This window comes from Pseudoalteromonas sp. SG45-5, assembly GCF_014164085.1.
GTDB classification, from domain to species: domain Bacteria; phylum Pseudomonadota; class Gammaproteobacteria; order Enterobacterales; family Alteromonadaceae; genus Pseudoalteromonas; species Pseudoalteromonas aliena.
In genome coordinates this window covers 1-57671 of record NZ_JACJEM010000024.1, presented here as the reverse complement: position 1 = coordinate 57671, position 57671 = coordinate 1, and the positions used below count along the sequence as shown (strand labels likewise).

Here is a 57671-nt window from a genome sequence, read left to right as displayed (position 1 = left end):
CCCATCATGCGCTTTTTATTAGCAGAAAGTGCAATGGGCGGTTCATCTCCCGTAATGAATATTGATCCAGATATCTCTCAAGAAATTAACGATGGCACCCATTTTAAATTTTGCACTTTACGCAGGGACAGTTTTTTTAATTAAATTAGCGTGGCTGTCTTGTGTAGCTTTCTATTAATCCTTTTTATAACAATAGCGTTAACGTTTATTTACAATAATATTGCGTAGATTCTTATAAAAAGAGAAAAGGTCATGTATGATCTCGCGCCCAAAATCTCGAATCGGTACGAGCATGTCCATTAAAATTAAGTTACTACTTTCATTTTTGCTTTTAGGTTTACTACCCGCAGGCATAATTTCCGTATTATCCTTATATATATCTGCTCAAGGATTAGAAAAACAAACCTATAATCAGCTTTCATCAATAAGCCATATAAAAAGCAAGCAACTTTACGATTATTTTAAAGGTACAAAAACAGATTTAAATTTATTAACAAAAAATTGGGAAAGCTTATCAAAGCATAACCCTGACCTCTCAATATCAGAGCTTACCACAGTAAATCATACATGGTTTGATGGGTTTATAACGGATAAAGGTTATTATGACTTATTTGTAATTAGCCCTGCGGGCTTTATAGATTACACCTTTGCAAAAGAAGCCGATTATTTAACTAGCCTTAAAACAGGGCCCTATCAAACGTCGGGCCTAGCCACTCTTTTTGAAAAAATAATGATAACTCGCTCGTTTGAAGTAGTTGATTTTTCGAAGTATGCACCGAGTAACGAGGAGCCTGCCGCATTTATTGGTCAACCGATTATTATTGATGATGAAGTTGTTGGGGTAATCGCATTACAATTATCAATTAATGCAATTAATAATATTATGCAAACACGTGAGGGCATGGGGCAAACAGGTGAATCATATCTGGTAGGTGATGATTTATTAATGCGCTCCGATTCTTACTTAGATCCAGAAGGTCATTCGGTTGTTGCAAGTTTTGCTGGTAACGTAAAAAATAATGGAGTGGATACTGCTGCAGTCCAAAAAGCACTTCAGGGTTATACTGATACCGAAATTATCATCGATTATAACGGCAACCCAGTGTTATCTGCGTATAAACCTTTTAAATTTGAACAATTAAATTGGGTTTTACTGGCAGAAATAGATGAGGTTGAAGCGTTCGCCCCTATTTATTCTTTATACTGGGTTATAAGCCTTATTGCATTGTTTTCATTTGTTGTTGTAATTATTGCAGCTCTAGGTATTACTCGTTCTATAATTAAACCTCTGGGCGGTGAGCCTGCGCAAATGCAGACTATTAGCAAACGTATCGCAAATGGTGATCTTAGTCAGGAGTTTGGTTCGGATACACCTAAGATTGGTGTATATGGAGCTATGGCAAAAATGAATACCTATTTGCACCAAACAATAAGCACAATATCTCAAGCAACTGACAGACTTGCATCTACAGCTGCACAAACGAGCGCGGCCAGTACGCAATCAAATGCCAGCTTACAAGAGCAACATGCGAGTATTGAACATGTTGCTAATGCCATAGCGCAAACAAATACTTCTATTGAAGAGGTCTCCGAAAGTGCTCGTGCAGTAGCCGATTTAAGTGTTAAAGCAAGGGAAACATCACATTCTGCGGATGTTAATTTACAGCAAACTATCGTAAAAATGCACTCACTTGACAATACCATCACTAATGCTGAATTAGTTATTAAGCGTGTAGAAGATAATGCACAAAATATTAATACAGTACTCGAGGTAATTCGTTCTGTTGCTGAGCAAACAAACCTTTTAGCACTCAATGCTGCAATTGAAGCTGCTAGAGCCGGAGAACATGGTCGAGGCTTTGCTGTTGTTGCGGATGAAGTTAGACAACTTGCTAAGAAAACACAAAACTCAACAGCCGATATAGAGCATATGATTGAGCTATTACAAGCTGGCACACAACAAGCTGTTACCGGAATGCATAAATCAATTGATGAGACAAAATCAACGATTACCACAGCAAATCAAAGCGCAAAATTATTAAAAAATAGCGTAGACCAAATAGATTATATAGCCCGTCGAGCTGAAATTATTGCAACAGCAGCGCATGAACAAAGTAGCATGTCTGAAGAAATTGCGCATAGTATTGATTCAATTAAACAAGCTGCTATTGATAATGCAGCAGGTGCTGATCAGGTATCCGCTGCGAGTATGGAGCTAGATCAACTTAGTAAACAGCTACAAAAAATAACTAATGGCTTCAGGTTACGGTAGTGGATAAATAAAAAATCGTTTGTTTAGGTTTTATTGTTGAATATGGCTTATACCAATTCGCAATAATGCTTAATTAATGTGATGGATAAACCAGTTGCTATCGGTGTTAAAAATTCCTGATATACAAGTAGCGGGCCGATAAATAAACTGTGGGGCATTAAGCCCCGCAGGAGAAAGTTGTACTGAGAGATGAGAGTAATAATGTAATTAACGGCATGCTTGTTTAATGTCTTATTTTCTTATAAAGCGTAGTCTCTGTTAAATTTTTATAAATAAAGCACTCAAAAATTTTGCCGTCAAAGCACTTCAAAAATAGCAGCAATACCTTGTCCGCCACCAATACACATGGTGACTAAACCGTATTTACCATTAATACGTTTAAGTTCGTAAAGGCACTTAGTAGATAAAATAGCACCTGTTGCGCCAACAGGGTGACCTAAAGCAATTGCGCCGCCATTTGGATTTACTTTGTGCTCAGGAAAATTTAGCTCGTGTGCTACGCACAACGCTTGTACGGCAAACGCTTCATTTGACTCAATCACATCCATATCGTCGATTGTTAATCCTGTTTTTTCCAATACCTGTTTTACAGCTGGAATAGGCCCTGTTCCCATTAATGCGGGGGCCACACCTGATCTTGCATAACCGACTAATCTTCCGAGAGGCTTTAAGCCTTGTTTTTGCGCTTTTTGTTCTGACATAAGTACCAACATTGCCGCTGCATCGTTAATACCGGATGATGTTGCTGCTGTCACTGTGCCATTTTGTTTAAAATAGGGTGGTAAGGTCGATAGTTTTTTTACCGTTGTATCAGCGCGAACATGCTCGTCAGTATCAAAAATGCGGGCGCTATTTCTTGATTTTATTTCTATAGCAATAATTTGTTCTTTAAAATGCCCTGCGATAATAGCTTTCGACGCTTTATGATGACTTTGGACTGCGTAGGTGTCTTGTTGTGCACGAGTAATATTATACTTTTCTGCAATGTTTTCAGCCGTTATTCCCATTGGGTTATTATCCCACGGATCTTGTAATGTGGTGGTTAATTCATCCACCATGATACTATTACCCATTTTTTGGCCCCACCGGTTACTTTCTAAGGTATAACCAGAGCTACTCATACTTTCTGTTCCGCCTGCTAAAGCTGCATCTACATCGCCTAATTGAATTTGTTGGGCTGCTTGTATAATGGCTTCTAAACCCGAGCCACATAATCGGTTGAGTGTCACTGCGTGACTGCTAATAGGTAATCCAGCGTCTAAGCCAATAAGTCTCGATAGATAAGCATCTTTAGGGCCATTATGTATTACTTTACCTACTACACATGAGCCGATCTGATCGGGTGACAGTTTGGCTCTGGAAATGGCTTCTTTTGCGCAAAGTGTGCCAAGTTCGGATGGGGTGAAATTTTTCAGGCTGCCACCAAAACTACCTATAGCGGTACGTACTGCGCTTAATATAACTACGCTATTGTTATTAAATTTTGCCATTATTTTCTCTTATTATATTTAACCTGAACTCTGAATAATAAATCTATCTCGAGCAGCTATTTTCAGCGCTAACTGCGATTAATTTACTCGTAATAGGCCCGCTATTGACACGTAAGTTCGCCTTGTTTTCACTGAAAATCTCAGGCTAAAGAAAATAAACTTAAATATCACCATTATTCAATACGTTAGTAAATCTCTTAACCAGAGTTCAGGTTATTTAAGCTTCTACGGGCTCTGTTATGAATGAAGTTGTTAAACAACCAAAGGTTTGCTATTCAGCTTCATTCATCAAAACATAATTTATCAATAAACGAAAGTGACAGGCGTAAAGTTGTTATCTGTTTATGAAAAGACTTAGTAGTGGATGAATGTATTTTAAGAAAGTCTTCAACTAAGTAAACCACATTTTAAACAATTGGTTACACTTAACTGTATATAAAAACGTTATGTGATAGACAATTAATTGGCTAACTACTAGGATAAACCAACTGAAATACTATATGTGTTAGGCACTGTATGAAAACAATTGGTCTTTTAGGTGGCATGAGTTGGGAAAGTTCTGCCGGATATTATAAAGTGATAAATGAAGGCGTTAAGGAGTCACTTGGCGGCTTACACTCAGCTAAAATTGTCATGTATAGCGTTGATTTTGATCAAATCGAAAAACTCCAGCACAAAGGTGATTGGAATGGAACTTCGGAAATACTTTGCGCAGCGGCAAAAAATATTGAACGTGCAGGTGCTGATTTTTTATTAATTTGCACAAATACGATGCATAAAGTTGCTCCCCAAATTGAGGAAAGTATAACTATCCCTTTGATCCATATCGCTGATGCAACAGCAGAAATACTTATTAAAATGGGAGTGAAAACCGTTGGTTTACTTGGTACTGCTTTTACTATGGAGCAAGATTTTTATAAAAGTCGGTTAAAAGAAAAACACGATTTGTCGGTCTTAATTCCAGAAAAATCAGATAGGGCTATTGTTCATAATGTCATTTATAAAGAGCTTTGTTTAGGGCGCGCTCTTACATCATCTAAAGCTGAATATTTAAGAATAATTGATGCCTTTGCTGAGCAAGGAGCGGAGGCCGTCATATTAGGGTGTACTGAAATCGGTATGCTAATTAAACAAGAAGATACGCATATTAGGCTTTTAGATACAACGTACGTACATGCGCGAAAAGCAGTTGATTTGGCAATTTAATACCAATTCATTAAAAGTATGATCATTTGAGTGTCTTAAATAACTCATTAATTATGTCATAACTTTCGTCGTGTTATTGCGCTATAATATTATCGCTATAATAGAGTATTAATTTAATTCAATTGGTCTCATTTAGTACAGTGATATTAATGTCGGTCTTATCAAAAACCTAAAAAATGCAAGCGGACATATGTTTATATCATTCATTTTATAAAAATCGATCGTTGGGATAAAATATATGCAGATCAAAAATATCACGCTTATTGCTTCACTATTTGTTGTAGCGATAACAGGCTGTAGCAATATTCCTCAAGCGGCAATTGATGTAAATAAACAAGTGTCTGTGGGTATAAACGCCTTAGGTGAAAACGGTGTTGAAATGGTTAAGGCTTGGGAGCTATCTGCGTACAGTATGCTTGATGAAAAATGGTCAAAAGTGTATGCAAAGGCGAATGAGAGCTACCGCTCTAAAAAAAGTATTGCACAAAACGCGGTATTAACAGCGCAACAGCAAGAGGGCGTAGCTGGTTTATCTGCTCTGATCAGGGATGAGGTAAGATCTAAAATTAATGCTAAAGCAAATAGTATGAAAAGTATAATTATGTCAAACACCAAAAATACTATTGCCGCAAATGAAAGTATTACTAATCTATTAATAAGTGCTAATGCGATTGTTAATTTTCAACAATCAGCCGTTAAAGAAGTTGGAAAGATAATTCCAATTCCCCCTGCTATAAGCACATTTATAAATGACTCATTAAACACTGCCGGACTTTAAATAAAGGGATATGAGCATGAGCTTAAATGATATAAAAAATGAATTTGATGCTGATATTTCCAGCATTGCAAATGAGCTCACGAACTCATTGCCGCTTTCAACGCCACAATTACGCAAAGCCTTTTCGGATGACGATCTTAAAGAGTTACATGTATTATTAATAGAAGTAAACGAAGCAACATCTGAAAACGAAAAAGTTATGAAAATAGCGAACAATGCAGAAATAGCATTTAAGCTGTTAAAAAGACTTGGAGTTGGACTGTAATATAGATTACAGCCTTGCTAAATTATTTTTCAATAAACTACGGATGTTTTATATTAATGCGAATTAAGGAAATAGTATGAGTGTATTTGTAGAGATTTTTACTTGGTTACTGGTTGATACCATTTTAGGCTTTTTATTTTATTCTACGGGCTGTGTGGTATTGAAAGTAGTTACTTTTGGGCAGTTTAAAAATGATATTAAAGATTTTGCCTCGTTTAAGGTGAGAAAAGCTAAAAAGGTTAACTTGATCTGTTTATTAGGTGTTTGTTTTTATGTTGCACTCATTACCTTAATGGCTTATTTAAGTCATTAGGTGATAACTTATTGTATTTGCGAAAGCTGTATTTCAGTATATTGCTTTCGCTCAAACTTTAACTTAAACATTGAAGAATAAGTCCATTTTAAAGTGTTTCTCTTAGAACGAAGTGCGTTGAATCTATTTGTAATAGACTTGCTTTATACGCTTGATTTACCTTGTTTTAACTGAAAATACCTAATGTTACTTATTCTGCAGGGCAATGGGGTGGGGTAAGAGCTGTGGTCACTATGCGAACTTTTTTATTTGAGCTCGGTGTTTACCGGTTTCTGCGATGATCCATGTAGCCAAAGCACAAGATTTGTTTAATGTGGATGGAAAGCCAATCGGAGGGCAAGATAGATCGCCTTGGTTTAATTATTTTTTACGAACATTTAGTCAATTAACGTAGTGGGCGCAAGCAGCTAAACAACATGCAGAGGTGGTAAATCCGCAAAGTACGTTAAAAAGCTTTAAAACAAACCCTTCTCAGCGTAATGCTCCTTAACTGATTGTAACTATTTGGTTCTCTTATAGAAACAATGATGCATACAGTGGTATTATTAATGCCATTACATTCTTATTAACACAAAAAAGAAGCAAGGAAATTGTATCTTGAAGTATATAACTCTTTTCAGCGTATTAGCGCTTAGCGCGTGTAGTGCTGTTCCTAATAAAAGTGAAGTAAGTCAGCGTACAACTACAAATATGGACCTTATAGCTTTAACCGAGCAAAGTGCACCAAAAGGAGTTGTTGGCACTTACCAGTTTCACATTAAAGCGGCAGGGGCTCAGGGTAATTGGTTGTATTTAAATACAGAAACAGATTACCGCGATAGACGTTCAATTACGATATCAATAAAGCCAAATGTAGCAGCAGAGCTTGAAAGTAAATACGGACAACCTGTAGAAACCTTTTTTATTGATAAAACAATAGAAGTAACAGGCGAAGCTAAACGAGTAACTATCGATTTTATGAGTCGCGGTAGAGCAACTAATAAATATTATTATCAAACGCACATAAATGTATCATCACTTAAGCATCTTCGTATTATTGAAAGTTAGTAAAATAACAATGAACTGTATTTATATACAGTTGATTGTAAAAGCTTACTTTTAGCTTACTTTTAGCTAAGTAAGCTTTAGCGTTAACGTTTACAATTAATTCTCTGCTGTAAATTTAACCGCGAAGGATAAACACGGCGCTACTTTATTCAACGATTTAAAAACTCCTATTCAAGCTATTGTAATCTCATTACATAAAACTAATAATTGGTTAGTCTTATAAATTTGAGTGCCCGCATTGAAAGCCAAAGAAATCCGCAATTTTTATATCAACGAAGAGCAATCTGTCTATTTGCTTTCACACCGCGATGCTAAAAAACATCGTCAATGGCTTAATATCTGTATTAAGCAGTTAACGCTGCTGGGCTATAAAAACGTTGAAATGATTGGGTCGGGTGCGTTTGGTTTTGTGTTTGCAGGGGATGACGGTAACAGCTTACCTTGGGTATTTAAGTTTTCGCGTATTACGCTTGCACAGAGTGTACGAGATCGGCTTGAAGATGAAGCGTATATGCTTTCGCAAATTAATAACCCGTTAGTGCCAACCTTTTATGCATTTGAGCGTATCAAAAAACAAGGGATTTTAATGATGGCAAGGGCCATTGGTGAAGATCTTGAAAAAGTATCGCTTAAAACTGGGCGCTTCAGCGCGGCGCAAATAATGGCATTAGCGGTTAGGTTACGTAATGTATTAATTGATTTGCGAAGTCATAAAAATGGAGTAAGTCCGCAGCCTATAGTCCATGGTGATGTAAAACCTTCAAACCTTGTATGGGATAAAAATACCAATGCGTTGTCGTTAGTTGATTGGGGCAGCTCTGTGTTTGCCCAGGTTGATAGTGATGGTAATCCAGTTGCTAGTAACTTTATGGATTTAATGTCGGGCGACTTAAGTACCACTAATGCGCGTATGGGCGATGTTTACTTTATTGGTGAAGCACAAATGTCGGGTGAGCAATCATCCCCTCGCTTTGATGAACAAGGTGTAGCCGCTACTTTGTATGCACTTGCATCAGCGCAGTCGTGCCGTTTTGGGGCTCAAGCAATACCTGCAAGCAGTTTAGGATTACCAAAAGAGCTAGCTAAAGTTATTGATGGCATGCTTTGTAAAAATAAAGCGATACGCGATAGCGCTGGCGATTACTTTATGCGCAATATTAACACTATGGCTAAAGTTTATTTACCTACCCTTGAAAAAAATCGAAAAAAAGCGGCCATACCATTTTGGTATGGGCGAGAAGAACAGCCTGACACGGTCGTATATAGTTCACGTAAACAGTTTTTACGCCAGGCCGATCATAATCAGCAGTTACTTGACGTAAACGATGCTCAACTCGATCGTTACTATAAAGAATTTCTATTTGATACTGGCGATACAGAAAAAGCATTTTTAGCTTCAATTAGCCGACTGGCTAAATACCCCGCTGTGGGTGGGCTTAGTTTTCATTGGAAAGATGATTCGCTGTTTGTTGAATCATCTTTAATTATACATGACCAGTCTTTAGGCGATGCCTTTAGCGATGCTATAAATAATACGGTGATGCTTGCCCAAGCAATTAATCAAAAAGGGTTATTTAAGTGCTGCTTATTTGATGCACGTAAAACGATTCAGTTAGAGCGCGATGGGACTGGTGCATTTAAATTTGATAGCCTACCTGAACTTGATTACGAAGTCGTTAGTATGAAAGCTAACGAAATAACACGGCCACACTCGTACTTTGAAGACGGTAAAGATCCTGACGAGCAATTACAATTACCCAAAAAAGTTATTAAATGTGTATTTGAGCTTAACCAGATCCACCACACAGGGTGTATTATTTTTGAAGCACTGCCCGACAGAATGAAGATTCACCACTACTACCGACTACTTGATGAAACAAAAGAAGTTGAGTTTAAGCGTTTGCTTAATAAGCTAATGCAATATGCCGTCAATATTACTGATGTTGGTGTCGCAGGATTTATGAAACTACCTTATAAAAATACCCGTGAATTTAGTTTATGTAAGCAACAAGAAGATCATTATTTTCCTAAAAACCCTAAACTTATATAAAAAGTACTTTAAAGTTCATCCACACGTTTTTTACGTTGTATAACCCACAAAGATTATCTCGGTACCTTGCGTTAATAAACTCACTGCAACAGTTGGTATGTTATATTGTTGCAATTAAGGTTTGTTATAGTATAACATACCGCATTCAAAAATGATCATAATAGAGTGTGAGTGTGACTGCAGTTAATAAAATAACATCAATTGAATTACAAACCGTTAAACCACAAGTTAGCACTACCCAAGTAGATAAAGCGCAATCTATCATTGAGGTAAGCTCGCTAAATTTTAGTATTAAAAACAAAGTTATTTTAAAGAACTTAAATTTTACTGTGAACAAAGGCGAAGTTTATGCACTACTTGGTGGCAACGGTGCGGGCAAATCAACCACTTTGAAAACGTTACTTGGTTTTAATAAACCAACTGAAGGCTCGGTAAAGGTTGCGGGTAAAGAGGTAACACAAGCACTTGACTTTGTGCGTGGTAAAACCGCATATTTGCCTGAATCGGCAACCTTATATCCGCATTTAACAGCGCGCGAAAACGTTGAATATTTTTTATCACTTGCTGACATAAAAAAAACAGACGAGCAAATCAATGCTGCCTTTATTCGTGTTGATTTGCAGCAAGATGCGTGGGATCGCCACATGCAAACTTACTCAAAAGGCATGAGGCAAAAAACGGCAATTGCACTTGCCATCCTGCGTGAAGCACCAATATTTTTACTTGATGAGCCTACTTCAGGCTTAGATCCAGTTGCCATTGATGAGTTTAATCAACTTGTGCGTGAGCTTGCATTAACGGGGGCGACTATTTTAATGGTTACGCACGATGTATACGGCGCATGTCAAGTGGCTAATCGTATTGGTTTATTAAGTGCCGGTGAGCTGGTGGGCGAATTTGACGCACCACAAAATGGCCGTATTGATACTGAGCAAGTTCATGCCGCATTTGCGCAAAGAGGCGCTTAATGAGTATAAATAACTTTTCAAAGGTGGTTATTGTTGCAAAGGATGAATGGCGCTATTGGCTTTGCTCAAAACTTGCAATGACCGTACTTGCCATTGGTTTAGTGCTTACGCTTGCGTCGGTAATTGTGACCGCAATTACTATGATGGAGCTAAGCCATACTCGGCACGAACTGCAAACAAGCGCTGAGCAAAGCTTTGTTGATCAGCCTGACCGCCACCCGCACAGAATGGTGCATTATGGGCATTATGCATTTAGAGCGCCTTCGCCACTGAGCACACTCGACCCAGGTATTGATGCCTACACGGGTAACTCAATATTTTTAGAAGGGCACAGACAAAATAGCGCGATGTTTGCAGATAGCCGCCAAGGTACTGCTCTTACTAAATTAGGCAGTTTAACGCCTGCGTTTATTGTACAAACACTCGCACCGTTATTATTAATATTAATTGGTTATAGCGCAATTAGCCGTGAACGTGAGTCGCAAACTTTATCTTACTTGTTATCGCAAGGTACATCGGGCGCAACACTTATTGCAGGTAAAGGGCTTGCGTTAATATCTGTTGTAGGATTAATTTTAATTCCGCTTACGGTATCGGCTTTATTTACACTTGACTCAGGTGAAGGCTTACTTGCTGTAGCAAGCTTTGTGTTTGGCTACGCTTTATATTTAACTGTGTGGGTGCTGCTTATTTTATTGGCATCAAGCCTATTTAGTAAAAACAGTAGCAGCTTTACAGCTCTCGCATTTGTATGGATTTTACTGTGTATTGTAATGCCACGTGTAGCTAGTACAACAGCTTCAACGGCTATACCATCAGCAGGTAAAATAGAAACCGACTTTGCCGTAAAAGCCGAACTTAGAAAACTAGGTGACGGGCACAACACAAACGACCCTGCATTTAAGCAATTTAAACAATCACTCCTTAATAAATACAACGTGAGCAGTATTGATGAGCTACCTGTTAATTTTAGAGGGCTAGTGGCAAGCGAATCTGAGGCTAAACTCACGAGCGTACTCAATAAGTTTGCTGAGCAGCGTATGCAAGCTGAGCTTAAACAAACGAAGATATCGCGTTATTTTGGCTGGGTATCACCTATGGTGGCAATTCGGTCATTATCGATGATTGTAGTGGGTACAAGTATTGAAACGCATCATCGTTTTTTACGTGAAACCGAGCAGCTGCGCTTTGGTTTTGTCCAAGGGCTTAATAAAGTTCATGTAGAAAAGCTTAGCTACCAAGATGACATGAACCGAAATGCCAATACTGCAGCAACCCAAAAAGCACGTGTGAGTGCTCAAAACTGGCAAGTACTGCAAGATTTTACCTTTAATGTAGACACCTCAGAAGTAAGAACGCAGCGAAGTATCCCTGCTTTTTTACAGCTACTACTTTGGATTGCAGTATTGTTAGGCAGTATTAAATTTGTAGGGAGGCGTTTGTTATGAGTTACCCATTAAAACAGCTAGCGCGTGAATGGCGTTTTTTACTTGGTCAAAAATACTTAGTGGTATTACTGGTGTGTACGTTTGTAATGTCGGGATTTGCAATTTATAGCGGGCTTAGTGAAGTAACACAGCAAAAGCAAACTATTGAGCGCTTAAAAGCCGCCGATTTAACAGACTTAACTAACGTACAGCATAAGTACGACGATGCAGGTTCGCTTGCTTATTACAGTTTTCATTTAACGTATTCATCCCCTTCAAATTTAGCATTTGCAGCTTTGGGCGAGCGCGATATTTACCCGTGGAAACATCGCTTAAACTTACTTGCGCTAGAGGGGCAAATATACGAAAGTGATGCACAAAACGCGGAGCTTGCTCAGGCAGGTAAAATTGATTTTGTATTTGTATTAAGCGCTTTAGCGCCATTGGTGATTATTTTATTATTTCATGATTTATTTGCTAGTGAGCGCACCAGCGGCAGGCACGATTTACTGGTAACTACCGCTAAATCTTATTTTTCGCTGTGGGGCGCACGTATAGCGGTAAGGTTTATAGCGGTAATAGTGTGTTTAATGCTGCCATTTTATATCGGTGCACTTCTTAGCAGCTCAGTACTGGGTGATGTTGGCTTTATTACTTTTATATGTGTTATTTACTTGGCTTTTTGGACGTTATTGAGTGTGTGGTGGGGCAAAAATGCCACTAGTGCGCCACGTGTTGCATCAACCTTAATAGGCTTTTGGGCATTAGTTGCTTTTATTATTCCTATTTTAGGTGATTTAGCGATAAACAAGGCGGTACATTCGCCTAAAGGTGGCGACATTGTGCTAACTCAGCGTGAAGCCGTTAACGGGGCATGGGACATACCAAAGCAAATTACGATGGATGCCTTTGTAGCAAACCACCCCCAGTGGACAAACTACACCGCCATGCAAAGTGAGTTTGAATGGAAATGGTACTACGCATTTCAGCAAGTGGGCGATGAAAAAGCGGCGAAGCTATCACACGCTTACCAAGGTACGGCACGTAAAAAGTATTCATTAGCAGGATTTGTATCGTGGCTATCACCGCCATTATTACTTCAACGTGGTTTAACACGCATGGCTAAAACAGATGCCGTAGCGGCATTTAGGTATGAATCGCAAATGCGTGGATTTCATAAAAGCTTACGAACGTTTTACTACCCTTGGTTATTTGTAAAAGGTAACCCAACTAAAGCCGCGCTTGAAAATATGCCAAGCTTTAGCAAAACCATACTTAATGAACAAAAAATGCTAAGCAATGTAGACGCTCAGCCAAAACAAAATTTATCAGCTAACTAATCAACAAGGTTTATCATGAATACCAATAAAAAAGGGCTTAAGCTCACTTATATTAGTGCCTGCTTAGCAAGTATGTTTGCAAGCCACGCTATTGCAGCTAATGAGAACAATAGTACTGAAAACAGTGCTGAAGAGTTTTTCGAGCGTTTAGCGGTTACTGGCTCTCGTCAAGCATACCAAGGTAATTTTAGACCTTTAGAAACCCCACAATCAGAACTGAAAATAGATTTAGAAGCACTCGAAAATGCAGGCGCAATAGATTTAAACCAAGCACTTGATTTATCGGCTTCGGTTGCGCGTCAAAATAACTTTGGTGGGCTTTGGAATAGCTTTGCACTACGTGGTTTTGTAGGCGATGAAAACTTACCAAGTAATTACCTTGTAAATGGGTTTAATGCCGGGCGTGGTTTTGGTGGCTCGCGTGACTTATCGGGTATTGAATCGGTCGAAGTGTTGAAAGGTCCACGAGCTGCGCTATTTGGTCGTGGAGAGCCTGCTGGTACAGTAAATCTTGTTACTAAACGCCCAACATTTGATACAAGTGGCGAGCTAAAGCTAAGCGTAGGCAGCTTTGATACCTACCGTGCTGATGTAGATTACACCACGCCCCTTAACGACGACGTAGCTATTAGACTGGTCGGTTTTTATGAAGACGCAAAAAGCTTTCGTGATACCATAGAAACAACTAAAAAGGGCTTTAGTCCTTCTATTACGTGGAACATTAATGACAACAGCCAACTAATTTATGAACTTGAATATAGCAATCAAGAGGTCCCGTTTGATAGAGGTGTATTAGCTATTGATGGTGAACTTGGTTTAATACCAGAAAGCCGCTTTTTAGGTGAGCCAGGCGATGGACCGATAGAAGCAAACGTACTTGGCCATCAATTAGAGTTTGTTCATGACTTTAATGATAATTGGAGTGTATTACTGGGCGCAAACTACCGTGATACATCGCTTGAAGGGTTTGCAACCGAAACCGGTTTTGCAGGTGTAGTAGAAAATGGCAAAGTAAATCGTTTTAGACGCTACCGTGATTACGACGCTACATACCAAGTATACCGCGCAGAAGTAACCGGTAATTTAGAGGTTGCTGGGTTAGAGCACCGCTTAATAATTGGTGTTGATTCTGATAAGTTCGAAAATAATCAATTTGTTCTGCGTGTACGTGGCGATCAGTATATAAATGTTTTTAACCCAGTGTATGGAGCGTATGAGTTACCTACACCAACAGCCAATACCGACAAGGTAGAAATACAAGAGTCGTTAGGTATATTCATACAAGACCAAATAAGCCTAACCGATAAGCTTGATATTCGCATTGGTGTACGTTTTGATGACTACGAACAAACACTTAATAACCGCTTAACTGATACTCAATCAAAGCAAAACGAATCGCGTGTTAGCCCGCAGTTTGGTGTTGTGTATCAGGCGAGTGAGTTTGTCTCTGTTTATGCGGCTTATGGTGAAAACTTTAGACCTTTATCGGGTACTGATTTAAATGGAGATGGGTTTGAGCCAAATCAATCTACGTCATCTGAGCTTGGTGTTAAGTTTACTTTAAACGATGGCGCGCTGTTTGGCACCATTGCTGTATTCAAAGTAGAGCAAGACAATATGCTGGTAGTTGACGATCCCACTGCATTTACTTTTGCTGCAATTGGCGAAGCGCAAAGTAAAGGCTTTGAAATTGATATAAACGGTGAACTGACCGATACTCTAGATATTTGGGCATCGTATGCGTATGTAGATGCAACCATTGAAAACTCATTTTTTGATGCTAACTTTGGTTATACAGTAGAGGCGGGAAGTTCTTTATTAAATATTCCTGAGCATCAACTTAGTTTACAGCTAGTTAAATCGTCTGAGTTATATGGTAAAGCCGTTAAATTTGGTGGAGGCTTGGTTTATGTAGGCTCACGAAACGGCTTTTTTGGTACCGATTTTGAGCTGCCAAGTTACACAACAGCACGTGCATTTATTAATTATGAGCTCACTAATAATATTGGTTTACGCGCTGAGGTTGATAACTTATTCGATGAGACGTATTACACAAACTCGTTTGCAGATGTATGGGTTCAACCCGGTACGCCAAGGAATGTACGTTTATCTGCTACGTACAACTTTTAACTAACAGGTAAGCATTAACAATAAAAAGGCTGCTTAATAAAAGCAGCCTTTAGTGTATTAAAATTTATAATCGGTTAGTGCGTAGCTCTGTCGCCCCAAATATCTTCTAAACGACTATCACGTCCACAACGCCAGCGATAGGTGTTGTATCGGATTGGGTTATTTTTGTAATAATCTTGATGAAAGCTTTCTTTTCCTTTAATAGGGTAAAAGGTACTTGCGTTTAGTATTGGTGTAACCACCGTTTGATTAGGAAACTCGGCAACTACTGCTGCTTTTGTTTTTTCAGCTAATTTACGTTGTTCGTCGTTTTCAACAAATATAGCACTTAAGTAGCTAGGGCCTTTATCGCAAAATTGCCCTTTAGCATCAAAGGGATCAATATTAACCCAGAAATGATCAAGTATACCTTGGTAACTGACTATTGCTGGATCGTAAGTGATTTCTACGGCCTCGTAATGGCCTTTATGGTTACCATTGTATGTCGGGTTTTTAAGTTTGCCGCCAGTAAAACCCGATATTACATCAGTAACCCCTGGCAGTTTTTCAAAGTCACTTTCCATACACCAAAAGCAACCTCCAGCTAAAACGGCTTTTTCTGTATTAGCTGCATGAGCAAGTGATGCATAAAACAGCACAGATGATGTTAAAACTAGGCCTAATATTTTTTTCATAAAATCTCGCATCGATATGATGAATGTTTAAAGCATAATAAATAGACCTGAAATAGTTTAAAGGTCTTTCATATTAAATTTATACGGGGCTTTAAACTGTAAAGGCCGCTTTATGATAAATAAAACAGCCTTTTACTTTTTATCATAAAACTAACTATTTTGCGTTTCACGAGCTAACTGGTTTGGCAAAAGTTGCTCTATTATTTCCCGTGCTGGGAGTGTATAGCGGGTGCCATTAAACATTACAGAGGTAAATTCATTAATATTAGTGATCCCAGTTAAGGTCCAACCTTCACCGCGCTCTGGACAAAAAACAGTGGTTGTTGGTTGTATTACTTTAAATTCGTCACTCATGGAAAAAGGCTCTCAATATAATGCTTGTTAATGGGATATGGTAAGTTAATAATGTACTTCCATAAAGCGCTATTTCAACTGACTAGTTAAAAATAAATGTTTAAAACTTTAAAATTACCACGCGTTACACTGCGTTTGATCACCCATAAACATGCTGGTGGGTTGTTTACTATTTTAAATAATCCGCTCGTTGCTCAATTTAACGATTATAAAACTCCGCTCAGTAAAGATAATATTAAACAGTTAATACAAGATGATATAAGCGCATACTACGAGGGTGAAGTTATCCGCCTTGCAATTGAACATAATATTGATACGTGTTTTATTGGTACTTGTGGTCTGTATAAAATAGGGGACAAAATCAATAGTGCGTTTATAGGGTTCGAACTTGCCCCAAATTATTGGCAACAAGGATTAATGAGCGAAGCGCTAGTCGGTTTTATAAATACCTTACCAAATACATTGCAAATTTATGAACTTTTTGCCGAGGTTAATATAAAAAATATACGTTCACATAAACTTTTGACTAAGCTAGGGTTTACACCTAACTTTAATGCCGATTTATTGCCAAGCAGAATAGAAGCAATAACTAGTAACAACGGTGAACTTTGGTATAAAAAAATAAATGTGCAAGGTAAGCAGTGATATCGATATTAAGGTGTTTTTTTATGCGTGTTGCGGGCTACTATTGAGCCTGTTTGTTGCTAGTGGCTTTATATAGAAACCTGTTTATTAGGGCTGAGCAAACACTTGTAAAATAACACTGATTAAGTTCAAGTAGGTTGAGATACGGTAACTTATAACGTGTAACCAGAAAACATATAAAGGAATGCCGTATGGCTATAAAAATAACAAAACACTACATTGTAAATTTAAGTTTAGCCGTGGTTATATTTGCTTTGGGCGTATTTGCTTTACGTTATTATAATCATTATGTGTCGGCTTATACGGATGTAACCATTAATTCTAAAGTGCTTAATGAGTCGCGTAAGGTATTTATTAGACTACCGACTAATTACGATGCAAATAAAGCGTATCCGTTAATAATTAAAACGGACGGTAATTTTAACTTAGAAACTTGGGATCAAGCACTTACCAAACAAGCTAAAAAAGAAAAAGGGGATAAAGCTATATTAGTGTCTATTCCAAATTTATTTTTTACCTTTACACGTAATCGTGATTTAGTGCCTCCTTATGCGCGACAAGATGTAAATACAGAGGCGCGTTTGGCACTAGAAGCAATTTCAGAGCCCAATGGTGAAGCCGATAAGTTTTTACAGTTTATTGAAACCGAGTTACTGCCATATTTATCTGCAAATTATAAGCTTACAAATAATCGTGTATTGAGTGGTTTTTCAGCAGGAGGGAGTTTTGTACTTTATACACTGCATACTAAACCTGAGCTGTTTAATGGTTACTTTGCATTTAGCCCCGCAGCTTGGTACGACGATATGACCGTGGTTAAAAAGCTAGATACATTTTTAGATACACAATCTGATAAAATTAATTCGCCAACCTATTTGTATTTATCTGTTGGCAGTGCAGAGCATCCACTAATGCTAAAGGCATTTAATAATCTGGAGCAAGCCTTAACGGCTAATCCTAATAGTACGCTCGTATGGGAAAGTGCCGTAAATCTTGGAGCTGAGCACTCAGACAACCCATCTCTTAGCGTTGCAAATGCGTTGAGAGGTTACAATCATTTTATAAAACATTAAAACTGTATATAAACTCAGTTTATTTCAGGTGATAAAAGGTCAGGTAAACATTGAGTTATAAAGACTAAAGCAGTGTATAAACACATAAAAAGAACACATCATACTGTAAATTTGTTAAATGTATTCTTAACAGCGAGGGAGATTTGGTCTTAAAAGCTAGCGTAGTATGAGTATCGTTTTCACTTTACTCGAATAGGGGCTAATTAGTATAGGATATGCTTAGCTAATTAAGCATATCCTATACGCTTAATTTTAAAGTGTATATCTAAAACCAATGGCAATACCATCGTCTTCAGATTGTTCCATCAAAGCTTGTTGCTCTTTGTTAGTGCTTTCAAAATCACCAAAATCTTTTCGAGCTTCTATATAAGCAATTGTGTCCGTGTCAATAAAGTAATGTAGGCCAATTACAGCAAATTGGCGTTTAAACACATCATTTGGATCGGCGTTAAAGTTTGGTTGAATTACATAGTCGTCGCCTGCATCAAACACGTTATACGCAATAAAAGAGCGTAGATCGTTGTTAAATCGATAAGATGCGAATGTCTCTACACCAATAGCGTCTTTAATCAAACGGCCTAAGTTGTCGGTATCGTGATTTTCGTTTTTATTAATATTAGCGGCAACGTATAAACCAAGTGCATCAATATCACCCCATGTAATACCTGCGCCATAAATTAAATCTTCAACAGAGCGGGTCGTGCCATCGCCAAAAGTAAGATCAAATTCACCACGGTTTACACCTGCACTAAGCGTTAACATGTTAGTTAGCTTATAAGTAATTGCACCGCCCAATGTCGAATTAAACTCGACTTTTTGCGCCGCGCTATCACCTGACTCCCATAAACTTTGGCAACCAGATTCAGAAATATTAGTCACGTCACACGTATAAAATTCGCTATTTTTTAACTGCGCTTGCAAGGTAAAATTAAAATTTTTGTAGCTGTTACGGTATTGGACTAACTTGTCACCACGACCCGTACCATTAACCGCACCGTCGTCTTTATTATAAGTGTAAACACCAGCCGCGTTGCCATCCCAAACAAAACTGTAATTGGTGTTATAAACAACGTTGTACCACGCACCCCATTGTTTACCTATGGTAATTTGGCCATATTTTTCATGTGATAGACCTGCGTAGCCCAAGCGATTGTATAAAAACTCATCTTGAATAGATTCAAAGCGATTATTGTAAACTATGTCACTACTGCCAACAGGGTTTATACCCCATTCTACAAGTGCCAGTGCCATCCAATCATTTTTAAGTTTACGCTCAAAGTTAAAGTTAATACGTGATGTACCATTAACAACTTCAGTTTGATCTTGGGTATGGATCACACGAACATCTATATAGCCACCTGCATTAACAGAGTTGGTTTCATCCTTGTATAACTCAACTGCTGACACAGCCGGAGCGACTACAATACTTGCACTAAGTAGTGATGCTAATCTTTTGTTCATTAGGTATTTCCTTGTGTGTGAACGACGCTTTTAACAAAGTTAAATTTAAGAAGTTGCAGACTAACAAAGCAATAAATACGTCAAAAGTGAAAAATACTCATTAACAAAATCATATAAAAGAATAAGTATTCACACACGGTTAACTTTGCACTTGAAGTGTGAGTTATTTTTGTTTATTTAGGATAAAAAGTAGTGAAATGGGGCTAGAAAAGTTTAAAAATGCTAAGGACTAATTTGAAATTTTTTCACGTTGTTAAAAAAACAACATGTAGAGCAAATACTTTAAAGTACTTAGCTTTCATGAATATAGCTTATAAACTAAATTAAGAATAACGAAATGCGTTAAATAAACCTAAAATTTGGTTAAGAGGTTTACTCACATTTTAGGGCGAGTTGTTCTTTACTGGTTAAAATTTCAGCAGTACGCTTTGTATTTAGGTAATGCAGAGCCTATGTAATGTAGTTATTCCCCATAAATAGGCGATAACGTAGTTAGCGTTAAAAATCACTGTCAATTTACATTTTTAAGAATAAAAACAAGCCACCAGCAAAGCAATGTTCTACGCATTTTAAAAAGGCTTTAACGCCTTGTATTGTCATAATCTTTGATAGAAAAAAAAGCCAATTTGGTATAAACTGCGCGCAATTTAAATACATCATTACTCCTTGGAGGGTAGCGCTATTATTAGTACAGCTAATGTCACCATGCAATTTGGTGCTAAACCATTATTTGAAAATATCTCAGCAAAATTTGGCGACGGAAACCGTTACGGTTTAATCGGTGCAAATGGTTGTGGTAAATCAACATTTATGAAGATTTTAAGTGGTGAGCTTGAAGCGTCTTCAGGTAATGTAAGTACTGATCCAAATGAACGCGTTGCTAAGCTAAACCAAGACCAGTTTGCCTACGAAGAATACTCTGTTATCGACACTGTGATTATGGGTCATAAAGAGTTATGGCAAATTAAACAAGAACGTGACCGTATTTATAGTTTGCCAGAAATGAGCGAAGAAGACGGCATGAAAGTGGCCGATCTTGAAACTGAGTTTGCTGAAATGGATGGTTATTCTGCAGAATCTAAAGCGGGGGAACTATTATTAGGCGTAGGCATTGGTACTGAACAGCATTATGGACCGATGTCAGAAATCGCACCAGGTTTCAAGCTTCGAGTGTTGCTTGCGCAAGTGTTGTTTTCAAATCCAGACATAATGCTTCTTGATGAACCAACTAATAACTTGGATATTTATACCATCAAGTGGCTAGAAGACGTGTTGAATCAACGCGACTGTACCATGATCATTATCTCGCATGACCGTCACTTTTTGAACTCTGTGTGCACCCACATGGCTGACATCGACTACGGCGAGCTACGTATTTACCCTGGCAACTACGACGAGTACATGTTTGCAGCAACACAAGCACGCGAGCAGCTACTGAGCGAAAATGCTAAAAAGAAAAACCAAATTGCTGAGCTCCAACAGTTTGTTTCTCGTTTCTCTGCTAACGCATCGAAAGCTAAGCAAGCAACATCACGTGCTAAACGTATCGACAAAATTCAGTTAGACGAAGTTAAAGCATCATCACGTCAAACACCGTTTATCCGTTTTGATCAAGAAAAACAGTTATTCCGTAACGCACTCGAAATGACAAACTTAACGCAAGGTTTTGACGACAATACATTGTTCTCTAATCTTGAAGGTTTAGTTGAAGTTGGCGAACGTATTGCTATTATTGGTGAAAATGGTGTGGGTAAAACAACATTGCTTAATACGTTAGCAGGGCGCTTAGCACCAAAAGCCGGTGAGTTTAAGTTTTCTGAAAATGCCAACATTGGTTACTACGCACAAGATCACGCTGACGAATTTGCAACTGACATGAACTTATTTCAGTGGATGGAACAATGGCAACAAGAAGGCGACGACGAGCAAGTGGTTCGTAGCTTCTTAGGTCGTATGTTGTTTTCGCAAAACGATATTAAAAAATCAGTAAAAGTAATCTCAGGTGGTGAACAAGGCCGCATGTTGTTTGGTAAAATTATGATGCATAAACCAAACATATTGCTAATGGATGAGCCAACCAACCACATGGATATGGAATCTATTGAAGCGCTTAACTTAGCCCTTGAAGCTTACGAAGGTACACTGATGTTTGTGTCGCACGACCGTCAATTTGTATCATCGGTAGCTACCCGTATTTGGGAAATTAAAGACGGTAAAGTTATCGACTTCAGAGGTAACTACGCAGAGTATCTAGCTAGTAAAGACGCTTAATTAGCTATTTAACCTGAACTCTGGATAATAAACCTATCTCGAGCCGCTATTTTCAGCGCTAACTGCGTTGAATTTACTTGCAATAGGCAAGCTATTGACGCGTAAATTCGTCTTGTTTTCACTGAAAATCTCTGGCTAGAGAAGATAAATTTAAATATCACGATGATTCAATACGTTAGTAAATCTCTTAACCAGAGTTCAGGTTATCTACCCGTTAATTCTAAAAAGCCATGTTTAAACATGGCTTTTTTGTTTTTGTAAGTCGCAATTAATATGGCTTTGGGTATAATACCCGCCTAAAACCGGACATAAGTCCGCTATTTTTTTAAAATACATTACTGAGGAGTATTTATGACTGTTGGCATTATTATGGGTTCTAAATCAGATTGGCCAACCATGGAACATGCAGCCCTTATGCTAGAACACTTTGGCATTAAGTACGAAACAAAAGTCGTGTCTGCACACCGCACTCCTCAACTTCTAGCCGACTACGCAAGCTCAGCCGCAGAACGTGGTATTAAAGTAATTATAGCGGGCGCTGGCGGCGCAGCGCATTTACCGGGTATGGCAGCAGCATTCACATCGCTTCCTGTACTTGGCGTGCCGGTAAAATCAAAAGCATTAAATGGTGTTGATTCACTTTTATCTATTTGCCAAATGCCTAAAGGCGTTGCTGTAGGCACACTTGCTATTGGCGAGCCTGGCGCTGCAAATGCAGGTTTATTAGCGGCACAAATTTTAGGATGTCAAAATCCAGAAATTTTTGCAAAAATTGAAGCGTTTCGTAAAGCTCAAACCGACACTATATTAGCTAATCCAAATCCTGCAGAGTAATAATGAATATTTTAATATTAGGTGCAGGGCAACTTGCGCGTATGATGAGCCTTGCCGGCGCACCGCTAAATTTAAACGTAGTGGCGTACGATGTAGCCAGCAAGCAAATTAAGCACCCGTTAACAGGCGAGGTTTATGCCACGTCGCTTGAGCAAGCAATATTAAACGCTGATGCAATAACGGCAGAGTTTGAGCATATTCCTGATGACGTACTCACACTTTGCTGTAACAGCAATAAGTTTTACCCAGGTAAAGCCGCGATTAAAACCGGTGGCGATCGCTCGCTTGAAAAAGCATTACTTGATAAAACAGGTGTTGCGTGTGCACCGTATCAATTAATTACCGAAAAAGCACATCTTGAACACGCTGCTAAAACTCTAGGTAAGCCACTGGTTATTAAAACATGCCAAGCAGGTTACGATGGTAAAGGGCAATGGCGTTTAAAATCGGATGATCAAATAGAGCAAATTTGGTCTGAAATGGCTGATTTTATAGCATCGGGTACTGAGCTTTCGCCGCACACTATTATTGCTGAAAAAATGATCCCATTTGATCGCGAAGTGTCGATTATTGGTGCGCGCGACAAACACGGTAATGTGGCTATTTATCCGCTAACCGAGAATGAGCACACTAATGGTGTGTTAACGCTCTCGATTGCCGGTAAAAATAACCAAAACCTTGAAACGCAGGCTAACGATGCATTTACAAAAATAGCAAACGAGCTTAACTACGTTGGTGTATTGGCTATAGAGTTTTTTGATGTACAAGGCACGTTACTTGTTAACGAAATTGCCCCACGTGTTCATAACTCCGGTCATTGGACACAACAAGGTTGCCATTGCTCGCAGTTTGAAAACCATATGCGCGCCGTTGCAGGTTTACCTCTAGGTAACACCGAGCTTAAACAAATCACCGCAATGATAAATGTTTTAGGCCAAGCAAGTATTCCATTTGATGTTCTAAAAGTCTCTGATGTTACAAGCCATTGGTACGGTAAAACTGCAAAGCAAGGACGTAAAATGGGTCACATAAATGTATCTGCTGCAAGTATGAATGATCTTGCAGATAAGTTGGGTGAGCTTAGCGATTATTTACCAGAGCAAGAGTATCCTGGCATTTTAAAAGCTGCCGCACAGTTAATCTTGAACTAAACGTTATACCAATTGCATGAAATTAGTATTATGCACAACTTAAAAATGCTGAGCTTGCTCGGCATTTTTAAAATTTAAAAAAGCACAAATTCCTTCGTTTATGAAATAATAGCTAAGACCATTATTTTATAAGTGAAATCACGACATGAAAATCAAAGCAATTTATAGCGCACTGCTTGTTGCAGCTACTTTTAATACACATTCTTTTGCTGCAGACACCTTACGCGTGGCGACTTTTAATGTGAGTATGGATGCCACTAATCACACCGCTAAAGATCAGCCAATTAAAAGTGATGCATTAGTCAATGCACTTAAATCAAATAACCAACAGATTAAAAACATCGCTGAAATTATTCAACGTGTTCGCCCTGATATTGTTTTGCTTAATGAATTTGATTATATCCCTAAAGAGCAAGGTGTTGAGTATTTCAATAAACATTACCTCAACGTTAGCCAGCAAAAACAAGAGGCAATCAACTATCCTTATTTTTATATAGCGCCAGTAAATACGGGATTAGCCACCGAATTTGATTTAGATAACGATGGCAAAAAAAATGCAGTGATGGGGGATGCACAAGGCTTTGGTTTTTTTGAAGGGCATTACGGTATGGCGCTTCTTTCAAAATACCCAATTGATTTTGAAAAAATAAGAACGCTGCAAACCTTTAAATATAAAGATATGCCAAACGCGCAAATGCCGGTTATGCCAAAAACAGCTGAAAATTGGTATAACAAACAAGAGTGGCAGGCGCTTAGGCTCAGCTCAAAATCGTTTTGGGATTTACCAATCAACGTTAACAATAAGACTGTGCATATATTAGCGTCCCACCCAACACCACCAGTATTTGACGGCGAAGAAGATCGTAATGGTAAACGTAACCATGATGAAATAAGGTTAATTGCCGATTACGTAACAAACGCAAATTACATTTATGACGATAACGGCCAAAAAGGTGGATTAAAAGCACAGTCTCGTTTTGTGATTTTAGGCGATTTAAATGCATCCCCTGAAGGCGATAAAGCACGTGTTATGACAACTGATTTACTTCTTAAAAATTCACTTATTAACGCCAGTTTTGTGCCAAAAAGTGAAGGCGCAAAGGAGCAGTATAAAGAGTCTTATGCACAAAATTACACCGCTAACTGGCAGGCCCGTGTCGATTACGTTCTACCATCAAACTATGGTTTAAGCGTTAAAAGCGGAGGCGTGTTTTGGCCTACTAAAACAAGCGAGCAGTATCGCTTAATTAAAGATAGAAACGCATCAAGTGATCACCGACTGGTGTGGCTCGACTTAATTGTTGAATAAGTTTGAGTAAACTGAGCTTTACCCTGTTTAATCGTTATTTATCTTAAAACATTGCAATAACTTGAGTGCTTCTGCTTAAATACGGCCTAATTATAATAACCGTATAGAAGCACTATGATTTTTAATTTTTCTTCATCTAAAACGTTAGTGGCCTTAGCTGTTGCTTCAAGTATTGTGCTTGCAGGTTGTAGCGCGACGGCTAACACCTCTTCATCACAGCAAAATGCGTTACCAGCAACCAAGGTTGCTGCGGTTGTAAACACACCAGCCGATACAGGATCGCAAAACATAACGCTAGTGCAAGCAATGGCTCACCCTGATTGGATGGGTAATCAGCCAGAAAACGCGTTTTGGTCAGCCGATTCAACAACCGTTATTTATGCTCAAAAAGAGCAAGGTAGCATACTTAGAGATTTTTATAGCCAAGCAATTACTAGCCAAACAGCACAGCAAGTGGCACTTAATAATCTGCACATGCTTGGCGCTAAAAATGCCGTTTACTCAAAAGATAAATCACTTCAAGCCTATACCTTTAAGGGCAATGTGTTTGTTAAAAACATTAAAACAAACACCATTAAGCAAATTACACAAACGTCAGCAACTGAATCTAAACCACAATTTTTGAATGATGGTGCATTGGCATATCGCCAAGGTAATGTATTTTTTAAAGCCGACTTAGTAACGGGCTTAACCTCTGAACTTGCTAACTTAAAGCTAGTAAACAAACCAGAGGGCGTAACAGAGCCCAGTACATATATTGCTAAAGAGCAGCATAAATTGATTAAATTTGTTGCACTTGAGCAAAAAAACAAAAAAGACAGGCAAGCTCGTAATGAATTGTTAAATGAGCAAAATACGTCAATTGCTAATACGGCTTATTATTTAGGTGATGGAAATACCATTGCTGAAGTGCAGCTTTCACCCAATGGTGATGCGTTATTAGTTGTTGTGCAAAAGCAAACAGGGTGGCGCAGTGATGGCGATATTATGCCAAACTACATCACTGATGATGCTACTATCGACCCTAAAAAAGCGCGCCGTCGTGTAGCTGATGCAAAAGAAGAAACGTCAGAGCTTGTATACATTAATTTAAAAGATAAAAGTCAAAAGTCGATTTCGTTTGATACATTGCCAGGCTTTGATGAAGACGTTTTAGCCTCAGTAAAAAAAGAAAATTATGCACGGGAAGGCAAAACATACACATCTAAAAAAGCCCCGCGTGGCATAAATCTTATTATGGATTGGGGATTTGAGCAAAGCCCAATCGTGTGGAATGACGACGGCTCACACGTCGCTATTATGCTTGAAGCGTGGGATAACAAAGACCGCTGGCTTGCAACTGTTGATTTTGAAAATAATACATTAGTTTCGCAGCATCGCTTGCATGATGATGCATGGATAGCTTACGCATTTAATGATTTTGGTTGGTTACATAATTCAAACACGCTTTACTACCTATCGGAAGAGTCGGGTTACAGCCAACTTTATAAAAAGCCACTAAATGGTAAAGCAACCGCGCTAACACAAGGCCAATTTGAGGTTTCGAACTTAACGCTTACACGCGACGACAGCGCAATCTATTATAAAGCAAATGTTGAGCATCCGGGCCTGTACGAAATTTATCGCGTTAACCCACAAACGGGTAACAGCGAGCAAATTACCGATTTAAACGGGATGACTGACTACACGTTAAGCCCAAATGAAAGCAAGCTACTACTTAAGCACTCTACTATTACCATGCCTAATGAGCTTTACGTTGCTGATGCTAAAGCAAATACACAAGCAACACGTTTAACGCATACTGTGTCGGATGAATTTTTAGCGAAAAAGCTAACTGCACCAAAAATTGTTGCTGTGCCTTCGAGTCATACTTCACAACCCATATACGCCAAAGTGTACTACCCAGCTGATTATGTAGAGGGCGAAGTCGGTAAAAACCGTAAAGCGGTTATTTTTAACCACGGCGCGGGTTATTTACAAAACTCACACATGGGATTTTCGGTTTATTTTCGTGAGTTTATGTTCCATTCATTACTAGCAGACGAAGGTTATATAGTAATGGATATGGATTACCGCGCATCTAAAGGTTACGGACGTGATTGGCGTACTGCAATTTATCGTCAAATGGGAACTCCCGAAACACAAGATTTGGCTGACGGCGTAAAATGGATGGCGAAAAATGCCAACGTTGATACTAAGGCTGTGGGAACTTATGGCGGCTCATACGGCGGCTTTATGACCTTTATGGCGCTATTTACAGCCCCTGAGTTGTTTCAATCAGGTGCAGCACTGCGACCAGTAACCGATTGGGCACATTACAATACGGGTTACACAGCTAACATTCTAAATCACCCAGATGTTGATCCTATTGCGTATGAGCGCAGCTCACCAATTTACTACGCTGAAGGTTTAAATAAACGCTTATTGATTAATGCGCCAATGGTTGACGATAACGTATTTTTTCAAGATTCAGTGCGTTTAGTACAGCGTTTAATTGAGCTTGAAAAAGAAAACTTTGAAACAGCAATATTCCCAGTTGAACCGCATGGTTTTGTACAGCCTTCAAGCTGGTTAGACGAATATCGCCGTATTCATAAGTTATTTAAAGAAACGCTTTAATCTTTAACCCTTAAAGTATAAAAACAAAAACGCCGCATTAGTTAACTAATGCGGCGTTTTTATTGGGTTGAACAAAATCTAACTTTATTTTTTCTTTTTAAAGTTCTTTTTAAATAGTTCTATAGCCAATGGGATGGCAAGCAGAGTCCCGCCAATAACACCAATTAAATGCGCGTCAACGGCCACCGTCGAGTCAATTAGTTTTTCTATATCGGTACTTGGGCCACTAAATTGCTCAAACGCTATTTTTATCCATACACCTATAAACAATAAATAACCCGATTTTAGTCCTACAGTTATATCTTTAACTGCCCCCCAAATAATTACACCATGCAGTAGAGCACTTAATCCGGTATAAATATGTATGCTAGGGCAAAACCAATACACGCCGAGTCCACACCACAGTGCTAGCGCACTTGTATTAAAAGCGTAGCGAGTAGGTGATGTGTATTCGCCATGCAGCAACCAAATTAATAAAATACCGCTGGCATTTAATCCCAAGTGTGCCCAGTTAGCATGAACAAACTGGCTGGTAAATATACGCCATAATTCACCTTGGTTGACAAGCTCACGGTTAAATTCTAGTAAATTATTTAAATCGAATGCAGCAAAAATAGCGCTAAAAAGCAGCAAAATTATAGGCGGTAATAAATAACGGGGCTGCAGTGGTAAATTAAGCATTTTATTGTCATTTTTTAGTATAAATTTTTGCATATTGTGCCCGTTTAACTTTAAGATGCCAATTATCTTATCGTCATTAAGTGTTTTTAGGCTTTTTATGCATTTTAAACTTAACTCATTATTAGCTATTACGCTGTGTGCAGTAACACAGCCTTCTTTTGCACAGCAAGTAATTGAAACTCGCGAGCCAGAAGCCGCAACAGGGCTTATTCACAAACAAGAGGTGACAGGTAACAAGTATATGCTTGCAGCTGCAAACCCATATGCTTCACGCGCAGGTCAGCAAATTTTAGCGCAAGGCGGCAGTGCCGTAGACGCCGCTATTGCCACGCAGCTTGTACTTACTTTGGTTGAGCCGCAATCATCAGGCATTGGTGGTGGTACATTTATGCTGTACTACAACAAAGCAAACAACAAGCTGACTAGTTTTGATGGCCGTGAAACTGCACCAGCAAACGCAGACGACACGCTGTTTTTAGATAAACATGGCAAAGCGGTAAAATGGATTGAAGCCGTTGTAGGCGGGCGCTCTGTGGGCGTTCCGGGTGTTTTACATGCCTTTGCAAACGCGCATAAGCAATACGGGACACTCCCATGGAGTGAGTTATTTAAACCAGCCATTGAACTAGCTGAGCAAGGCTTTGTTGTATCGCCGCGTTTACACGGCTTATTAGCACGTCAGTTAAACCCAGGCGTAATGAGTATGCCAGTAATAAATGAGTACTTTTACCCTAATGGTAAATTGATTGCAGCGGGTACGCTTAAACAAAACCAACCACTGGCTGATTTATACAAAGACATCGCAAAGCAGGGTATTGATGCATTTTATAAAGGCGATAATGCTAAAAAAATGGTTAAGGCGGTACAAAATTCTTCCATAGCGCCTGGCAAACTCAGTGTACAAGATTTAGCCGCTTACAAAAGCAAAGAGCGCGATGCCGTGTGTATTGAATACCGCGCGTACAATGTATGTTCAATGGCACCACCTAGCAGTGGCGGTGTAGCTGTATTACAAATGCTAGGCTTGCTTGAACATAAAAATATGAGTGCGCTTAAGCCAAATGATGAAAAAGCGATTCATTATTTTACTCAAGCTTCACGCATAGCATTTGCCGATCGCGATATGTATATGGGCGATCCAGATTTCACTCAAGTACCCACTAAAGAATTGCTAGATAAAGACTACATTGCTTCTCGTGCTAAATTAATTACTGATACTGATCAGCCAGCAGTGGCCGGTGATCCAGTCGATTATTTAAGCTATGCAGCGGATGATTCTTACGAGTTACCCTCTACTTCGCACGTATCGATTGTTGATAGTAAAGGCAATGCAGTGTCGATGACCAGCTCAATAGAAATGGCATTTGGCTCTACGGTGATGGTTAACGGATTTATTTTAAATAACCAACTCACTGACTTTTCACTTTCACCGCGTAAAAATGGCAAGCTTGTAGCAAACCGAGTAGAGGCAGGTAAACGTCCGCGCAGCTCTATGTCACCGGTAATGGTATTTAATAAAGATGGCAGTTTACGTTTAGTGGTAGGTTCACCTGGTGGCAGTCGTATTATAGATTACGTAGCACAAGTAGTTGTAGGTGTTATTGACTGGAATTTATCAGCCCAAGAGGCCATTAACTTACCGCGCACAACAAACCGTAACGATTACACCAGCCTTGAAAAAGGCACCGCCCTTGAAGCCATTGCACCTTTACTTACTAAGCGCGGTCATAATGTGCGTGTACTCGATCTAAACTCGGGTTTACATGCCGTTGAAGTTAAAAACAACAAATTATATGGCGGCGCAGATCCTCGCCGTGAAGGGGTCGCGTTATCTGATTTAACTGATAAAAACGCCACTATTAAATTTTAATTTATGTATAATACAAGCACGAGTAAAGCTCGTGTTTGTATATTCTCAATGGTCTGACAAGTTCCATACTCATTGCAATTTTACCTTTAACAATGATAATGGCAGATCATAACTTAAGACTTCGTTAAAGCCTGGAAATATGACAACAAATACTGATCCAAATTACCTTTATATTCATCATGCTGGCCCCGGCCTAATTGAAACACCGCTATTAAATAAAGGCAGTGCCTTTAGTAAAAAAGAACGCGAAAACTTCAACCTTGCTGGCTTGTTACCTCCTCGCTTTGAAACAATAGAAGAGCAAGTAGAGCGTTGTTATCAGCAGTACTCTAGCTTTACCGATAATCTCAATAAGCACATATACTTACGTGCGATTCAAGATAATAACGAAACACTTTACTACCGTTTAGTGCGCGATCATCTTGAAGAAATGATGCCTATTATTTACACCCCTACAGTGGGTGACGCCTGTGAAAAATTCTCAGATATATACCGCAGCGCACGTGGCTTATTTATTTCATATGAAGATCGCTTTCAAATTGATGACATTTTACGCAATGCAACAAAAGGCAAAGTAAAAGTCATTGTTGTTACCGATGGTGAGCGTATTTTAGGCCTTGGCGATCAAGGTATTGGCGGCATGGGTATCCCAATCGGTAAATTATCACTTTACACTGCGTGTGGTGGCATTAGTCCGGCGTACACATTACCTGTAATGCTTGATGTGGGTACTAATAACGAAAAATTGTTAAACGACCCAATGTACATGGGCGCACGTCACAAACGTATTGCTCAAGATGAGTACGATGAGTTTTTAGATTTATTTATTAAAGCCGTTAAGCGCCGCTGGCCAAATGTATTACTGCAGTTTGAAGATTTTGCACAGCCAAATGCAATGCCATTATTAAAACGTTACCGCGATGAAATTTGTAGCTTTAATGATGATATTCAAGGCACTGCGGCTGTAACAGTCGGGTCTTTACTTGCAGCATGTCGTGTTAAAAATTCAACGCTAAGCCAACAAAAAGTAGTGTTTGTTGGTGCGGGCTCTGCCGGCTGTGGTATTGCTGAGCAAATAATTAGCCAAATGGTGTTTGAAGGCATCACTGAAGCTCAAGCACGTAGCCAAGTATTTATGGTCGACCGCTTTGGTTTATTATCAGAGGGTATGCAAGGTTTACGTGATTTTCAACAAGCACTCGCGCAACCGCAAGGCTCGCTAAATGAGTGGACTTACAGTGGCGAATACGCATCACTACTTGATGTAATGCACTGTGCACAACCAGATATTTTAATTGGTGTTTCAGGCCAACCTGGTTTATTCACTGAACAAGTAATACGCGCAATGCACGCAAATTGTGAGCAGCCAATTATTTTTCCATTAAGTAACCCATCTAAACAGGTAGAAGCTCACCCAGAAGATGTTATTAAATGGACAGACGGTAAAGCACTTGTAGCAACAGGCAGCCCGTTTGCACCGGTTGAATACAACGGCGAAACGTTCCCAATCCCACAATGCAATAACAGTTATATTTTCCCTGGTATTGGTCTAGGCGTTATAGCGGCTAAAGCAACACGTATTACAGATGAAATGCTAAGTGTGTCTAGCGAAATGCTTGCTGAGTCGTCTCCTCGTGCTAATACGGGTGTTGGCAGTTTATTACCAGCGCTAACAGAAATAGAAACATTGAGTAAGCGAATTGCATTTGCCATAGCTAAAAAAGCAATTGAAGAGGGCGTCGCTCTTGAGATTTCCGATGATGCATTATGGGCAGCCATTGACAAAAACTACTGGTTACCTAAATACCGTAACTACAAGCGCAGCAGTATTTAATTGCACTTATACGTAATTTAACGTGCAACTTGTTGTAACGTTAGTTACAACACTTAACAAAAAACAGGCAATTGCCTGTTTTTTTGTGCTTGTTCATCGCTAATTAACCACGTAGGCTCTTTAATAGGATCAACTAAATTAAAGGATCGACTTATGAAAACTCTGACTCTCGTTTTAGGCACCGCGTTGACTTTAAGCGCACTGAGCTTTAACACACTCGCAGCGGCAACTCCCGACGCTCCTCATATTTATGTAAAAGGCGAAGCCACACTTACTACAATGCCAGACTATGTACAAATTAGTGTGGGTATTACCGAAATTGATAAAGACTTAATTGCGGCTAAAAACAAAACTGATTTAACTATGGCTAAGGCCATTAAACTTGTTAAAGAAATGGGTGTTTTACAGGGCGATATAAACGCGGGGCAAATTTCAATAAACCGCGATAATCAATACAACCGCACAACAGGTAATCAAGACTTTAAAGGGTTTAGAGTTGCCCGTACCTTAACCGTAAAACTTAGCGATATAAATAAATACCCTGAGTTACTACAAAATTTAGTTAATAATGGGATTAACGAAATTAATCAAACGCAGTTTTTAGCAAGTAATTACAGCGAGCTACATAAAAAAGCTCAAAAACTGGCAATAAAAGATGCGCGTGATGCTGCAAAAGAGTTTAGTGAAGATTACGGGGTTGACTTAAAAGGCTTATATTCTGCATCCCTTAGCCCATTGAATGTACCGTCGCAGCCATACATGCGCGCCGAGAAAGTAATGATGGCAGATAGCGCACCAAGTAACTACGTACCGGATGCCTACCATGCGGGAGAGATTAAAGTAACAGCTTCAAGCTACGCTGTGTACTACATAGATTAAATTTATTTTGGGTGGCGCTCAAAACGCGCCACCAATTCTTTACCTTGCTCTTCACTAATACGGGTAATTGCATTTAGCATATTAGTAATTTCACGTCTGTCGTACGCATTAGTAACATGCTCATTTATGTCATCCACAATCGCATTTAAGTAGTTAAATAGACTATTTCGTGCGTCCGTATATTGGTATGCTACAAACAAAATATTTTTAAACGCCTCAAGTACATTCGTCATTACGTACGCGTCGCCCTTTGCATAATTTCTAAGTGGCGTAAAGTTGTCGTGTAGCAGTTCATCAAAACTGGTTTCGTGTGAATACAGCAATGGGCCGCTCTCGCTGTGCTTAAATGAGTAATTAATATCGTTAATTGAAAGTCGTTGAATAAGTAAAATGCTGAGCATATCAATTGATTTAACCGCAGTACCCGGATCGTTTATACCTGGGCTCATTGCTTTAACTGCAATTTCTGATATTTGCGTTAAACCATAACGATAATGATCACTTATGTATTCTTCTATATAAAAAATAAAGCAGTCTAAAATTTTATTTATGAGTGCTTCGTTGCTTGATATATCTTTATTACACTTTAAAAATGGGTAGCCTTTAACGGTAAAATAGCCTTGGTTAACAGAAATATACACTTTTATATTTTCCTCTGCCAAAATGGCACACAGCTTGTCGGTATGCACGCCTTTATAATACCCCTCGGTTTTACTGCTTATAGATTGCCATTGCTCAAAGTCAGGAAAGTTTTCTACGGGGTTGTCTTGCTGCCTTTGTATAATTACTTTTATTTCGCCTTTAGTTTGGCTAAACAGCCCATTTAACACATTATCAACCTGAATGGCGCGAGAAATTGAATGGATAAAAAATACAAATAACCCTAACGAGATTAAACCAAACACAAGCGCAAATAATACGCCGATTGATGGGATCGCAGTATTGCCACCATCAAGCTTGTTAATATTAATGAGCATAATAATAGAATAAATTATACTGCCTAAATAAAACCCTAATACCATTTGATGTGATTTACGAGTAATAAGGCCAGGTACAACACGGGGCGATAAACTCGCACTGGCCGAGTTTAAAACAACCATAACCATCGAAAAACTAAACACCGTAAGTGAAATAATACTACCCGCTAACGTGCTTAAAATAGTACGCGCATTTTCGGCGCTATCAACAAGTACAACCGAGATAAACGACTTTAACTGCTCAACTGGGGCTAAATATTCAACCGACATGGTAATAATAGCAAATGCCAAAAAGCCAACTGAGAGTAGTGAAGGGTAAAAGCCAATACTGTTGATCATTTCACGATAACTATTAGCTACTTTGCGAGGTACAAACATAAAATCCTTGTGTATTTTTCTACTTACTTAATACCCTAAGCTTAGCATAGGCATTTAGTAAACTTCTGATAATGCTGCTCAAATTTATATGTTATTATCACGTCCACAATAATAGAGCGCATGCTTATGCGATAAAAATAACAGGAAAACGCCGTGATCATTTCAACTTATGCTGCATTACTTGCATTCTTTTACATTTATTTGAGCTTTAACGTAATAAAAGTGCGCCGCGCAGAACAAATATCGTTAGGTGATAACGGTAATACAACGCTGCAGCGTGCTGTGCGTGCCCATGCAAACTTTATGGAATATGTACCACTTGCTTTAATACTGCTTTTTTTAGCAGAGTACCAAGGGCTTGCAAGCCATTACTGCCACATATTAGGCGGTACTTTATTGATTGGACGTGTGTTTCAAAACTTAGGTATAGTAGAAAAAAGCCTGAAATATCGCCAAATTGGTACTATTGCAACATTCTTAGTCATAGTTGTTAGCGCCTTTGTATTACTAGTAACACGTGGCTAATTAAAGAAAAGTTAATGAGCAAAATATTTATAATAGGCTTACCGCGTACCGGCACAACCAGTGTGTGCCACGCATTTTTAGAACTCGGTATTACAACAGCGCATACTGCGTATACTAATGCTTGTTTTGAAAATGCCACCGCCATTGCCGACACTCCCATATTTAATGACTTTAAAACGCTTGATACTCATTTTCCCCATTCTAAATTTATCTATATAGAACGAGAGCTTACAGCTTGGCTTCCTTCAATAAAACAACTTTTAACGCGTATGCACACTAATTTAACCCGTACAGACGGGGGCTTTAATATCCATATAAAACGCTGTTATTTAAATACCTTTAGTGAATTATCACTGCATAACATTAACGACGATAACTATTTAACAAACTGTTACAACACGCACTTTAATAGTGCTCAAACGTATTTTAAAAATCGTCAGCAAGACTTTTTATCTATTGATATAGCAAAGCCACACAGTTACAAACAGCTGTGTAATTTTTTGGCACTTGAAAGTGATAAAACTGATTTTGAAAAAATGAATATGGGCGGTAAAGTCACCGCATGGAATGATATTAAACACCCGTTAAAAGTAGAATCTACGGCCAAAGGACGCATAGATAAATTACTGCCTTACAAGATTTTTTAAATCAAATACGGTAAAATCGCCGCATTGTTATTTAAGTTGTATAGAAGATGTTTGAATTAAAATACCACACACCATTTGCATGGACCGAGGTTGTCCTTGCTGACTTTAATACTTTTTTACAAGATCACGCCGCCGCTGAAAAAAAAGCATCTGGCATGGCCATGTCTATGTTGTCGCATTACCCAGATAAGCGAAAATTGGTAAAAGCCATGACAGATCTAGCACTTGAAGAAATGATTCATTTCAAAGAAGTGCTTAAAATTTTAATGGAGCGCGACGTAAACTTAGGTGACGACAAAAAAGATCCATACATTAAACAAATCCGCAGCTTATTTAGAAACGGTCGTGATGAATTTTTAATGGATAGATTACTCGTTGGTGGTGTAATTGAAGCACGCGGCCATGAACGCTTTTCTTTAGTTGCCCAAGCCTTGCCAGAAGGAAAAGAAAAAGAGTTTTATGCTGCGATTGCTGCCTCAGAAGAAAAGCATAAAAACTTATTTGTTGAACTGGCTTACGAATATTTCGACAAAGAAGACGTTGATATTCGCCTAGAAGAATTACTAGTAGCTGAAGCAAAAATTTGCCAAAGCATTCCATTTACGCCAGCTTTACATTAACTTACTTAACAAGTGCGCTTTTATTTGTGCAACCTAAAACTTGTAATAAGTGATACAAACGCCATATTATAGAGACAACTTATTTGCATATGGCGTTGCATTTTGCGAATTATATTTGTAATAGTGTAGATACTTTATTATCTTATTAATAAATATCAATATTTTAAGCAAAAACTTTGGCTTAAAAATTGCTGAAATACTCCTGAAGTTAAACGTTAGATGTTTTACCACTAAGTACTCCTAACTATGTTGGGGAGCTTATTAACTGTTCAGTCGAATATTGGGAGCAAATAGTATTTCAGCCATCAAACACTTGCATAAAAAAACCATCAATTCCACGGCTTTAGTGATCCCGCTGATTAGCCCCACTATAAATAATGTTTTTGAGCTTGTAACAACAACGCCTAAAACTAAAAAAACGCCAACTAACATGGTTGATATTGCAACAAAATTTAAACACTCTGTGCAAAAAAAAAACCACAATATACTTTTAGTTGATGACGACCCTTTAGTTGAAATTGTGATTAGAGCGATGCTTGCAGAGCATAATTTTAATATTGATTTTGCGCCAAGTGCTATTGAAGCCATGCTAATGGTATCCCAAGGCAATTACGATATTATTTTAATGGATATTGTTATGCCTGAGTTTACAGGCACTGATGCCATGCTAAAACTGAAAAAACACATCAACCCAGCTTCAACAAAAATTATTGCGCATACTGCAAATAAAAATGGAGCCAGTGATAGTGAATACCTCAACCTAGGTTTTGATAGCGTTTTATTAAAACCAGTGAAGCAAAGTGTATTAATCGAAATGGTTAAATCGCTGTTAACATAAAGAAAATATGGAAGTAGGGCAGTTACCTTTTTAATTAATTAAAAGTCAAATAATTACCTTTACCAGTAAGCTTGCATTAAAAAACAAGTAAAATCCATCGTTTATAAACACCTGTTTATATTTATAAAGTTAAGCTATATAATTTTTTCAAAGCCGCCATATTGTGGGATATTATGGAACCTAGTAATAAATTAAAAATAGAAAGCTTAAATGAAGAATGGCGCGATAAAGACACTGTAATGTTACATGCTTGTTTTCAGTTACTAAAAGACACAGTCGAAAAAGAGAGGCTATTTGAAGTCACTAATTGGGATGTTGATGAAATTACTCGATCTACAAAGCAAGAACTCGAAACTCTTTATCATTGGTGGCTGACATATGAAGAGCCTATAGTGCCAGAGCCTGAAGAGGGACGTTTTCACGTAAAAATAGGAAAGTGTCCTCTGATAAAACTGTTAAGCCACATATATAAGGATATTCACGTGAAACTATCTGCTTTACTTATTTCAAATTTTAAAGGTATCAACAATGAGATTAAAATACTCATCGACAATATTGTTGTATTAGTAGGCCCAAATAATAGTTGTAAATCTACAATACTTGATGCTTATGAAGCGTATGTTTCTATGGGGAGTTCGCTTAGTATTGACCATTTCCATGGGCGAAGTGATGAAAATCCTATCATAATCACTGGTGTATTTAATGACGTGACGCAAGACGATATTGATACATTAGGACAAGAATGGTATTTGCAAAACGATCCAGAGTTTGGTGATTGTGCAAAATTCCAAATCCGCTGGGAAGCTCCAGACGAAAGCGGCGTTAAATACAGTTTTAGCAATAAAACATATGAATGGAAGAAAGGTGGCGCAGGTGGCTGGAACACTCTATTACAAAGTCGATTGCCAACACCAATTCGGTTAAACCCTAATGATGGTTATGATGCGTTAGAAAAAGTGGTAAAAGACTTGGCATCAAAAAATGCAGCCAAAAAATTGAAAGACGATAAAAGCAAGGTTGCTGGAATTGTTGCAGAAATTGAAAAGCTCGCGAAGGAAGTAGATAAAGAGTTATCAGGAAGTATTGGGCAGCTGAGCAGTAAGATAGAGGTAGAATTAAATAAGCTATTTCAAGGTGCCACTGTAAGTTTTGAAACTGGAGTTGGTAAGTTTAAAGCAGAAGATGCCATTAAGGATGGGAGTAAATTCTTTATTAAGTCCAGTAATCATCAATCGTCGCTTGAGCATCAAGGTACGGGCATAAAAAGAGCATTTCTATGGTCAGCGATAAACGCTCTGTGTAGCGAGGGGATGTTTAAAAAAGGAGCAAAAGTAATTAAAAACGAAACGCCCAAGGTGCTATTGATTGATGAACCAGAAATAAATCTCCATCCATCCATTATTAGAGCTGCTAGAAAAGCAATTTATGCCTTAGCTGATATCGCTGGCTGGCAAGTTATTTGTACTACACACTCACCAGTATTTATTGATTTAACACAAGATCATACCACGCTTATCAAGGTGTCCAATTCCCAGAAAGGTGTTTATTACTTTCAGACAGATAAAGCACACTTCAGTCCAGATGAAAGGGATAATCTTAAAATGTTAAATCGCTGCTGCCCAACAGTGAATGAGTTCTTTTTCTATCCAAACTCAATTCTTGTTGAAGGAGACACTGAATATTTGGCATATCAGTACATTATTGAAAAAAGTGGATTAGAAGGCAGTTATTGTGTAATTAACTGCCGAGGAAAGGCTAATATTCCTACATTCATAAAGATATTCAATCAATTTAATGCGAACGCCATCGCGGTTCATGATTTAGATACCAAGCTTAGAAAAGATGGAGCCGCTAATGGCATGTGGACCATTAATTTAAATATTCGAACGCTTGCTGATACAACTGATGGTCGTGTTCAGACAGTAGTTCATAATCCTGATTTTGAAGGTTATTATTTGAATGAATCACCTGTAAAAGATAAACCCTATAATCTTTTTACTCACCTTACAGCACCAGACTTTGAAACAAATGCAAAGTATGAAAATCTACGCGAATCACTTACCGAAATGATAAATGGTGATCATAAAGGCTTGTATTTAACACATGCAGAACTAGATGCAATGGCTTAACAAGACGCTGCACTCGGATAAATTACTCGCTTCGCTCCCAATATTTCACATTTTAGTGAATAATCTTAAAAAGGAACTTGTTTTGACATTTATTGTTACAGAAAAGAAATATAATGAGATAAAAAATATAGAAAGGTTCACATCCATAGATGTAAATGATTATGTAACTTGCTCTAGTTCAGACTGTGAACAACCTAAAAAGAACCTTTTAATAAATTGTGACCTTAAAGATGGTTCTAGTTTCTTGTGTCATGGAAAAGAAAATAATGGAAATATTAGTGTTGAACAAAACCGATGCCTAAGACAGTTCATTATAACAAAAGAGTAAAGTTGGTTCACAAAGTCGGGGAGCCGGAGGTCTCTAACCTCCAGCCCCTGACAACCATCATGCGCTTATTATTAACAGGATATGCAATGGGCGGTTCGTCTCTCGTAATGAATATTAATTTCAGTAGTTATAGCAATTACCAATAGGGCATTTGCTATAACTTTTATGCTAGATTAATTACTTAAAAGCTTAAGCTCTTTTCTTATCGCCATACTTCAATACTATATCTTTGAGCGCAAACTCATCAGACATTTTAATTAAATCATTACCAATGGCTCTTAGGGTATCACTGGCCGCAACTAGCTCATGCAAATGATCTATTTTTTGTTGTAGCGTTTTAACATGGCTTTCATGATAGCGAACTGAGCTTTGCAAAAAATCTATTTTGTTTAAGTAGCTAGGTTCGTAGCGTTTACCGCGCGGTGTCCACAAATAGCCTTCACGGCAAATATAAAAACCATCCCAATCTTTATGTAAAGACATACCACCATTTATTCGTTGTTCAAGCATTCGCACAGCACGTGGGCAGGGTTTGTTTGTGCTTACCCAGCGCTCTAAAGTACGTTCTGAGTTTATAAGCAAAAATTCCATAGTTGCTTTACGATCTAATTTACCAAAATTCATGAAACCAGCACGAAATAATAAATTTTTAAATGTATCCATAATAAGTAGTCCAATAAATAAATACCTAAATCCGGCAAAAAATAATTAAATGAGATCATCGAGATAAATTATTTTGTGTTTTTCCATTCTTTTTTTAGATTGATAAATTATTTTCAATCCAAATAAACGAATAATCACCAAAAAGAGAAAACATATAAAAACAGGGCTTACGATGGGGGTTTTGCTTGAACTGGGAATACGCGCCAATATGGCGTAAAACACCTTATTTAACATAATATAAATTATAGGTAGTTGTTACATGTATAATAAGAGCGCTTAAATGCGCCCTCACTATGTCCAATACTAGACGGTATCGGACATTAAGTGGTTTTATTACAATAACAAGTATTACTAATACAGATGCTTTATTTTCAAATTGTTCAACCAATACTTAATAAGCGCTCAGCTGTATATTCGTTAGTAATTAATCCACTGATCATGTTTGACCTTACTGCGCCCAAAATGGCCAATACTTTTTCTTCGCCAGCAGCTATCGCATAGATCTGTTTGTTAGCATTTGTTTTTAATGGCGTACTTGCTACACGCTGATTAACTGTGCAATCTAAAAGCTTACCGTTTTTATCAAACACCCAACTAATCATTTCGCCAACAGCACCAAGATCTTGTAATTCTGTAAGTTCTTGTGCATCAATAAAACCATCTATATGTAACGGCGATTTTTCACCTAAGCTACCAATACCAACAAATGTTACATCGGCGTCTTTAGCGAGTTTTAAATTGCCAGTTATATTTTTCTGTGCGTGTAATTGCTCTTTTTCTTCAATGCTTCTTGGTAAAACTGGCAATGGCATTGGATAATGTTTTGCATTGGTATGTTCGGCCATTCTTACTACAACATCATAAGGTGAAGCCGAACCATCCAAAGCCATATTACCCAGCATTGCTACAATTTTATGCTGCGGACAATCAACGGTTCTTAGTTCATCTACACATGCACGTAAAACTCGGCCGGTTCCCATTGCAACGACTTTAGGTTGTTCTGATTTTAAATGACGTTCTATTTCTGCCGCGCCAGCTTGAGCTAAACCTAATGTAGATGAAGGTTCAGACGGATCGCTCGGTACAACTTCACACGAATTCACACGAATCTAACCCAAAACGGCTTTTTATTTTTTCGGCCAAATCCATACATTTTGCAATAGGATGATCGAGCCTAACTTTTATTAATCCTTGGCTAACTGATAATGCGACCATTCTTTGTGCCGATTGGCGAGATACATTTAGCTTTTTAGCTATTTCATCTTGTGTTTTACCGCCAACATAATACAGCCACCCTGCTCTGGCTGCATCATCGAGCTTTCTAATTTCTGTATTTGATAGCTTTACCACGTAAACCTCTTAGAATAGAAAGAAAACTAAGTCTTTATTTTCATTACATAATTTTAATTCTATTTGCTGCTATATAAATTTTTTAGTATCTAATTATCAATAACGTTTTTGTTATTTACAGTTATAAATATACCATTCCTTAATAAAAAACACCTAGGTTTCATATGATTATGTAATTAAAATAAGGTGCTATTTAAGGTAATTTAAAGTTCGTAGGAGATATAAAAGCAGGTAATCCTTTAAAAATAAGCTGTTGGTCAAACCTATGAACAGTTTATTTATTAGTGTTTTTTAAGCAACGTTCTTGAGCTTATGATGGGGTTAGCTTAGTATTAAAGCACTTAGATGTATTCAAAAATAGAAGTAACCTACATATGGAATTTGTTCGCCCGCTTGAGCCTATCCTCATCATTGACGATGTAAAAGAAATACGTGATTATCTAAACCAAATTCTAACCGAGTTAGGTTATGAAGATATTTTAGAAAGCGTAGATTTTAGCTCAGCAAAACCGGTTATTGATGAAAAGTCGCCTAATGTTATCTTTTTAGATGTTGATTTACCGGACTCTGATGGCACCGATATTTTAGAATTTATAAATATAACTTACCCACAGGCACACGTTGTAATGTGCTCTGGCCATAACAGTTTTGAAAACGTACAAAACACGTGGGAGCTAGGTGCAAAAGGATTTATTGCAAAACCATTTAACGCAAAAAAAGTAGACACCGTAATGAAGCGGCTCGAACTTATAGACTAGTTGGTATGAAAAAGGTTAGCATGCGCAGTATTGTAGCAACAATTATAGACGATTTATCGAGTGTTATATTTGGTAAACAACAACAGATTAAATTGGCACTTACTTGTTTACTTAGCGAAGGCCATTTACTAATAGAAGATTTACCCGGTATGGGTAAAACAACGCTCTCGCATGCTTTAGCGGCTGTGCTTGGTTTATCGTATCAGCGAATACAATTTACTAGCGACTTACTACCCGCAGATATCCTAGGTACTAATGTATTTAATGCACGCGAGCATAGCTTTACGTTTCATAAAGGACCTATTTTTAGCCAAGTTGTTTTAGCTGATGAAATAAATCGAGCAGGCCCTAAAACACAAAGCGCATTACTTGAGGCAATGGAAGAGCAACAAGTTACTGTTGATGGTAAAAAGTATACGCTGCCCAACCCATTTTTTGTTATTGCAACACAAAACCCTCTTTATCAATCAGGTACTTATCCCCTTCCTGAATCCCAATTAGATCGTTTTTTAATGCGTATTAGCTTGGGATTTCCGCCAAAAGAGGCGGAAAAACGTTTAATTTTAAATATGCAAAAGCGTGATTATACTCAATTACCACAACGTATTGATCAGCAACAATTAGCGCAGATTCAAACACACATTCAGCAAATAACTTTAAGTTCACCAGTTGTTGATTATATCATTGAGCTTGTTAACTTTACGCGAAGTAGCAATGCATTTGCAGCGGCGCTTTCACCAAGAGCAAGTATGGCGCTTGCTAAAGCGGCAAAATCGTGGGCATTTATAGATGGCCGCGATTTTGTATTACCTGAAGATGTTCAAGCTGTATTTACGAGTGTGTGTCAACATCGCTTAGGGCTGCATAATGAGTCGGGTGAATCGCAAGTTAACGATATTTTAAAAGCAGTGTCGGTTCCGGTATAAAATTTTATGCCAAAAAAATCGATTAAGCGCCCTACTTTATACACCTCATTTAAACGTGCTTTTTTTAATAAACTTTTGAAAAGTAAGCATTTAAAAAATTCAATTACGCTTGAACATAAAACTATTTATGTTTTACCGTCGTCTCTTGGTTGGTACTTTATTGTTGTCGCTATTTTAAACTTTGTGATGGGTATTAATTATCAAAATAATTTAATTTTAATAATGTCCTACCTTATGTTTGTAGTAATAGTAATAGCTATTTTAATGGGTTATAGCAACGTAAGAGGCTTAACAGTCACATTTAAAAATGTGTTTTCGAGTTTTGCAGCGCAAACACCCAGCGCACAATTTATTTTACAAAGTACACATGCGTGCCAGTCAATATCGCTTATTTATCAGGATATTACTCAAACTTATTGTCACCTTGATGAAATAAATAACACCGCCGTTACTGCAACGCTTAATTTACCTTATGAGCAACGTGGACGTTATGCTTTTCAGCGTATTAAAATTGCTAGTAACTACCCTTTTGGTTTAGTAACTGTTTGGAGTTACGTTCAACCTCAAGCAACTGTATTTGTCTATCCATCGCTAGAAAAAGTACACAGTGATGCACATGTTAGTTCACTTGATGAACAGGCCGATAATGGCAAAGTAAAAAAATTCGGAAGTGAAGAGTTTGAACATTTAGTTATTCATCAGCCAGAGATGGGGCTAAATAGAGTATCTTGGAAACACTATGCTAAAACTCAACAGTTATTGGTAAAAGAATTTGTTGATTTTAAAACAGCAAATGCTTTGTTTGATTTTAATTTAATGACAGGCGGCACTGAACAGCGCTTAAGCCAATTGTGTTTTTTAGTCTGTGAAGCCACAGAGCAAAATAGCTCTTTTATGTTAAAACTGCCAAATAAATCGATAGAAATAAACACAGGTCAACAACACAAGCAGCAGTGTTTAGAATGCTTAAGTGCTTATGATGGCGATGTATTATGAATAACATCAAAAATGAAAAAATAGTTAACTTTTCATTGTGCTTTATCTACGCCTTTTTAATTGTGTTTTTTATTGCACATTTACCCATTGCATTTGTGAGTGTGCTAGCTACGTTATGTGTATGGAATTTTGTAATCGCCTTTAGAAACACTAAAAAGCCCAATGCATGGCTTGCAAATATATTGGCTGGCTCTTCTCTAGTTGTAATGATTTACAGTGTTGGAATGTCCGATACGGTTATATTATTTGTTGCTATGTTACTGCTTTCTAGTATTTTTAAATTGCTACAAGCTAAAACAAAAAAGCATTATCATATTATTATCACCCTTACTTTTTTCTCTCTCTCGTCTGCGTATTTATTTAACCAAAGTATAATAACAACCTTAGTTATAAGTGGTTTGTTTATACTAAACTTTGCTGTACTTGGGTTATTAGAGTCAAAGCACAACTTAAAAATGGTTTCAAAACAAAGTAGTAAACTATTTTTAATGGCATTGCCGCTGGCAATATTTTTACTCTTATTTTTACCTAAAATCCCTGCATTTTGGCAGTTGCCAGGGCCAAAGCTAGCCAAAACAGGGCTTTCTGAGCAGGTAGACCCCTTTGATATTGCAAAGCTTTCTAATTCTGACGAATTAGTTTTTAGAGCTACATTTAATCAACAAGCCCCCAGTTCCCCTTATTATTGGCGAGCTATTGTGCATGACGAATTTAATGGCAATGCGTGGCTTACGTCTGACTATTTAAAATATAATAATCAATCTAACAACAGCCCAAGCGTTACAAACAATACCCAAAAGCTGGCGAACTATACGATTATTGCAGAGCCTGCTACCCAAAAATGGTTATACGGATTGGCCTATTCAATGAGTAATAGCAAAAACGTAAACAACAGTTTGCTTGGTATATTACGTAAAAAAAATTATCAGGCCAAAAGTTTACAATACAATGTCAGCAGCTTTGACTTTGAAAGTACTGCGCTTGAGCCGTTTGAAAAAAAACGCTATACGTATCTTGCTCATAAACAAAATAGCCAAGCCTCTGAATTAGCTAATGGTTTAATGCAGCATGTTAATTCAGATCGTGATTTCTATAATGCCTTGTTACAGTATTTTGTAGAAAAAGAGTTTAAATACACACTTACGCCTTCCCCTATGAGTGGTGATAATACAATTGATCAGTTTTTATTTGAAAACAAACGTGGCTTTTGTGGGCACTATGCTAGCGCCGCTGCGTATATTTTTAGAAATGCAGGCATACCTGCTCGTGTAGTAAGTGGTTATTTAGGCGGTGAATTAAATCAAGATAATAATACGCTAACAGTTCGCCAGTACGACGCGCATGCGTGGGTAGAAGTATATTTAGAAAACGAAGGTTGGATAATTTTTGATGCAACCGCCGTTGTTGCCCCCGAACGATTAAATGGATCTCTTTCACAAAACGATGAACTTAATGATGAGTTTAAAAGTAATCTTGATTTTGGTTTAGTCAGGTTAAGTAACTTTGCTGCTATTAATTGGTTAAGACTCGAGATTGAAAATCTAGATTATAAATGGTCTAGCTGGGTTTTAGGGTTTGATGACGAAAAGCAAAGTGACTTTTTAAAATCATTTTTTGGTAGTAAAAATAGTTGGCTGGTGCCTCTAATGGTGCTTTTAATCGCTGGTTTTAGCTTTGCAGGCTATTTTGTTTATTTAAATTGGCCGCAAAAAAGTAAAACAAAACCCCCTCCTATCGTCAAAGAGTACCTTGATATTTTACGCTGGGCGCAAAAAAATAAAGTTATTGCACCTGAGCACTTAACGCCAAACCAGCAACTTGAATATATTTCGCAAAAAAAACCTGAAGTTGGGCTATTAATCATCGAATTTAGTCAGTTATTTAACCAAGTACGTTATGCTAAAACGCCATTTACAAAAGAGCGTAAAACTCAGGCTAAAGATCTGATAAAATTAATTAAAAGCACAAATAAGAGAAAAATATGAATGCGGTTGTTATAGGCGTTATTTTAATGCTGGGGCTTACTTTAGTCCGCGTAAATGTCATAGTGGCAATGACACTCAGTGCCCTTGTAGCAGGTTTAACTGCAGGCTTAGATTTAAAAGAAAGCCTAGATGCATTTAATTCCGGTTTGTCGGCCGGCGCTGAAATTGCTTTAAGTTATGCCATGCTAGGCGCATTTGCTGTAGCAATTTCTAAATCGGGTTTAACGCGAATTTTAGCTGCTAAATTACTTGCTAAGGTTAATGCTAAAGATAGCGGCAGTGAAACTGTACTGAGTTATTTTATATTATTAATTATTTTAGCCTGCGCCGTATCATCGCAAAACTTGGTACCTGTACACATTGCGTTTATACCTATTCTCATCCCTCCATTACTTGTGGTATTTAATAAACTTCGATTAGACCGCCGTGCCATTGCATGTATTTTAACGTTTGGTTTGGCCACATCCTACATGGTTTTACCTTATGGCTTTGGCGGTATTTATTTGTATTCGATTTTGCATAAAAATCTAGTCGATAACGGCTTAAGCATAGTTAATACCCAAGTACCGATGGCAATGATTATACCCGCTATTGGTATGTTTATAGGTTTACTTATTGCGGTATTTTTTACCTATCGTAAACGCCGCGATTACAAAGAACAGTCGCTTACAACTGAGAGTAAATCAGTGGCTGTCGAGAATCCTAAAAAAGTGATGCTAGTTGGCTTATTTGCAGTGCTCGCCTCTTTAGTTGCACAAAACGTAAGTGGCTCAATGATTTTAGGCGGCTTAGTCGGTGTAATAATTTTTAGCGTATTTGGTGTTGTTAAATGGGAAGAAAATGGCGACATATTTAGCAAAGGCGTTGCAATGATGGCGATGATTGGTTTTATTATGATATCAGCACAGGGTTTTGCATCGGTTATGCAAGCCACTGGCGATGTGGAGAGCTTAGTAAATAGTACCGCTACTCTATTTGATGGAAATAAGCCCATAGCTGCAGCCGTTATTTTACTTGTTGGATTACTGATCACAATGGGCATTGGTAGTTCATTTTCAACTGTGCCTATTATTGCAGCCTTGTTTGTACCTTTGTGTTTAGAGCTGGGTTTTTCAGTAATGGCCACTGCCGCTCTTGTCGGTACCGCTGGGGCATTAGGTGATGCAGGCTCCCCTGCGTCAGATTCAACACTTGGCCCAACATCAGGTTTAAATGCCGATGGGCAGCACGACCATATTTGGGATTCGGTTGTACCGACCTTTGTGCACTTTAATATACCGTTACTAATATTTGGTTGGATAGCGGCAATGGTGCTTTAAGTGGTATTGATGTAAATATTAGTGCGTTTAATTGAGGCTCTATTTGAGAAAAGGTATGTTTAAAGCATACCTTTTCACTGCTAACAGTTCTCAGCCCTATCAATTAATAGCTCCCATTCTGATTACTTTAGTCGTTAATATTAACATCGCTGTTGAGATTATATTTAATATAAATTTAGTATGATGTGTTCTTTTTGGTTTTTTATATAAGCACCAATTATGGTGCTTATATAAATTTATTTTATCATGTATTTAAAGCTTTAAATTAATCAAAACCATAAATCATTTTATCGCACACTACCGGTGTCGGTCTGTGATTATCATCCACTGCAACAAACGTAAAGCTACCACTAATGGCTGAATGCTTGTCGTCTTTATGCATTGTTTCTAGCAATATATCTACATCTACCTTTAAGCTCGTATTTCCTACATGTACGACTTTAGCGATTAACTCTGCAAAAGTACCTGCTGGTATTGCCTCTTTAAAGTCGACCCTATCAGATGAAATAGTTACCAAAGGTTTACGACAAAAACGAGTCGCTGCTATAAATGCAACCTCATCCATCCATGCCAGTGCATCACCACCAAATAATGTATTGTGATGGTTAGTACGCCCAGGAAATACGGTCTTTGTTACTGATGTGGTTGAATCTTTAATACGCTGTGCAATTATTGCATCGCGATTTATGTCAGTCATAAATTCTACTTTTTGTTTGCTAATGTGTCTTGCATTAATAATGCAGGATCAAGGCGTTCGCCTTTCCAGTTAAAACGCCAATCTAAGTGAGGGCCAGTAACACGGCCGGTTGCACCAATTTCAGCTACTTTATTGCCTTGTTCAATTTTGTCACCCACTTTTACATCAAGCTTACTCAAATGTATGTATGTGGAGGTAATGCCGTGGCCATGATCTAAAATTAATGTACCGCCTGAGTAATATAAATCAGGCTCAGCAAATACCACCGTACCGCTAATTGGTGCATACACAGGTGAACCTGTTTTATTTGCAATGTCTAAACCAAAATGAGGACGACGAGGCTCACCATTAAAATAACGCTGACTGCCATAAACACCCGATATGCGCCCTTCTGCTGGCTTTAATACAGGGTCTAAAAAATACAGTAAATCAGAGTTTACTTCTCTCGCTTTTCGCACAGCAACTGCTTCGCGGCTTATACGCGCACTAACTTCTTTTGGCGGAGAGACATATTTTTTAGCTACGCCGGTAATTTTATCAATTTTGTAGTCGCGCTTAGTAATAGCAATTGGCTGTGAATACGATTTACCATTGTTATCTACCCATTTTAAAGTGTGAGTAGTTTCAGTGTCACGACCAAAACCAAACACAAAATCACCTTGTGCCGATAGTTTTAAATTTTCATCATTTAGGCTAACTGACTTTGCGTTTTCAAGCTTACCGGTAACTAAACCGCCTTGTGTTAAATGCCCTTTTAGCTCAAGCGCCATAGCACTAAAGCTAGCAGAGGCAACAAGCGCTGTTGCTAAAAGTGTTTTAAACATAACTAATTGACCCTTTTCCGACACCTTCATAAGCGGTCACTTTTACAGCTTTTTCAGGATATTGGGCTTTAATTTGGCCGGCTACATGTTCAGCAATACATTCTACAGTGGTATCTACGGGTAAAATGTCGCAACGAGACTCGCTAATAGCCATTTCAAAATAGCCTTGTGCCGATGTATAGGCAAAGCATACATCATCCACTTTGGCTGTAATGTGTTTTAAATCAGGTGCGTTAATTTGATCTTCACTGGTGGCTAGATAAATATCTTGCCACTTTAAAGACCATTCTTTTTGTAAGCGCGGCATAGAAATACCATCAAGGCTTATGCCTATTTGAGAGCGATGCCCATGAATAATACGCTGGCAATTACCGTCATGCTTTTTAAGGCCATGGCTATAATGATAATAAAAACTTTGGCTATGCTCAGGCTTAAGAGACAACTCAATTTTTTCAATGTTATCTGGCAGCTTTGGTAAAATTGTGGCAACTAAAAAGTCAGTCACCGATTCAACCGTTACTTCATCTGCGTTAATCATGCAATAAGCTTGATGAGGAGCACTCATCGCTAAGTGGTTGTTTTCACCAAATGTGCAGTCGAGTGTTTTATGCTCATCAAACTCAGACACGGTGCCATTAAGGCCTGTAGGAATTGCTAAACGGTGATCGATACACTCATCTATAATGCCTTTAATTTGCTTTTTAACTAAACCAAAGTCTAAAACCATAGACTCTTTATTAAGTTTACCGTGCAAAGTTAAATCAACAATCCAGCTCTCGCCAACGGCGCCACGTTTGTTACATAAGTAAGAAAAATCAATCACAGTTAGTGAGTTAACAAAAAGGATCATAAACTTCCTTTAGACTGGTTATAAGACAGCGCTAATTATAATGATTTCTGATTGTAATTGCGCGGTTTTATAGAGCAAAAACCAATCGAGTTGATTGATTGATGATTTAATGCGCAATATTTTGATTTTTTAACTGCTCCGAGTTGTTTAGCGTACAAGTGTACGCTAAAGTACTTGGCAATTTCTAAGCGAAGATAAGTGTTATGGAACCTAAAAATAGCTATACAAAAGAAGAGTTGATCCTGTGTGGTCAAGGTGAAATGTTTGGTGAAGGTAACTGCCGTTTACCAAGCGACAACATGTTAATGATGGATCGCATTACCTCTATTACAGCTGATGGCGGTATTCATGGTAAAGGCGAAATTGTTGCTGAGCTTGATATTGACCCCAGCCTTTGGTTTTTTGATTGTCATTTTAAAGGCGATCCAGTAATGCCTGGCTGTTTAGGCTTAGATGCTATGTGGCAACTAGTTGGCTTTTACTTAGGTTGGTCTGGTGGACCTGGTCTTGGCCGTGCGCTAGGTGTGGGTGAAGTTAAATTTACTGGCCAAATTTTACCAACTAATAAAAAAGTAACTTACCGCCTTGTAATGAAACGCGTTATTAAACGTAAATTATTTATGGGTGTTGCTGATGGCACTGTAGAAGTCGATGGCCGAGTAATTTACGAAGCTAAAGATTTAAAAGTGGGCTTATTTCAAGACACTAGCGCGTTTTAAATGACTCAACTTAAACTGTTTAGGTTGTAAATTTAGCGAACAAGCAAAAAGGCCTCCAACGTGGAGGCCTTTTTGCTTAAATTCAATTATAGATTATTATGTTTTGTACATGTTGCGATTTTCTATCGCCTCACGCCAACCACCTAACCACTCCGATTTGGGATCTACTTGTTGATAAGGGCATAGCTCTTTTGAGCGACCTGCTAAGCCTGCTTTAAAACCTTGAGAATGAGCTCTTTCTAGACGATCTCTTTTCTGTCTCTTCATCGGTAATATCCTCACCTTTTTATTTATATATTGTGTAGCATTAGTGAAATCTACATTTAATGAATAGTTAATAAAAATGTAAAATTCAAATCATAAAAGCAATTAAAGTGTTTGACTTTAACTAAGCTGCTGATGCAAAAATGAATTAACATTTAAAAAAGTAAGTGGTCATACAACATTTAATTTGACCGGTTTTATGCGAAATAAAATACGACTTAATAATCGCTAAAATGTACTTAAGTACATAAATTACGACTCGTGTGTTTTGAGTAAGTTCCAAATAAAAATGTAATCGTGACACTTTTATTGCAATTATTTTTTATTATCGATTTATTGCAATATGAACTATTTTTAAACAATTTAACTTTATACTTGATTATTTAAAGTCGATCGGTCTAATATAAGTTCATGAACAAAAATACATCAATACCTGTACGCCGTGGTCGCCCACCTAAAATAGCCAGAGATAATGCCGATACTAAAGCGTTACTTATTCGCACTGGCCTAGAAACCCTAACCGAATTTGGTTTTAGCGCCACAGGGCTAGATACCATTTTAAAAAAAGCAGCTGTACCTAAAGGCTCTTTTTATCATTACTTTAAAAGTAAAGAAGCCTACGGTATTGCATTAGTAGATGCGTACGACTGTTATTTTATTGCCAAGCTTACCCATTATTTACAGCAAGAAGATGTCCCCCCACTTGAGCGAATTGTTAATTTTACCCAAAGTGCTATTAAAGGGATGAAAAAATACGATTACAAACGAGGCTGTTTAGTAGGTAATTTAAATCAAGAACTCAATCACTTGAGTGATGAGTTTAAAACCAGATTAATGCAAAGCTACACCACATGGCAAAACCATGTAGAAGAATGCTTAAATCAAGCGAAGCAACAAGGCACTGTTGCAAACAGTGTAAATACACACCTAATGAGCGAATATTTTTGGATTGGTTGGGAAGGCGCAGTTATGCGTGCCAAGCTCACAAAATCAAATACCCCACTTACTTTATATACAGAAATGTTTTTACGCGCATTATTAACCTAATGCGTTTTTATTTGCCAGTTAAAAGACGATCGGTCTAAAAGGATATCCCATGAATAAGCCAATTAAAGCCATTGTTATTAATAAAGAAGATAATAACTACAGCGCCTCATTATCAACTATCGAAAATAGTGAGTTGCCAAACGAAAACGTATCTATAAACGTTCTATACAGCACGCTTAATTATAAAGATGGCTTGGCGATTACAGGTAAAGGGCCGGTAGTACGAAGCTTCCCAATGGTACCTGGTATCGACTTAGTGGGTACTGTTACAAATTCTACCAGCGATGAATTTAAAAACGGCGATAACGTAATTTTAAACGGTTTTGGCGTGGGTGAAAAACATTGGGGCGGACTTGCACAAAAAGCAGCACTTAATAGCGACTGGTTAATCCCCTTACCTGCCGAGATCTCCCCAAAACAAGCTATGCAAATAGGCACTGCAGGATATACCGCCATGCTAAGCGTGATAGCGCTCGAAAAACAAGGTATTACACCAAATTCTGGTGAGGTACTGGTAACAGGTGCTAATGGTGGCGTAGGCAGTTTTGCTATTTATTTACTAAATCAACTTGGTTACAACGTAACCGCTGCAACAGGACGGTTAGATCAAAACGAGTATTTAAAAAAGCTAGGTGCAACACAAATCATTAGCCGCGATGAGTTCTCGAACCCCGGTAAACCACTACAAAAAGAACGTTTTGCTGCAGCGATAGATTCTGTCGGTAGCCACACACTTGCAAACATTTGTGCTTCATTAAAATATGGTGGTGTAGTTACAGCGTGCGGACTAGCACAAGGTATGGATTTACCTGCCTCAGTTGCACCTTTTATTTTACGTGGTGTATCACTTATTGGTATTGATAGCGTAATGCGCCCTAAAGCAGATAGGATCGAGGCATGGGATCGTTTAGCTAAATTAGTAAACGCTGATTATTTAGATAAAATTTCGACTGAAATAACGCTAGAACAGGTAATTGATAACGCAGAGCGACTTATGGAAGGTAAAATTAGAGGTCGCGTTGTAGTTAATTGCCAAAGTTGAGCTATTTGCACTGTTAAAGCCTCCTTATTAAATTTATAATACAATTTGTATTTTAATAACGAGGTAACACCTATGAGCAACCAAGAACTTTTCAGTAATAACCCACTGCAAGGCGTAAAATTAGAACAAGTGGTTGAAGAGCTGGTTGAACAATACGGGTGGGAACTCCTGCACGCTTATTTACAACTTAACTGTTTTAAAAATAACCCCGATATAAAATCTGCGGTTAAATTTTTACGTAAAACACAGTGGGCACAAGAGAAAGTAGATAATTTTTATCTATACCGTCTTAAAAACTTGCCTAAGCCTGACGATGTTCAATATGAACTCCCCCCACGTGACCGTGTTATCCCAGCGGATCATAAACCTGGTGAACCATGTGAACTTAGTTTTGTTGATGCGAAGCGAATTATAGAAAAGAAAGAAACTAAACAACGTGCTCGCGATCGTAAACAACGCTCTAATTCTAGTAACCCTTGGGGTAACTAAAATAGTTTCAGCTTAATGTTATTAGAGCTGCTGTAGTTTACACCACTCTAATAACACTAAATTCATTCTCATTCTGTCTATTTCTTATGATAATCATACTATTGCGAATAAAAGTTTAGAGCTTATGTTCGCCTGAAGGAAGTAAATAGAGAGCCCTATTTGCAGCCTCAAGTGTTTCTTTTATCCAGATGTTGTATACAAACAGGTTTCTCTTTGCTATCAGCGCTATTTCGTCGGCTGGGATCAGTTCTCTGTCTGTTAAAACACGTATTGCTTCAAAATCACATTCATCGGAGCCTGTTACAGATGCCCATTTTTTTAAATCGTTTATGCATTCATTCAATGTTTCATCGTCGTAGCAGGAAATTATTTGAATAATAAGGGAATATCTCCAGTCATTGTCGGCTTTACTTGCTGCAACAAGTACCCTTTCGACTTCATTTTTGCCAAGCTTAATAAAATATTGATATATTGGGCCAGCAATAGGCCAATTAGGATCGCATGTCCAAGATAATAACTCTTCTAGGTATTCTGTATTTTTTGGATAGCCTATAGCAATAATTTCATCTACTGCCGATTGATCCCCTTTATCTAATATTTTATTAGTCATTTGTATTCCTTTTTATATGCTTGATTATTCAGCTGTATGGCGAAATAGCAAGTGTTAATTACCCCAATCTAATAGTACTGTAACAGCAATTTTTGATCATCTATTAACTAAATACAGACACCAAGGTACTATAAGTATGAGCTGCGTATCGTTGTATAAATCTGACTTTATTAGTACTTTACATACTTCAAGATTAAACCACTTTTGAGCCAATATTGTCATTAATAGTAAATGAGTTAAATGCAGTAACGCCATTAAACTTTGGCAAAATATATTGGTGTGATATTACTAAAAGGAAACTTTTAATATGCAAACTGACTTGGTATCAGAACAGTTTGAACAACAAGGCTTTGTATTAATTAAACAATTAATTGAACCTAGTACAATTGCTAAACTTCAAAACTTTTGCCAGCATTTGGATGATAAGGCAAAGTCACACTACTTTTTAGGACAATCACTCGATAATATTGCCATCACCCAAAATGCGGATACTCCATATATATCGCGTATCAATTCACTTTTTCTATTTGAACCTCAATTCGCTTGCTTATTAGCACATACTAAACTCATGAATTACGTTGAAGCTTTAATTGGTGAACCCGCTTTACCGACCTATGAATCAATTGTAATTAAGCATTCACAAGATACGCACGGTTTTGATTGGCACCGTGATATGCCCGTAAGTACGCAAACACCAATTATAACTGTAGGTATATATTTAGATGACGCAAAAGCAGAACATGGGGCTTTAAAGGTGATCCCTCGCTCTCATTGTAGCCCATTAAGTGTGTGCGATATAAAACGCCAGTTAACAAATTCGGAGTTAAAGAGCTTAGATGTTACAGCCTGTGCAGGAGACGTAATAATACATCATGTAAATACAGTTCATTCATCAGCAAGGCAGGAAGCCCAAGCAATACGCAGAACTATATACTTTGAATTTAGGGCTTTATCGCACCTTATCAATAATCCGATATTTCCAAATGAATGGATTAAAAAGCGCCAAACACTCATGAAGAACATACAAACACTCAGCGCAAAACACCTTCAACATGATATACAGCTACCCAGTGATTTTTATGAAACGCAAATACAAATGGAGGCGGCAGAATATTGTATCGAGTTTACCAAATGAGTACTCTGTTTATATTTGCGCATTTATGCTGCGTTATCGCCTATTTATGGGGAACAACACCATAGGCTCTGCCTTGCCTAAATACCAAACGTCTGCTGCAAATTAAACCACTAAAGTTATTGTCACTTGTTTTTATTAAACGTGATTAAATAACAGTTCAGCATAACGTGTCATTGGTACATTTATTATTCTTTGTAACGCGATTGCTTTATCAAATAATTCATATTTACTCAATGAAGGTATATTATTGTTAAATGCAAAAATAATTTTATTACCACCTGCTATGATAAAACTAAGAATGTGTCCTTCAAACTCTTTATCAAGCAATTGGTCAAACTTCTCTCGTTGTCCAACTTTCATATGGCAAATATTGAGTACGAGAACGCCATCAAAAGTAAGCGCTTTTTTACAATCACGTAAGTAAGATGATTGCACTTGATCTGACTCCATCCCTTGTGCGCTGTATAAATCAGAAAAAATTACATCAGTTTTTATCCGATTTTTTTCATGTAGTTTGCCGCATCATCAATATGAATCAACAAACGTTTTGATATAGGGACTTTAAAATACTTTATTGCCATATCAGCAACTGCTTGGCGATATTCAACAGTATGAATTATGAGGGAAGGAAAAGCATGATAAAGACTTTTGGCTATTGAACCCGCACCAAGCCCCATTATCATTGCCGTTTTTAGGTTAGGTATAAAAAAGAGTGCAGCCATCATAGCTTGCGTATAAGCAAGGCTTAACCCGTTAATATTATTTAATTTTGTACAGCTTTGATAAATTCTCCCATCAAAACTGAGGATTAGATTCTTTTTTGTTTGATATACATAAACTGGGCCATGTTCATCAATAGTTGATGCAATACAGGTGCCTTTGATATCCACGAATACTCAATAGGTGAGGTTTTGAAAGGTGAGTATAACTTACTTAACGTATCGGCAGTTATTAATAACATTTATGCCGCCTTCTTTATTGAAATATACATTTATTCCCTTAAATATTCCGCACTTTACTTAAAGGAATCAGGGGTAATACAGCCGAGTCGTTTGCTATTTTTTAATAAACAGCACTTGTCGCCCTATTTCTATAGGGAAATTTAGATTGGATGTCACTGTAATTTTGTTTTGAATCCTGTATTTCACTGTTTTAATTAGCGATTTATGTAATAGTAAGAGTGGGTGTCAACTTTATTATACTTTTTAATTAGCGATTTATGTAATAGTAAGAGTGGGTGTCAACTTTATTATACTTTAATTAGCGATTTATGTAATAGTAAGAGTGGGTGTCAACTTTATTATACTTAATGAAAGTGGGTGTTAGCGAGCGGCTCGTCATAGCGTGTGGTATCAACCGTACCAAAAGTAGGCACTTGTAGAAGCTCAAAACAAAAGAAATAAACATTTCGCAAGGCAATGACTACTTAGCGTCACAAGGTTTAGTGTCATTGAGGGATATTTGGATCAATATTCATTATGGGAGATGAACCGCCCATAGCACTTCCTACTAATAGAAAGCGCATGATGGGTGGTGTCGGGACCGATGGTTAGATGCCTCCGGCTACCCGGTTATATGCCAACTATTGATTAATCAACCAATGCTATTTTTCTTTTTTATAAACACACAAAGCGGATTGAGGATAGCCAAACAATGTAGATATACTAACATTCACAAAATCCCACCCTGCTGAAACCTGTGCATTAATTGCTACATCTAATTCATCGGTATTTAATTCTGAGTTCGTCCAACGGTTCTTAAACTTTAAATTGATTGTTTTATACTCCATGCTCATATCTTCACCCTATTGATTGATTGTGACAACCCGTTTATAAAACTGGCATATAACGAGCCTGTCGTTTTACTCGTTTTTTTATTTGTTTTTATTGATAAACAAACCATAGCTGAGTTCCTATTTTGGTTCAATTGGTTACTTCAATTTTACGCGAAAGATAAAAAGAGGAGTTGGTATTATTTTAATTAGTATTTTGAAAGATATTATAGGTGTTTAAGTGGCTTATTTGAGGTGGTTAGGATAGATATTAACCTAATTAATTGCGAAATTTTTAAGATAACCATTTGTGGAATGGACAGGATAATCCGTGCGTTATTCGTTTTGGGCAAAGGCATCGTTACTTAGCCACGACACTCAGCAAAGTGGTAACTAGACAGCCACTCTAAATCAACAAGCAAGGGTGTATTATTAGATTTACTTTTTAGGTTAAAAATTTATCTTTTACTAATGCGTTACTTTCATTTCATCCAGTAAATAAGTTATTTGTACTCTTAAGTTTAAATTAGGCGTATAAAAATACGCTGCATGATGCAGTGTTCATTTTTTGCCAAGTCGTACGTTTTATGCGAGTAACTTCTCGCAGTTACTAATATTTGATCGCCGTTTTCTGTTTAAATTTTCACAATAACTTGCTTGTGAGATTGGTCTGCCTACTGCACCATGAAATACGCGTGTAAATTGTGTGGTGAGTTTCAACCAGTTTTCAGAGGAAATATTGACTCTTTCGAGTAAGGGTAAGTGTGTACTTTCAATATACCCTCGTTTGTCCTCTCGTATACAACGCCCTGTTAACTCAACAAGTTCAAGGTACGATTTAAG

49 protein-coding genes and 4 pseudogenes are annotated in these 57671 nt (G+C 37.8%); 37 read left to right on the top strand and 16 right to left on the bottom strand.

What is annotated here, in order from left to right; all coding sequences use genetic code 11:
• Positions 1 to 292: 292 nt before the first annotated feature.
• Complete coding sequence (locus H5119_RS09805; protein ID WP_182702088.1) at positions 293 to 2272, top strand: methyl-accepting chemotaxis protein; 1980 nt, start codon at positions 293 to 295, stop codon at positions 2270 to 2272.
• Between the two features lie 296 nt (positions 2273 to 2568).
• Here H5119_RS09805 and bktB read toward each other — a convergent pair whose 3' ends face one another.
• Positions 2569 to 3762, bottom strand: a complete 1194-nt coding sequence (bktB, locus tag H5119_RS09800; RefSeq protein WP_182702087.1) for a beta-ketothiolase BktB — start codon at positions 3760 to 3762, stop codon at positions 2569 to 2571.
• A 516-nt stretch (positions 3763 to 4278) separates the two neighbouring features.
• Here bktB and H5119_RS09795 point away from each other — a divergent pair.
• The 11 genes and pseudogenes from H5119_RS09795 to H5119_RS09750 all read left to right on the top strand — a co-directional run bounded on the left by H5119_RS09795 (position 4279) and on the right by H5119_RS09750 (position 15286).
• Positions 4279 to 4968 carry an aspartate/glutamate racemase family protein gene (locus tag H5119_RS09795; protein WP_182702086.1) on the top strand — a complete coding sequence of 230 codons (690 nt, stop codon included), beginning with the start codon at positions 4279 to 4281 and terminating at the stop codon, positions 4966 to 4968.
• 238 nt (positions 4969 to 5206) lie between these two features.
• Entirely contained in the window at positions 5207 to 5746 is a 540-nt protein-coding gene (locus H5119_RS09790; RefSeq protein ID WP_182702085.1) for a hypothetical protein, read from the top strand.
• A 16-nt stretch (positions 5747 to 5762) separates the two neighbouring features.
• Positions 5763 to 6011 carry a hypothetical protein gene (locus H5119_RS09785; protein ID WP_182702084.1) on the top strand — a complete coding sequence of 83 codons (249 nt, stop codon included), beginning with the start codon at positions 5763 to 5765 and terminating at the stop codon, positions 6009 to 6011.
• 76 nt (positions 6012 to 6087) lie between these two features.
• Positions 6088 to 6324 carry a hypothetical protein gene (locus H5119_RS09780; RefSeq protein WP_182702083.1) on the top strand — a complete coding sequence of 79 codons (237 nt, stop codon included), beginning with the start codon at positions 6088 to 6090 and terminating at the stop codon, positions 6322 to 6324.
• 185 nt (positions 6325 to 6509) lie between these two features.
• Positions 6510 to 6814: pseudogene (locus H5119_RS20460) on the top strand (NADPH-dependent FMN reductase); the annotation flags it as partial.
• A 107-nt stretch (positions 6815 to 6921) separates the two neighbouring features.
• Complete coding sequence (locus H5119_RS09775; protein WP_077537878.1) at positions 6922 to 7371, top strand: hypothetical protein; 450 nt, start codon at positions 6922 to 6924, stop codon at positions 7369 to 7371.
• A 238-nt stretch (positions 7372 to 7609) separates the two neighbouring features.
• Positions 7610 to 9421 (top strand): protein kinase domain-containing protein, encoded by a 1812-nt coding sequence (locus H5119_RS09770; RefSeq protein WP_182702082.1) that lies wholly within the window; start codon positions 7610 to 7612, stop codon positions 9419 to 9421.
• Between the two features lie 200 nt (positions 9422 to 9621).
• Positions 9622 to 10389 carry an ABC transporter ATP-binding protein gene (locus tag H5119_RS09765; RefSeq protein ID WP_182702096.1) on the top strand — a complete coding sequence of 256 codons (768 nt, stop codon included), beginning with the start codon at positions 9622 to 9624 and terminating at the stop codon, positions 10387 to 10389.
• Positions 10389 to 11837: a DUF3526 domain-containing protein gene (locus tag H5119_RS09760; protein WP_182702081.1), complete on the top strand. Its 1449-nt coding sequence runs from the start codon at positions 10389 to 10391 to the stop codon at positions 11835 to 11837. Before H5119_RS09765 ends, H5119_RS09760 begins: the two co-directional genes overlap by 1 nt.
• Positions 11834 to 13156 (top strand): DUF3526 domain-containing protein, encoded by a 1323-nt coding sequence (locus H5119_RS09755; RefSeq protein ID WP_182702080.1) that lies wholly within the window; start codon positions 11834 to 11836, stop codon positions 13154 to 13156. The genes H5119_RS09760 and H5119_RS09755 overlap by 4 nt, the downstream gene beginning before the upstream one ends.
• 15 nt (positions 13157 to 13171) lie before the next feature.
• Positions 13172 to 15286 (top strand): TonB-dependent siderophore receptor, encoded by a 2115-nt coding sequence (locus H5119_RS09750; protein ID WP_182702079.1) that lies wholly within the window; start codon positions 13172 to 13174, stop codon positions 15284 to 15286.
• Between the two features lie 74 nt (positions 15287 to 15360).
• On the opposite strand, the gene msrA is transcribed toward H5119_RS09750, so the two are convergent.
• Entirely contained in the window at positions 15361 to 15960 is a 600-nt protein-coding gene (msrA, locus tag H5119_RS09745; protein WP_077539014.1) for a peptide-methionine (S)-S-oxide reductase MsrA, read from the bottom strand.
• Positions 15961 to 16110: 150 nt separating this feature from the next.
• Positions 16111 to 16314 (bottom strand): hypothetical protein, encoded by a 204-nt coding sequence (locus H5119_RS09740; protein WP_077537883.1) that lies wholly within the window; start codon positions 16312 to 16314, stop codon positions 16111 to 16113.
• A gap of 96 nt (positions 16315 to 16410) precedes the next feature.
• Here H5119_RS09740 and H5119_RS09735 point away from each other — a divergent pair, with 96 nt between their 5' ends.
• Positions 16411 to 16959, top strand: coding sequence for a GNAT family N-acetyltransferase (locus H5119_RS09735; RefSeq protein ID WP_182702078.1), 549 nt, complete (start codon positions 16411 to 16413; stop codon positions 16957 to 16959).
• A 191-nt stretch (positions 16960 to 17150) separates the two neighbouring features.
• Positions 17151 to 18032, top strand: coding sequence for an alpha/beta hydrolase (locus H5119_RS09730; RefSeq protein WP_138585548.1), 882 nt, complete (start codon positions 17151 to 17153; stop codon positions 18030 to 18032).
• Positions 18033 to 18284: 252 nt separating this feature from the next.
• On the opposite strand, the gene H5119_RS09725 is transcribed toward H5119_RS09730, so the two are convergent.
• On the bottom strand, positions 18285 to 19493 hold the full coding sequence (locus H5119_RS09725) for a porin (RefSeq protein ID WP_182702077.1): 1209 nt from the start codon (positions 19491 to 19493) through the stop codon (positions 18285 to 18287).
• A 681-nt stretch (positions 19494 to 20174) separates the two neighbouring features.
• Here H5119_RS09725 and H5119_RS09720 point away from each other — a divergent pair.
• The 5 genes from H5119_RS09720 (at position 20175) to H5119_RS09700 (ending at position 27677) form a co-directional block, all read left to right on the top strand.
• A complete protein-coding gene (locus H5119_RS09720; RefSeq protein ID WP_182702095.1) occupies positions 20175 to 21764 on the top strand; it encodes an ABC-F family ATPase in 1590 nt (529 codons plus the stop codon).
• Between the two features lie 351 nt (positions 21765 to 22115).
• A complete protein-coding gene (gene purE / locus H5119_RS09715) occupies positions 22116 to 22598 on the top strand; it encodes a 5-(carboxyamino)imidazole ribonucleotide mutase (protein WP_002962540.1) in 483 nt (160 codons plus the stop codon).
• 2 nt (positions 22599 to 22600) lie between these two features.
• On the top strand, positions 22601 to 23749 hold the full coding sequence (locus tag H5119_RS09710; RefSeq protein WP_182702076.1) for a 5-(carboxyamino)imidazole ribonucleotide synthase: 1149 nt from the start codon (positions 22601 to 22603) through the stop codon (positions 23747 to 23749).
• A 145-nt stretch (positions 23750 to 23894) separates the two neighbouring features.
• Complete coding sequence (locus H5119_RS09705; protein WP_182702075.1) at positions 23895 to 25058, top strand: endonuclease/exonuclease/phosphatase family protein; 1164 nt, start codon at positions 23895 to 23897, stop codon at positions 25056 to 25058.
• Positions 25059 to 25172: 114 nt separating this feature from the next.
• Positions 25173 to 27677, top strand: a complete 2505-nt coding sequence (locus H5119_RS09700; RefSeq protein ID WP_182702074.1) for a prolyl oligopeptidase family serine peptidase — start codon at positions 25173 to 25175, stop codon at positions 27675 to 27677.
• Between the two features lie 84 nt (positions 27678 to 27761).
• On the opposite strand, the gene rrtA is transcribed toward H5119_RS09700, so the two are convergent.
• Positions 27762 to 28391 carry a rhombosortase gene (gene rrtA, locus H5119_RS09695; protein ID WP_259398972.1) on the bottom strand — a complete coding sequence of 210 codons (630 nt, stop codon included), beginning with the start codon at positions 28389 to 28391 and terminating at the stop codon, positions 27762 to 27764.
• Positions 28392 to 28455: 64 nt separating this feature from the next.
• On the opposite strand from rrtA, the gene ggt reads away from it, so the two are divergent.
• The 3 genes from ggt to H5119_RS09680 all read left to right on the top strand — a co-directional run bounded on the left by ggt (position 28456) and on the right by H5119_RS09680 (position 32941).
• Complete coding sequence (gene ggt, locus H5119_RS09690) at positions 28456 to 30228, top strand: gamma-glutamyltransferase (RefSeq protein ID WP_182702073.1); 1773 nt, start codon at positions 28456 to 28458, stop codon at positions 30226 to 30228.
• Between the two features lie 139 nt (positions 30229 to 30367).
• Positions 30368 to 32062 (top strand): NAD-dependent malic enzyme, encoded by a 1695-nt coding sequence (locus H5119_RS09685; RefSeq protein WP_138585781.1) that lies wholly within the window; start codon positions 30368 to 30370, stop codon positions 32060 to 32062.
• 153 nt (positions 32063 to 32215) lie between these two features.
• A complete protein-coding gene (locus H5119_RS09680; RefSeq protein ID WP_182702072.1) occupies positions 32216 to 32941 on the top strand; it encodes an SIMPL domain-containing protein in 726 nt (241 codons plus the stop codon).
• 2 nt (positions 32942 to 32943) lie between these two features.
• On the opposite strand, the gene H5119_RS09675 is transcribed toward H5119_RS09680, so the two are convergent.
• Positions 32944 to 34296, bottom strand: a complete 1353-nt coding sequence (locus tag H5119_RS09675) for a DUF2254 domain-containing protein (protein ID WP_182702071.1) — start codon at positions 34294 to 34296, stop codon at positions 32944 to 32946.
• A 153-nt stretch (positions 34297 to 34449) separates the two neighbouring features.
• Between H5119_RS09675 and H5119_RS09670 the strand changes: the two genes are divergently transcribed.
• The 5 genes from H5119_RS09670 (at position 34450) to H5119_RS09650 (ending at position 39055) form a co-directional block, all read left to right on the top strand.
• A complete protein-coding gene (locus tag H5119_RS09670; protein ID WP_077537894.1) occupies positions 34450 to 34821 on the top strand; it encodes an MAPEG family protein in 372 nt (123 codons plus the stop codon).
• Between the two features lie 14 nt (positions 34822 to 34835).
• A complete protein-coding gene (locus H5119_RS09665; protein WP_182702070.1) occupies positions 34836 to 35468 on the top strand; it encodes a sulfotransferase in 633 nt (210 codons plus the stop codon).
• Positions 35469 to 35515: 47 nt separating this feature from the next.
• On the top strand, positions 35516 to 36088 hold the full coding sequence (locus tag H5119_RS09660) for a tRNA-(ms[2]io[6]A)-hydroxylase (RefSeq protein WP_182702069.1): 573 nt from the start codon (positions 35516 to 35518) through the stop codon (positions 36086 to 36088).
• 346 nt (positions 36089 to 36434) lie between these two features.
• On the top strand, positions 36435 to 36926 hold the full coding sequence (locus H5119_RS09655; RefSeq protein WP_310737443.1) for a response regulator: 492 nt from the start codon (positions 36435 to 36437) through the stop codon (positions 36924 to 36926).
• Positions 36927 to 37099: 173 nt separating this feature from the next.
• Positions 37100 to 39055 carry an ATP-dependent endonuclease gene (locus tag H5119_RS09650; protein ID WP_259399625.1) on the top strand — a complete coding sequence of 652 codons (1956 nt, stop codon included), beginning with the start codon at positions 37100 to 37102 and terminating at the stop codon, positions 39053 to 39055.
• Positions 39056 to 39572: 517 nt separating this feature from the next.
• Here H5119_RS09650 and H5119_RS09645 read toward each other — a convergent pair.
• Both H5119_RS09645 and H5119_RS09640 read right to left on the bottom strand, forming a co-directional pair.
• The gene (locus H5119_RS09645) at positions 39573 to 40046 is read right to left on the bottom strand and encodes a DUF3653 domain-containing protein (RefSeq protein ID WP_182702068.1); all 474 of its coding nucleotides are present in this window, start codon (positions 40044 to 40046) and stop codon (positions 39573 to 39575) included.
• A gap of 380 nt (positions 40047 to 40426) precedes the next feature.
• Positions 40427 to 41396 (bottom strand): annotated as a pseudogene (locus tag H5119_RS09640) (sugar-binding transcriptional regulator).
• A gap of 374 nt (positions 41397 to 41770) precedes the next feature.
• Here H5119_RS09640 and H5119_RS09635 point away from each other — a divergent pair.
• Genes H5119_RS09635 through H5119_RS09615 form a run of 5 tightly spaced genes read left to right on the top strand, consistent with a single transcriptional unit; the run spans position 41771 to position 47380 of the window.
• Entirely contained in the window at positions 41771 to 42154 is a 384-nt protein-coding gene (locus H5119_RS09635) for a response regulator (RefSeq protein WP_182702067.1), read from the top strand.
• Between the two features lie 20 nt (positions 42155 to 42174).
• Complete coding sequence (locus tag H5119_RS09630; RefSeq protein WP_182702091.1) at positions 42175 to 43080, top strand: MoxR family ATPase; 906 nt, start codon at positions 42175 to 42177, stop codon at positions 43078 to 43080.
• Between the two features lie 6 nt (positions 43081 to 43086).
• The gene (locus H5119_RS09625) at positions 43087 to 44076 is read left to right on the top strand and encodes a DUF58 domain-containing protein (protein ID WP_182702066.1); all 990 of its coding nucleotides are present in this window, start codon (positions 43087 to 43089) and stop codon (positions 44074 to 44076) included.
• The gene (locus H5119_RS09620) at positions 44073 to 46061 is read left to right on the top strand and encodes a DUF3488 and transglutaminase-like domain-containing protein (RefSeq protein WP_182702065.1); all 1989 of its coding nucleotides are present in this window, start codon (positions 44073 to 44075) and stop codon (positions 46059 to 46061) included. Before H5119_RS09625 ends, H5119_RS09620 begins: the two co-directional genes overlap by 4 nt.
• The gene (locus H5119_RS09615; protein WP_182702064.1) at positions 46058 to 47380 is read left to right on the top strand and encodes a Na+/H+ antiporter family protein; all 1323 of its coding nucleotides are present in this window, start codon (positions 46058 to 46060) and stop codon (positions 47378 to 47380) included. The genes H5119_RS09620 and H5119_RS09615 overlap by 4 nt, the downstream gene beginning before the upstream one ends.
• 265 nt (positions 47381 to 47645) lie before the next feature.
• Here the strand turns inward: H5119_RS09615 and H5119_RS09610 are convergent, their stop codons facing one another.
• The 3 genes from H5119_RS09610 to H5119_RS09600 are packed head-to-tail and all read right to left on the bottom strand — an operon-like array spanning position 47646 to position 49751.
• A complete protein-coding gene (locus H5119_RS09610; RefSeq protein WP_077537913.1) occupies positions 47646 to 48077 on the bottom strand; it encodes an acyl-CoA thioesterase in 432 nt (143 codons plus the stop codon).
• A gap of 5 nt (positions 48078 to 48082) precedes the next feature.
• Entirely contained in the window at positions 48083 to 48901 is an 819-nt protein-coding gene (locus H5119_RS09605) for a M23 family metallopeptidase (RefSeq protein ID WP_182702063.1), read from the bottom strand.
• A complete protein-coding gene (locus tag H5119_RS09600; RefSeq protein ID WP_138585267.1) occupies positions 48894 to 49751 on the bottom strand; it encodes a 6-carboxytetrahydropterin synthase in 858 nt (285 codons plus the stop codon). The genes H5119_RS09605 and H5119_RS09600 overlap by 8 nt, the downstream gene beginning before the upstream one ends.
• A 203-nt stretch (positions 49752 to 49954) precedes the next feature.
• Here H5119_RS09600 and fabA point away from each other — a divergent pair, with 203 nt between their 5' ends.
• Positions 49955 to 50470, top strand: coding sequence for a bifunctional 3-hydroxydecanoyl-ACP dehydratase/trans-2-decenoyl-ACP isomerase (gene fabA / locus H5119_RS09595; protein WP_002960896.1), 516 nt, complete (start codon positions 49955 to 49957; stop codon positions 50468 to 50470).
• Positions 50471 to 50566: 96 nt separating this feature from the next.
• Here the strand turns inward: fabA and rmf are convergent, their stop codons facing one another.
• Complete coding sequence (rmf, locus tag H5119_RS09590; protein WP_002960897.1) at positions 50567 to 50737, bottom strand: ribosome modulation factor; 171 nt, start codon at positions 50735 to 50737, stop codon at positions 50567 to 50569.
• A gap of 408 nt (positions 50738 to 51145) precedes the next feature.
• Between rmf and H5119_RS09585 the strand changes: the two genes are divergently transcribed.
• The 3 genes from H5119_RS09585 to H5119_RS09575 all read left to right on the top strand — a co-directional run bounded on the left by H5119_RS09585 (position 51146) and on the right by H5119_RS09575 (position 53312).
• On the top strand, positions 51146 to 51781 hold the full coding sequence (locus H5119_RS09585; RefSeq protein WP_182702062.1) for a TetR/AcrR family transcriptional regulator: 636 nt from the start codon (positions 51146 to 51148) through the stop codon (positions 51779 to 51781).
• A gap of 49 nt (positions 51782 to 51830) precedes the next feature.
• Positions 51831 to 52823, top strand: coding sequence for an MDR family oxidoreductase (locus H5119_RS09580; protein ID WP_182702061.1), 993 nt, complete (start codon positions 51831 to 51833; stop codon positions 52821 to 52823).
• Between the two features lie 72 nt (positions 52824 to 52895).
• Complete coding sequence (locus H5119_RS09575; RefSeq protein ID WP_077537918.1) at positions 52896 to 53312, top strand: VF530 family DNA-binding protein; 417 nt, start codon at positions 52896 to 52898, stop codon at positions 53310 to 53312.
• A 115-nt stretch (positions 53313 to 53427) separates the two neighbouring features.
• Here the strand turns inward: H5119_RS09575 and H5119_RS09570 are convergent, their stop codons facing one another.
• Complete coding sequence (locus H5119_RS09570; RefSeq protein WP_182702060.1) at positions 53428 to 53922, bottom strand: DUF5071 domain-containing protein; 495 nt, start codon at positions 53920 to 53922, stop codon at positions 53428 to 53430.
• 307 nt (positions 53923 to 54229) lie between these two features.
• On the opposite strand from H5119_RS09570, the gene H5119_RS09565 reads away from it, so the two are divergent.
• Positions 54230 to 55057, top strand: coding sequence for a phytanoyl-CoA dioxygenase family protein (locus tag H5119_RS09565; protein ID WP_182702059.1), 828 nt, complete (start codon positions 54230 to 54232; stop codon positions 55055 to 55057).
• 135 nt (positions 55058 to 55192) lie between these two features.
• Here the strand turns inward: H5119_RS09565 and H5119_RS09560 are convergent.
• From H5119_RS09560 to H5119_RS09550, 3 genes and pseudogenes are all read right to left on the bottom strand, one after another.
• Positions 55193 to 55947, bottom strand: a pseudogene (locus H5119_RS09560) (spermidine synthase).
• 713 nt (positions 55948 to 56660) lie between these two features.
• Complete coding sequence (locus H5119_RS09555) at positions 56661 to 56852, bottom strand: DUF4177 domain-containing protein (RefSeq protein ID WP_182702058.1); 192 nt, start codon at positions 56850 to 56852, stop codon at positions 56661 to 56663.
• A 561-nt stretch (positions 56853 to 57413) separates the two neighbouring features.
• Positions 57414 to 57671 (bottom strand): annotated as a pseudogene (locus H5119_RS09550) (hypothetical protein); the annotation flags it as partial.

Bases quoted from the DNA above. Each gene is read 5' to 3' on its own strand.
- H5119_RS09635 (WP_182702067.1), top strand. From the start codon at position 41,771: ATGGAATTTGTTCGCCCGCTTGAGCCTATCCTCATCATTGACGATGTA.
- H5119_RS09700 (WP_182702074.1), top strand. From the start codon at position 25,173: ATGATTTTTAATTTTTCTTCATCTAAAACGTTAGTGGCCTTAGCTGTT.
- H5119_RS09615 (WP_182702064.1), top strand. From the start codon at position 46,058: ATGAATGCGGTTGTTATAGGCGTTATTTTAATGCTGGGGCTTACTTTA.
- H5119_RS09630 (WP_182702091.1), top strand. From the start codon at position 42,175: ATGCGCAGTATTGTAGCAACAATTATAGACGATTTATCGAGTGTTATA.
- H5119_RS09680 (WP_182702072.1), top strand. From the start codon at position 32,216: ATGAAAACTCTGACTCTCGTTTTAGGCACCGCGTTGACTTTAAGCGCA.
- H5119_RS09665 (WP_182702070.1), top strand. From the start codon at position 34,836: ATGAGCAAAATATTTATAATAGGCTTACCGCGTACCGGCACAACCAGT.
- H5119_RS09610 (WP_077537913.1), bottom strand. From the start codon at position 48,077: ATGACTGACATAAATCGCGATGCAATAATTGCACAGCGTATTAAAGAT.
- H5119_RS09740 (WP_077537883.1), bottom strand. From the start codon at position 16,314: ATGAGTGACGAATTTAAAGTAATACAACCAACAACCACTGTTTTTTGT.
- H5119_RS09555 (WP_182702058.1), bottom strand. From the start codon at position 56,852: ATGAGCATGGAGTATAAAACAATCAATTTAAAGTTTAAGAACCGTTGG.
- H5119_RS09735 (WP_182702078.1), top strand. From the start codon at position 16,411: ATGTTTAAAACTTTAAAATTACCACGCGTTACACTGCGTTTGATCACC.
- H5119_RS09585 (WP_182702062.1), top strand. From the start codon at position 51,146: ATGAACAAAAATACATCAATACCTGTACGCCGTGGTCGCCCACCTAAA.
- H5119_RS09725 (WP_182702077.1), bottom strand. From the start codon at position 19,493: ATGAACAAAAGATTAGCATCACTACTTAGTGCAAGTATTGTAGTCGCT.
- H5119_RS09580 (WP_182702061.1), top strand. From the start codon at position 51,831: ATGAATAAGCCAATTAAAGCCATTGTTATTAATAAAGAAGATAATAAC.
- H5119_RS09760 (WP_182702081.1), top strand. From the start codon at position 10,389: ATGAGTATAAATAACTTTTCAAAGGTGGTTATTGTTGCAAAGGATGAA.
- H5119_RS09685 (WP_138585781.1), top strand. From the start codon at position 30,368: ATGACAACAAATACTGATCCAAATTACCTTTATATTCATCATGCTGGC.
- rrtA (WP_259398972.1), bottom strand. From the start codon at position 28,391: ATGCAAAAATTTATACTAAAAAATGACAATAAAATGCTTAATTTACCA.
- H5119_RS09565 (WP_182702059.1), top strand. From the start codon at position 54,230: ATGCAAACTGACTTGGTATCAGAACAGTTTGAACAACAAGGCTTTGTA.
- rmf (WP_002960897.1), bottom strand. From the start codon at position 50,737: ATGAAGAGACAGAAAAGAGATCGTCTAGAAAGAGCTCATTCTCAAGGT.
- ggt (WP_182702073.1), top strand. From the start codon at position 28,456: ATGCATTTTAAACTTAACTCATTATTAGCTATTACGCTGTGTGCAGTA.
- H5119_RS09600 (WP_138585267.1), bottom strand. From the start codon at position 49,751: ATGATCCTTTTTGTTAACTCACTAACTGTGATTGATTTTTCTTACTTA.
- bktB (WP_182702087.1), bottom strand. From the start codon at position 3,762: ATGGCAAAATTTAATAACAATAGCGTAGTTATATTAAGCGCAGTACGT.
- H5119_RS09575 (WP_077537918.1), top strand. From the start codon at position 52,896: ATGAGCAACCAAGAACTTTTCAGTAATAACCCACTGCAAGGCGTAAAA.
- H5119_RS09645 (WP_182702068.1), bottom strand. From the start codon at position 40,046: ATGGATACATTTAAAAATTTATTATTTCGTGCTGGTTTCATGAATTTT.
- H5119_RS09710 (WP_182702076.1), top strand. From the start codon at position 22,601: ATGAATATTTTAATATTAGGTGCAGGGCAACTTGCGCGTATGATGAGC.
- H5119_RS09795 (WP_182702086.1), top strand. From the start codon at position 4,279: ATGAAAACAATTGGTCTTTTAGGTGGCATGAGTTGGGAAAGTTCTGCC.
- H5119_RS09805 (WP_182702088.1), top strand. From the start codon at position 293: ATGTCCATTAAAATTAAGTTACTACTTTCATTTTTGCTTTTAGGTTTA.
- H5119_RS09620 (WP_182702065.1), top strand. From the start codon at position 44,073: ATGAATAACATCAAAAATGAAAAAATAGTTAACTTTTCATTGTGCTTT.
- H5119_RS09785 (WP_182702084.1), top strand. From the start codon at position 5,763: ATGAGCTTAAATGATATAAAAAATGAATTTGATGCTGATATTTCCAGC.
- H5119_RS09790 (WP_182702085.1), top strand. From the start codon at position 5,207: ATGCAGATCAAAAATATCACGCTTATTGCTTCACTATTTGTTGTAGCG.
- H5119_RS09705 (WP_182702075.1), top strand. From the start codon at position 23,895: ATGAAAATCAAAGCAATTTATAGCGCACTGCTTGTTGCAGCTACTTTT.
- purE (WP_002962540.1), top strand. From the start codon at position 22,116: ATGACTGTTGGCATTATTATGGGTTCTAAATCAGATTGGCCAACCATG.
- H5119_RS09650 (WP_259399625.1), top strand. From the start codon at position 37,100: ATGGAACCTAGTAATAAATTAAAAATAGAAAGCTTAAATGAAGAATGG.
- H5119_RS09605 (WP_182702063.1), bottom strand. From the start codon at position 48,901: ATGTTTAAAACACTTTTAGCAACAGCGCTTGTTGCCTCTGCTAGCTTT.
- H5119_RS09675 (WP_182702071.1), bottom strand. From the start codon at position 34,296: ATGTTTGTACCTCGCAAAGTAGCTAATAGTTATCGTGAAATGATCAAC.
- H5119_RS09625 (WP_182702066.1), top strand. From the start codon at position 43,087: ATGCCAAAAAAATCGATTAAGCGCCCTACTTTATACACCTCATTTAAA.
- msrA (WP_077539014.1), bottom strand. From the start codon at position 15,960: ATGAAAAAAATATTAGGCCTAGTTTTAACATCATCTGTGCTGTTTTAT.
- H5119_RS09750 (WP_182702079.1), top strand. From the start codon at position 13,172: ATGAATACCAATAAAAAAGGGCTTAAGCTCACTTATATTAGTGCCTGC.
- H5119_RS09660 (WP_182702069.1), top strand. From the start codon at position 35,516: ATGTTTGAATTAAAATACCACACACCATTTGCATGGACCGAGGTTGTC.
- H5119_RS09730 (WP_138585548.1), top strand. From the start codon at position 17,151: ATGGCTATAAAAATAACAAAACACTACATTGTAAATTTAAGTTTAGCC.
- H5119_RS09780 (WP_182702083.1), top strand. From the start codon at position 6,088: ATGAGTGTATTTGTAGAGATTTTTACTTGGTTACTGGTTGATACCATT.
- H5119_RS09755 (WP_182702080.1), top strand. From the start codon at position 11,834: ATGAGTTACCCATTAAAACAGCTAGCGCGTGAATGGCGTTTTTTACTT.
- H5119_RS09570 (WP_182702060.1), bottom strand. From the start codon at position 53,922: ATGACTAATAAAATATTAGATAAAGGGGATCAATCGGCAGTAGATGAA.
- fabA (WP_002960896.1), top strand. From the start codon at position 49,955: ATGGAACCTAAAAATAGCTATACAAAAGAAGAGTTGATCCTGTGTGGT.